This window comes from Campylobacter sp. BCW_6877, assembly GCF_001762445.1.
In the GTDB taxonomy this organism is placed as follows: domain Bacteria; phylum Campylobacterota; class Campylobacteria; order Campylobacterales; family Campylobacteraceae; genus Campylobacter_D; species Campylobacter_D jejuni.
The window spans coordinates 1-54131 of sequence record NZ_MJWW01000028.1 but is presented as its reverse complement, the minus strand read 5'-3'; the positions used below and the strand labels follow the sequence as shown (position 1 = coordinate 54131).

At 30.9% G+C, this 54131-nt stretch carries 69 protein-coding genes, 6 tRNA genes and 5 pseudogenes (1 of these 80 running past the window's edge); 56 read left to right on the top strand and 24 right to left on the bottom strand.

The window, feature by feature from the left end:
* The 23 genes and pseudogenes from AJ936_RS02085 to AJ936_RS01980 form a co-directional block, all read left to right on the top strand.
* On the top strand, positions 1–284 hold the end of the coding sequence (locus tag AJ936_RS02085; RefSeq protein WP_070274000.1) for an amino acid ABC transporter permease. It extends 373 nt beyond the left edge of the window; the window shows 284 of its 657 coding nt (coding positions 374–657); the start codon falls outside the window, past its left edge; the stop codon is at positions 282–284.
* Between the two features lies 1 nt (position 285).
* Positions 286–1046 (top strand): annotated as a pseudogene (locus tag AJ936_RS02080) (amino acid ABC transporter ATP-binding protein).
* A gap of 91 nt (positions 1047–1137) precedes the next feature.
* A tRNA-Thr gene (locus AJ936_RS02075) sits at positions 1138–1213 on the top strand.
* Between the two features lie 49 nt (positions 1214–1262).
* Positions 1263–1348 (top strand) — tRNA-Tyr (locus AJ936_RS02070).
* A 6-nt stretch (positions 1349–1354) separates the two neighbouring features.
* Positions 1355–1431 (top strand) — tRNA-Gly (locus tag AJ936_RS02065).
* Between the two features lie 104 nt (positions 1432–1535).
* Positions 1536–1610 (top strand) — tRNA-Thr (locus tag AJ936_RS02060).
* Between the two features lie 68 nt (positions 1611–1678).
* On the top strand, positions 1679–2878 hold the full coding sequence (tuf, locus tag AJ936_RS02055; protein WP_002855271.1) for an elongation factor Tu: 1200 nt from the start codon (positions 1679–1681) through the stop codon (positions 2876–2878).
* A 52-nt stretch (positions 2879–2930) separates the two neighbouring features.
* Positions 2931–3089, top strand: coding sequence for a 50S ribosomal protein L33 (gene rpmG / locus AJ936_RS02050; protein WP_002793551.1), 159 nt, complete (start codon positions 2931–2933; stop codon positions 3087–3089).
* 12 nt (positions 3090–3101) lie between these two features.
* Positions 3102–3177, top strand: a tRNA-Trp gene (locus tag AJ936_RS02045).
* Positions 3178–3195: 18 nt separating this feature from the next.
* Positions 3196–3375, top strand: a complete 180-nt coding sequence (gene secE, locus AJ936_RS02040) for a preprotein translocase subunit SecE (protein ID WP_002854985.1) — start codon at positions 3196–3198, stop codon at positions 3373–3375.
* 9 nt (positions 3376–3384) lie between these two features.
* Complete coding sequence (gene nusG / locus AJ936_RS02035) at positions 3385–3918, top strand: transcription termination/antitermination protein NusG (protein ID WP_002851098.1); 534 nt, start codon at positions 3385–3387, stop codon at positions 3916–3918.
* A 25-nt stretch (positions 3919–3943) separates the two neighbouring features.
* Complete coding sequence (gene rplK, locus AJ936_RS02030) at positions 3944–4369, top strand: 50S ribosomal protein L11 (RefSeq protein ID WP_070210025.1); 426 nt, start codon at positions 3944–3946, stop codon at positions 4367–4369.
* Positions 4370–4423: 54 nt separating this feature from the next.
* On the top strand, positions 4424–5125 hold the full coding sequence (gene rplA, locus AJ936_RS02025; RefSeq protein WP_002854928.1) for a 50S ribosomal protein L1: 702 nt from the start codon (positions 4424–4426) through the stop codon (positions 5123–5125).
* A 151-nt stretch (positions 5126–5276) separates the two neighbouring features.
* Positions 5277–5756, top strand: coding sequence for a 50S ribosomal protein L10 (gene rplJ / locus AJ936_RS02020; RefSeq protein ID WP_002866976.1), 480 nt, complete (start codon positions 5277–5279; stop codon positions 5754–5756).
* A gap of 20 nt (positions 5757–5776) precedes the next feature.
* Positions 5777–6154, top strand: coding sequence for a 50S ribosomal protein L7/L12 (rplL, locus tag AJ936_RS02015; RefSeq protein ID WP_002854820.1), 378 nt, complete (start codon positions 5777–5779; stop codon positions 6152–6154).
* Positions 6155–6263: 109 nt separating this feature from the next.
* The gene (rpoB, locus tag AJ936_RS02010; RefSeq protein ID WP_072223748.1) at positions 6264–10400 is read left to right on the top strand and encodes a DNA-directed RNA polymerase subunit beta; all 4137 of its coding nucleotides are present in this window, start codon (positions 6264–6266) and stop codon (positions 10398–10400) included.
* Positions 10393–14946 (top strand): DNA-directed RNA polymerase subunit beta', encoded by a 4554-nt coding sequence (gene rpoC / locus AJ936_RS02005; RefSeq protein ID WP_002891814.1) that lies wholly within the window; start codon positions 10393–10395, stop codon positions 14944–14946. The genes rpoB and rpoC overlap by 8 nt, the downstream gene beginning before the upstream one ends.
* Before the next feature lie 121 nt (positions 14947–15067).
* Positions 15068–15454 carry a 30S ribosomal protein S12 gene (rpsL, locus tag AJ936_RS02000; protein ID WP_002782934.1) on the top strand — a complete coding sequence of 129 codons (387 nt, stop codon included), beginning with the start codon at positions 15068–15070 and terminating at the stop codon, positions 15452–15454.
* A 69-nt stretch (positions 15455–15523) separates the two neighbouring features.
* Positions 15524–15994: a 30S ribosomal protein S7 gene (gene rpsG, locus AJ936_RS01995; RefSeq protein WP_002779471.1), complete on the top strand. Its 471-nt coding sequence runs from the start codon at positions 15524–15526 to the stop codon at positions 15992–15994.
* A 12-nt stretch (positions 15995–16006) separates the two neighbouring features.
* A complete protein-coding gene (gene fusA / locus AJ936_RS01990) occupies positions 16007–18082 on the top strand; it encodes an elongation factor G (protein WP_070273999.1) in 2076 nt (691 codons plus the stop codon).
* Between the two features lie 28 nt (positions 18083–18110).
* Positions 18111–18187: transfer RNA gene (locus AJ936_RS01985), tRNA-Arg, on the top strand.
* A 181-nt stretch (positions 18188–18368) separates the two neighbouring features.
* Complete coding sequence (locus AJ936_RS10550; RefSeq protein WP_250578763.1) at positions 18369–18752, top strand: Arm DNA-binding domain-containing protein; 384 nt, start codon at positions 18369–18371, stop codon at positions 18750–18752.
* A gap of 15 nt (positions 18753–18767) precedes the next feature.
* A complete protein-coding gene (locus tag AJ936_RS01980) occupies positions 18768–19571 on the top strand; it encodes a site-specific integrase (RefSeq protein WP_250606967.1) in 804 nt (267 codons plus the stop codon).
* On the opposite strand, the gene AJ936_RS01975 is transcribed toward AJ936_RS01980, so the two are convergent.
* From AJ936_RS01975 to AJ936_RS01940, 11 genes and pseudogenes are all read right to left on the bottom strand, one after another.
* Positions 19519–19737: an AlpA family transcriptional regulator gene (locus tag AJ936_RS01975; protein WP_070273998.1), complete on the bottom strand. Its 219-nt coding sequence runs from the start codon at positions 19735–19737 to the stop codon at positions 19519–19521. The genes AJ936_RS01980 and AJ936_RS01975 overlap by 53 nt on opposite strands.
* Positions 19730–20273, bottom strand: a pseudogene (locus AJ936_RS01970) (pentapeptide repeat-containing protein). Before AJ936_RS01970 ends, AJ936_RS01975 begins: the two are co-directional and overlap by 8 nt.
* A gap of 1 nt (position 20274) precedes the next feature.
* Entirely contained in the window at positions 20275–20949 is a 675-nt protein-coding gene (locus tag AJ936_RS01965) for an antirepressor (protein ID WP_070248390.1), read from the bottom strand.
* Positions 20950–21092: 143 nt separating this feature from the next.
* The gene (locus tag AJ936_RS10300) at positions 21093–21251 is read right to left on the bottom strand and encodes a hypothetical protein (protein WP_180365761.1); all 159 of its coding nucleotides are present in this window, start codon (positions 21249–21251) and stop codon (positions 21093–21095) included.
* A 203-nt stretch (positions 21252–21454) separates the two neighbouring features.
* Complete coding sequence (locus tag AJ936_RS01960) at positions 21455–21697, bottom strand: helix-turn-helix transcriptional regulator (protein WP_070240596.1); 243 nt, start codon at positions 21695–21697, stop codon at positions 21455–21457.
* A gap of 14 nt (positions 21698–21711) precedes the next feature.
* Entirely contained in the window at positions 21712–22479 is a 768-nt protein-coding gene (locus AJ936_RS01955; RefSeq protein WP_070273997.1) for an RloG protein, read from the bottom strand.
* 1 nt (position 22480) lies between these two features.
* Positions 22481–22633, bottom strand: coding sequence for a hypothetical protein (locus AJ936_RS10295; protein ID WP_002881929.1), 153 nt, complete (start codon positions 22631–22633; stop codon positions 22481–22483).
* Positions 22630–22884 (bottom strand): hypothetical protein, encoded by a 255-nt coding sequence (locus AJ936_RS01950; protein ID WP_002881934.1) that lies wholly within the window; start codon positions 22882–22884, stop codon positions 22630–22632. The genes AJ936_RS10295 and AJ936_RS01950 overlap by 4 nt, the downstream gene beginning before the upstream one ends.
* Positions 22875–23144: a hypothetical protein gene (locus AJ936_RS01945; RefSeq protein ID WP_070248392.1), complete on the bottom strand. Its 270-nt coding sequence runs from the start codon at positions 23142–23144 to the stop codon at positions 22875–22877. The genes AJ936_RS01950 and AJ936_RS01945 overlap by 10 nt, the downstream gene beginning before the upstream one ends.
* A 229-nt stretch (positions 23145–23373) precedes the next feature.
* Entirely contained in the window at positions 23374–23544 is a 171-nt protein-coding gene (locus AJ936_RS10290) for a hypothetical protein (RefSeq protein WP_002881936.1), read from the bottom strand.
* 411 nt (positions 23545–23955) lie between these two features.
* The gene (locus tag AJ936_RS01940) at positions 23956–24228 is read right to left on the bottom strand and encodes a hypothetical protein (RefSeq protein WP_002881937.1); all 273 of its coding nucleotides are present in this window, start codon (positions 24226–24228) and stop codon (positions 23956–23958) included.
* Between the two features lie 51 nt (positions 24229–24279).
* Between AJ936_RS01940 and AJ936_RS10285 the strand changes: the two genes are divergently transcribed.
* Positions 24280–24420: a hypothetical protein gene (locus tag AJ936_RS10285; RefSeq protein WP_002881938.1), complete on the top strand. Its 141-nt coding sequence runs from the start codon at positions 24280–24282 to the stop codon at positions 24418–24420.
* Here the strand turns inward: AJ936_RS10285 and AJ936_RS01935 are convergent.
* On the bottom strand, positions 24410–24601 hold the full coding sequence (locus AJ936_RS01935; protein ID WP_002783990.1) for a hypothetical protein: 192 nt from the start codon (positions 24599–24601) through the stop codon (positions 24410–24412). The two genes, AJ936_RS10285 and AJ936_RS01935, sit on opposite strands and share 11 nt — an antisense overlap.
* Before the next feature lie 141 nt (positions 24602–24742).
* Here AJ936_RS01935 and AJ936_RS01930 point away from each other — a divergent pair, with 141 nt between their 5' ends.
* The gene (locus AJ936_RS01930) at positions 24743–25477 is read left to right on the top strand and encodes a hypothetical protein (RefSeq protein WP_002881990.1); all 735 of its coding nucleotides are present in this window, start codon (positions 24743–24745) and stop codon (positions 25475–25477) included.
* Positions 25478–25667: 190 nt separating this feature from the next.
* Here the strand turns inward: AJ936_RS01930 and AJ936_RS01925 are convergent, their stop codons facing one another.
* From AJ936_RS01925 to AJ936_RS01915, 4 genes are all read right to left on the bottom strand, one after another.
* Positions 25668–25985 (bottom strand): hypothetical protein, encoded by a 318-nt coding sequence (locus tag AJ936_RS01925; RefSeq protein ID WP_002881987.1) that lies wholly within the window; start codon positions 25983–25985, stop codon positions 25668–25670.
* Entirely contained in the window at positions 25967–26494 is a 528-nt protein-coding gene (locus AJ936_RS01920) for a type II toxin-antitoxin system antitoxin SocA domain-containing protein (RefSeq protein ID WP_170876579.1), read from the bottom strand. Before AJ936_RS01920 ends, AJ936_RS01925 begins: the two co-directional genes overlap by 19 nt.
* A 41-nt stretch (positions 26495–26535) precedes the next feature.
* Entirely contained in the window at positions 26536–26712 is a 177-nt protein-coding gene (locus AJ936_RS10280; protein WP_180365760.1) for a hypothetical protein, read from the bottom strand.
* Between the two features lie 136 nt (positions 26713–26848).
* Positions 26849–27520: a LexA family transcriptional regulator gene (locus AJ936_RS01915; RefSeq protein ID WP_002881985.1), complete on the bottom strand. Its 672-nt coding sequence runs from the start codon at positions 27518–27520 to the stop codon at positions 26849–26851.
* A 110-nt stretch (positions 27521–27630) separates the two neighbouring features.
* On the opposite strand from AJ936_RS01915, the gene AJ936_RS01910 reads away from it, so the two are divergent.
* Both AJ936_RS01910 and AJ936_RS01905 read left to right on the top strand, forming a co-directional pair.
* The gene (locus AJ936_RS01910; RefSeq protein ID WP_032599974.1) at positions 27631–27864 is read left to right on the top strand and encodes a hypothetical protein; all 234 of its coding nucleotides are present in this window, start codon (positions 27631–27633) and stop codon (positions 27862–27864) included.
* On the top strand, positions 27861–28049 hold the full coding sequence (locus AJ936_RS01905) for a hypothetical protein (RefSeq protein ID WP_002881890.1): 189 nt from the start codon (positions 27861–27863) through the stop codon (positions 28047–28049). Before AJ936_RS01910 ends, AJ936_RS01905 begins: the two co-directional genes overlap by 4 nt.
* On the opposite strand, the gene AJ936_RS10275 is transcribed toward AJ936_RS01905, so the two are convergent.
* Positions 28046–28195 (bottom strand): hypothetical protein, encoded by a 150-nt coding sequence (locus AJ936_RS10275; RefSeq protein WP_002873586.1) that lies wholly within the window; start codon positions 28193–28195, stop codon positions 28046–28048. The genes AJ936_RS01905 and AJ936_RS10275 overlap by 4 nt on opposite strands.
* 136 nt (positions 28196–28331) lie before the next feature.
* Positions 28332–28697 (bottom strand): hypothetical protein, encoded by a 366-nt coding sequence (locus tag AJ936_RS01900; RefSeq protein WP_002881889.1) that lies wholly within the window; start codon positions 28695–28697, stop codon positions 28332–28334.
* A 42-nt stretch (positions 28698–28739) separates the two neighbouring features.
* Between AJ936_RS01900 and AJ936_RS10545 the strand changes: the two genes are divergently transcribed.
* From AJ936_RS10545 to AJ936_RS10745, 17 genes and pseudogenes are all read left to right on the top strand, one after another.
* A complete protein-coding gene (locus AJ936_RS10545) occupies positions 28740–29255 on the top strand; it encodes a hypothetical protein (protein ID WP_002881888.1) in 516 nt (171 codons plus the stop codon).
* Positions 29256–29404: 149 nt separating this feature from the next.
* Entirely contained in the window at positions 29405–29737 is a 333-nt protein-coding gene (locus AJ936_RS10540) for a hypothetical protein (RefSeq protein WP_002881887.1), read from the top strand.
* Positions 29738–29747: 10 nt separating this feature from the next.
* On the top strand, positions 29748–29984 hold the full coding sequence (locus AJ936_RS10535; RefSeq protein ID WP_250537509.1) for a hypothetical protein: 237 nt from the start codon (positions 29748–29750) through the stop codon (positions 29982–29984).
* Positions 29985–30109: 125 nt separating this feature from the next.
* A complete protein-coding gene (locus AJ936_RS10530) occupies positions 30110–30397 on the top strand; it encodes a hypothetical protein (protein WP_250606971.1) in 288 nt (95 codons plus the stop codon).
* A 17-nt stretch (positions 30398–30414) separates the two neighbouring features.
* Positions 30415–30795: a hypothetical protein gene (locus AJ936_RS01885; protein WP_002871223.1), complete on the top strand. Its 381-nt coding sequence runs from the start codon at positions 30415–30417 to the stop codon at positions 30793–30795.
* A complete protein-coding gene (locus AJ936_RS01880; RefSeq protein ID WP_002826748.1) occupies positions 30795–31181 on the top strand; it encodes a terminase small subunit in 387 nt (128 codons plus the stop codon). The genes AJ936_RS01885 and AJ936_RS01880 overlap by 1 nt, the downstream gene beginning before the upstream one ends.
* Complete coding sequence (locus AJ936_RS01875) at positions 31178–32470, top strand: terminase (protein WP_070248396.1); 1293 nt, start codon at positions 31178–31180, stop codon at positions 32468–32470. The genes AJ936_RS01880 and AJ936_RS01875 overlap by 4 nt, the downstream gene beginning before the upstream one ends.
* Complete coding sequence (locus AJ936_RS01870; RefSeq protein ID WP_002781524.1) at positions 32460–32732, top strand: hypothetical protein; 273 nt, start codon at positions 32460–32462, stop codon at positions 32730–32732. The genes AJ936_RS01875 and AJ936_RS01870 overlap by 11 nt, the downstream gene beginning before the upstream one ends.
* A complete protein-coding gene (locus tag AJ936_RS01865; protein WP_070273996.1) occupies positions 32713–34230 on the top strand; it encodes a hypothetical protein in 1518 nt (505 codons plus the stop codon). The genes AJ936_RS01870 and AJ936_RS01865 overlap by 20 nt, the downstream gene beginning before the upstream one ends.
* A gap of 3 nt (positions 34231–34233) precedes the next feature.
* Positions 34234–34437: a hypothetical protein gene (locus tag AJ936_RS01860; protein ID WP_052858026.1), complete on the top strand. Its 204-nt coding sequence runs from the start codon at positions 34234–34236 to the stop codon at positions 34435–34437.
* Positions 34427–35074 (top strand): hypothetical protein, encoded by a 648-nt coding sequence (locus tag AJ936_RS01855; protein WP_052858024.1) that lies wholly within the window; start codon positions 34427–34429, stop codon positions 35072–35074. The genes AJ936_RS01860 and AJ936_RS01855 overlap by 11 nt, the downstream gene beginning before the upstream one ends.
* 10 nt (positions 35075–35084) lie before the next feature.
* Positions 35085–35465, top strand: coding sequence for a hypothetical protein (locus tag AJ936_RS01850; protein ID WP_002861666.1), 381 nt, complete (start codon positions 35085–35087; stop codon positions 35463–35465).
* 258 nt (positions 35466–35723) lie between these two features.
* Positions 35724–36755 (top strand): hypothetical protein, encoded by a 1032-nt coding sequence (locus AJ936_RS10525; RefSeq protein WP_070273995.1) that lies wholly within the window; start codon positions 35724–35726, stop codon positions 36753–36755.
* Between the two features lie 12 nt (positions 36756–36767).
* Positions 36768–37262 (top strand): annotated as a pseudogene (locus AJ936_RS01840) (hypothetical protein); the annotation flags it as partial.
* A gap of 87 nt (positions 37263–37349) precedes the next feature.
* The gene (gene tet(O), locus AJ936_RS01835; protein ID WP_010790859.1) at positions 37350–39269 is read left to right on the top strand and encodes a tetracycline resistance ribosomal protection protein Tet(O); all 1920 of its coding nucleotides are present in this window, start codon (positions 37350–37352) and stop codon (positions 39267–39269) included.
* A gap of 51 nt (positions 39270–39320) precedes the next feature.
* Positions 39321–39494, top strand: a complete 174-nt coding sequence (locus tag AJ936_RS09910; protein WP_002779755.1) for a cysteine-rich KTR domain-containing protein — start codon at positions 39321–39323, stop codon at positions 39492–39494.
* Positions 39495–39981: 487 nt separating this feature from the next.
* Positions 39982–40083: pseudogene (locus tag AJ936_RS10745) on the top strand (sigma-70 family RNA polymerase sigma factor); the annotation flags it as partial.
* A gap of 480 nt (positions 40084–40563) precedes the next feature.
* Here the strand turns inward: AJ936_RS10745 and AJ936_RS01820 are convergent.
* On the bottom strand, positions 40564–41013 hold the full coding sequence (locus AJ936_RS01820; RefSeq protein ID WP_002892961.1) for a hypothetical protein: 450 nt from the start codon (positions 41011–41013) through the stop codon (positions 40564–40566).
* Positions 41014–41092: 79 nt separating this feature from the next.
* Here AJ936_RS01820 and AJ936_RS01815 point away from each other — a divergent pair, with 79 nt between their 5' ends.
* Positions 41093–43921, top strand: a complete 2829-nt coding sequence (locus AJ936_RS01815) for a hypothetical protein (protein ID WP_070273993.1) — start codon at positions 41093–41095, stop codon at positions 43919–43921.
* A 91-nt stretch (positions 43922–44012) separates the two neighbouring features.
* On the opposite strand, the gene AJ936_RS01810 is transcribed toward AJ936_RS01815, so the two are convergent.
* The 5 genes from AJ936_RS01810 to AJ936_RS01795 all read right to left on the bottom strand — a co-directional run bounded on the left by AJ936_RS01810 (position 44013) and on the right by AJ936_RS01795 (position 45367).
* Positions 44013–44459: a hypothetical protein gene (locus AJ936_RS01810; protein ID WP_004306059.1), complete on the bottom strand. Its 447-nt coding sequence runs from the start codon at positions 44457–44459 to the stop codon at positions 44013–44015.
* On the bottom strand, positions 44428–44604 hold the full coding sequence (locus AJ936_RS10265; RefSeq protein ID WP_162842413.1) for a hypothetical protein: 177 nt from the start codon (positions 44602–44604) through the stop codon (positions 44428–44430). The genes AJ936_RS01810 and AJ936_RS10265 overlap by 32 nt, the downstream gene beginning before the upstream one ends.
* An 11-nt stretch (positions 44605–44615) precedes the next feature.
* Positions 44616–44801 (bottom strand): hypothetical protein, encoded by a 186-nt coding sequence (locus tag AJ936_RS01805; protein WP_002861670.1) that lies wholly within the window; start codon positions 44799–44801, stop codon positions 44616–44618.
* Between the two features lie 134 nt (positions 44802–44935).
* Positions 44936–45145: a hypothetical protein gene (locus AJ936_RS01800; RefSeq protein WP_002861671.1), complete on the bottom strand. Its 210-nt coding sequence runs from the start codon at positions 45143–45145 to the stop codon at positions 44936–44938.
* 9 nt (positions 45146–45154) lie between these two features.
* Entirely contained in the window at positions 45155–45367 is a 213-nt protein-coding gene (locus AJ936_RS01795; RefSeq protein ID WP_004306054.1) for a hypothetical protein, read from the bottom strand.
* A gap of 143 nt (positions 45368–45510) precedes the next feature.
* On the opposite strand from AJ936_RS01795, the gene AJ936_RS01790 reads away from it, so the two are divergent.
* The 11 genes and pseudogenes from AJ936_RS01790 to AJ936_RS01740 form a co-directional block, all read left to right on the top strand.
* The gene (locus AJ936_RS01790; protein ID WP_004306052.1) at positions 45511–46188 is read left to right on the top strand and encodes a Rha family transcriptional regulator; all 678 of its coding nucleotides are present in this window, start codon (positions 45511–45513) and stop codon (positions 46186–46188) included.
* A 333-nt stretch (positions 46189–46521) separates the two neighbouring features.
* Complete coding sequence (locus AJ936_RS01785) at positions 46522–47556, top strand: DUF5309 family protein (RefSeq protein ID WP_070273992.1); 1035 nt, start codon at positions 46522–46524, stop codon at positions 47554–47556.
* Positions 47556–47960: a hypothetical protein gene (locus tag AJ936_RS01780; protein ID WP_038816909.1), complete on the top strand. Its 405-nt coding sequence runs from the start codon at positions 47556–47558 to the stop codon at positions 47958–47960. The genes AJ936_RS01785 and AJ936_RS01780 overlap by 1 nt, the downstream gene beginning before the upstream one ends.
* Positions 47941–48135, top strand: a complete 195-nt coding sequence (locus tag AJ936_RS01775; protein WP_052773616.1) for a hypothetical protein — start codon at positions 47941–47943, stop codon at positions 48133–48135. Before AJ936_RS01780 ends, AJ936_RS01775 begins: the two co-directional genes overlap by 20 nt.
* Before the next feature lie 2 nt (positions 48136–48137).
* Positions 48138–50291 (top strand): hypothetical protein, encoded by a 2154-nt coding sequence (locus AJ936_RS10520; protein ID WP_250578765.1) that lies wholly within the window; start codon positions 48138–48140, stop codon positions 50289–50291.
* A gap of 491 nt (positions 50292–50782) precedes the next feature.
* A pseudogene (locus AJ936_RS10685) lies at positions 50783–51231 on the top strand (hypothetical protein).
* Between the two features lie 12 nt (positions 51232–51243).
* Positions 51244–51876 (top strand): DUF4376 domain-containing protein, encoded by a 633-nt coding sequence (locus AJ936_RS01760; protein WP_004306046.1) that lies wholly within the window; start codon positions 51244–51246, stop codon positions 51874–51876.
* On the top strand, positions 51873–52256 hold the full coding sequence (locus AJ936_RS01755) for a hypothetical protein (protein WP_004306044.1): 384 nt from the start codon (positions 51873–51875) through the stop codon (positions 52254–52256). Before AJ936_RS01760 ends, AJ936_RS01755 begins: the two co-directional genes overlap by 4 nt.
* Positions 52249–52623 (top strand): DUF1353 domain-containing protein, encoded by a 375-nt coding sequence (locus AJ936_RS01750; RefSeq protein ID WP_004306042.1) that lies wholly within the window; start codon positions 52249–52251, stop codon positions 52621–52623. Before AJ936_RS01755 ends, AJ936_RS01750 begins: the two co-directional genes overlap by 8 nt.
* Positions 52620–53903, top strand: coding sequence for a hypothetical protein (locus tag AJ936_RS01745; protein WP_057981351.1), 1284 nt, complete (start codon positions 52620–52622; stop codon positions 53901–53903). Before AJ936_RS01750 ends, AJ936_RS01745 begins: the two co-directional genes overlap by 4 nt.
* Before the next feature lie 48 nt (positions 53904–53951).
* Positions 53952–54131, top strand: a 180-nt coding sequence (locus AJ936_RS01740; protein WP_222555544.1) for a DUF5675 family protein, incomplete at its 3' end; no start/stop codon positions are given.

Here is a 54131-nt window from a genome sequence, read left to right as displayed (position 1 = left end):
GTTTAAATACGGTGCAAAGTTTTGTTTATATTATTATTCCACAAGCTATGCGTCGTTTAACTCCTATGAGCATGAATTTACTTACTCGCATGATTAAAAGTACAACCTTTGCTTATTTAATCGGAGCGGTAGAGCTTGTCAAGATAGGGCAACAAATTATAGAATTTCATAATAAAAATGATTTTGCACCTTTTATTATTTATGGTTTGATTTTTTTTATCTTTTTTATACTTTGTTATCCTATCACTTTATATTCAAGAAAATTAGAGAAAAAATGGAGCTAAAATGAGCATACTAAAAATAGAAAATTTACAAAAGTATTATGGTTCGCATCACGCCTTAAAAGATATTAATTTAGAAGTTAAAGCCAAAGAAGTTGTGGTGATTTTAGGTCCTAGCGGATGTGGAAAATCTACGCTTTTGCGTTGTATTAACGGGCTTGAAGAGATTGCAAGTGGTAATATTTATGTTGATAATGAGAAAATAGATAAAGATTTTAAAGAATGGCCAAGAATGCGTCAAAAAGTTGGCATGGTTTTTCAATCTTATGAACTTTTTGAGCATTTAAGTGTTGAAGAAAATATACTTTTAGGACCCATGAAAGTACAAAAAAGAAAGAAAGATGAGGTTTTAAAAGAGGCTAAAATTTGGCTTGAAAAGGTGGGGCTTTTGCATAAAATTCATGCTTATCCAAGAGAACTTAGCGGAGGACAAAAGCAAAGAATTGCCATAGTAAGAAGTTTATGTATGAATCCTGAGTTAATGCTTTTTGATGAGGTTACAGCAGCACTGGATCCTGAGATTGTTAGAGAAGTTTTAGAAGTGATGTTAAATCTTGCAAAAGAGGGTATGACTATGCTTATTGTTACTCATGAAATGGGTTTTGCTAAAGCTGTAGCAGATAAAATTATTTTTATGGATGAAGGAAAAATCATCGAAGAAAATGATCCTAAAAGTTTTTTTGAAAATCCAAAAAGCGAAAGAGCAAAGAAATTTTTAAATTTGTTTGATTATCATAAATAGATAAAAATAATATTGGTTTATGATAATAAACTTTACAAGACTAAAATTTTATAGAAAAACTAAAAAAGTCTTGACAAAAATTTTTTTTTGAGTTATAATCTCACTTTTATTTTTGCTGGTTTAGCTCAGTTGGTAGAGCAGCTGCCTTGTAAGCAGCAGGTCGGGGGTTCAAGTCCCTTAACCAGCTCCATTTATTTTAGCAGTGTTTGACCAGAATATTGAAAAAGCAATATTTTTATGGTGAGTTACTCAAGTGGCCAACGAGGGCAGACTGTAAATCTGCTGGCTTTCGCCTTCCGTGGTTCGAATCCACGACTCACCACCATGCTTTGCGGGAGTAGCTCAGTTGGCTAGAGCATCAGCCTTCCAAGCTGAGGGTCGCGGGTTCGAGTCCCGTTTCCCGCTCCAACAATTTAAAAGAACTGGGAGCTGTATTTTAAAACCTTTAACTTACAGTATATATCCCATTTAAGAGTTTTTGTTGTCTGTTATTGTGTATAATTTTTCTGAGCGCTCGTATGGCTCAGAGGTAGAGCACTCCCTTGGTAAGGGAGAGGTCGCGGGTTCAATTCCCGCTATGAGCTCCATGAATTGAAAAAATTATATAGATATAAGACTTGCTTTGCTCAATTTATTTTTTATACGGAGGAAAAAAATGGCTAAAGAAAAATTTTCACGTAATAAGCCACACGTAAATATTGGTACTATTGGTCACGTTGACCATGGTAAAACTACTTTAACAGCTGCTATTTCTGCTGTTCTTTCTAGAAGAGGTTTAGCAGAGCTTAAAGATTATGATAATATCGATAATGCTCCAGAAGAAAAAGAGCGTGGTATTACTATTGCTACTTCTCATATTGAATATGAAACAGACAATCGTCACTATGCACACGTTGACTGCCCAGGTCACGCAGATTATGTTAAAAACATGATTACAGGTGCTGCACAAATGGATGGAGCGATCTTGGTTGTTTCTGCTGCAGATGGCCCTATGCCACAAACTAGAGAACATATTCTTCTTTCTCGTCAAGTAGGCGTTCCATATATTGTTGTTTTTATGAATAAAGCAGATATGGTTGATGATGCTGAACTTTTAGAGTTAGTTGAAATGGAAATTAGAGAATTATTAAGCTCTTATGATTTCCCAGGCGATGATACACCTATTATTTCTGGTTCTGCTTTAAAAGCTCTTGAAGAAGCTAAAGCTGGACAAGATGGTGAATGGTCGGCAAAAATTATGGATCTTATGGCTGCAGTTGATAGTTATATTCCAACTCCAACTCGTGATACTGAAAAAGACTTCTTGATGCCAATTGAAGACGTTTTCTCAATTTCAGGTCGTGGTACTGTTGTTACAGGTAGAATTGAAAAAGGTGTTGTAAAAGTAGGTGATACTATCGAAATCGTTGGTATTAAAGATACTCAAACAACAACTGTAACAGGTGTTGAAATGTTCAGAAAAGAAATGGATCAAGGGGAAGCAGGAGATAACGTAGGTGTTCTTCTTCGTGGTACTAAAAAAGAAGAAGTTATCCGTGGTATGGTTCTTGCTAAACCAAAATCAATTACTCCACACACTGACTTCGAAGCTGAAGTTTATATCTTAAATAAAGATGAAGGTGGTAGACATACTCCATTCTTTAACAACTATAGACCACAGTTTTATGTAAGAACAACTGATGTTACAGGTTCGATTAAATTAGCTGATGGTGTTGAAATGGTTATGCCAGGTGAAAATGTGAGAATTACTGTAAGCTTGATCGCTCCAGTAGCACTTGAAGAAGGAACTCGTTTTGCTATTCGTGAAGGTGGTAAAACTGTTGGTTCAGGTGTTGTTTCTAAAATTATTAAATAATTTAATAAAGCCAAGTTAAAAGCTTGGCTTTAATTTTTTAAGGAAAATTGAAATGAGAATTAAAGTTGGTTTAAAGTGTGAAGAATGTGGTGATATTAATTATAGCACCTATAAAAATAGTAAAAATACTACTGAAAAATTAGAATTAAAAAAATATTGCCCAAGATTAAAAAAACATACACTTCACAAAGAAGTTAAGCTAAAAAGTTAAGCTTGCGCCCTTAGGGCAATAGCTCCAACGGTAGAGCGCCGGATTCCAAATCCGATGGTTGGGGGTTCGAATCCCTCTTGCCCTGCCATAATTAAGGTTTAAATAAATGGAAAAATTAATAACTTATTTTAAATTATCAAAAGCCGAATTAAGGAAAGTAATTTTTCCTTTAAAAGAACAGGTAAGAAATGCCTATATTACAGTTTTTGTGGTTGTTGCGGTGATTTCTTTGTTTTTGGCGTTAGTGGATTGGCTTATGTCCTCTATTGTTTCTGCGATCGTATAAGGAGAGTAAATGAGTACTCATAAATGGTATGCAATTCAAACTTATGCTGGCAGTGAAATGGCAGTTAAAAGAGCCATTGAAAATTTAGTAAAAGATAACGGAATTGAAGAACAACTTAAAGAAATTGTTGTTCCAACTGAAGATGTTATTGAATTTAAGAATGGAAAAGAAAAGATTAGCGAAAGAAGTTTGTATTCAGGATACGTTTTTGCACTTCTTGATTTAAATACAGAGCTTTGGCATCGCATTCAATCTCTTCCAAAGGTTGGTCGTTTTATTGGAGAATCTAAAAAGCCAACCCCTTTAACAGAAAAAGATATTAATTTGATTTTGGAAAAAGTTCACAATCGTGCAGCGCCTAAACCAAAGATTTCTTTTGAAGAAGGGGAAAATGTGAGAATCACAGAAGGGCCATTTGCAAACTTTACTGCAATTGTAGAAGAGTATGATATGGTTCGTGGTTTATTAAAATTAAATGTTTCTATTTTTGGACGTTCAACTCCAGTGGAGATCTTATATTCTCAAGTTGAGAAAATAATTTAATTTATATCAAGTAAGGAGATTTGTTATGGCTAAAAAAGTCGTAGGCGAAATTAAATTGCAAATTGCTGCCACAAAAGCAAACCCATCACCACCTGTTGGTCCTGCTTTGGGTCAGCAAGGTGTTAATATTATGGAGTTTTGTAAGGCTTTTAATGAAAGAACAAAAGATATGGCAGGTTTTAATATCCCTGTTGTTATCACTGTTTATGCAGATAAAAGTTTTACTTTTATTACAAAACAACCGCCAGCTACGGATTTGATCAAAAAAGCAGCTGGAATTTCTAAAGGTACGGATAATCCACTTAAAAATAAGGTGGGTAAGTTAACTCGTGCTCAAGTTTTAGAAATAGTAGATAAGAAAATTGCAGATTTAAATACTAAAGATAGAGATCAAGCTGTTAAAATTATTGCAGGTTCAGCTCGTTCTATGGGTGTTGAAATCGTAGATTAATCCTTTCACCGCCAAGGTAAAAGGCGGTAGCACTTTAAAATGCGGAGAAAATAAATGGCTAAGATAGCAAAAAGATTAAAAGAATTATCACAAAAAATTGATTCAAATAAAGAGTATGCTTTAAGCGATGCAATTGATACAATAAAGACTTTAAAGTCTGCTAAATTTGATGAGACTGTAGAAATTGCTTTAAAACTTAATGTTGATCCAAGACATGCAGATCAAATGGTAAGAGGATCTGTTGTTTTACCTGCTGGAACGGGTAAAAAAGTTCGTGTTGCTGTAATTGCAAAAGACGCAAAAGCTGATGAAGCGAAAAATGCTGGTGCAGATATTGTGGGTAGCGATGATTTAGTAGAAGAAATTCAAAAAGGTAATATGAATTTTGATGTTTTGATTGCTACTCCAAATTTAATGGGACTTGTTGGTAAAGTTGGTAGAATTTTAGGGCCAAAAGGTTTAATGCCAAATCCTAAAACCGGAACAGTTACTATGGATGTTGCTCAAGCAGTTAATAATGCAAAAAGTGGTCAGGTAAATTTCCGTGTTGATAAGCAAGGAAATATCCATGCAGGTCTTGGTAAAGTAAGTTTTTCCAAAGAACAATTATGGGACAATGTTAGCACTTTTGTAAAGGCAATTAACAAACACAAACCTGCCGCAGCTAAAGGTAGATATATTAAAAATGCGGCTTTATCTTTGACAATGAGCCCTTCTGTAAAGCTTGAAACACAAGAATTGCTTGATATGAAATAAGAGTTGCTTTTTTGCAACTCTTTTGTTTTAAAATAAACATTTGAAAAAATTTTTGATTTTTTGAGATGTTTATTTTAGATTGAAGATAGTCGAGGCATAAGCTTAATTGGATTTCCACTCTACTTGAAATCTCAATCGGAAAGGAGAAAATGTGACTAGAAGTGAAAAAGTTGAGATTATTGCTAAACTTGAAGAAGGTTTTAAAGCTAGTGAAGCTATTGTAGTTTGTAATTACAGAGGTCTTAGCACAAAAAAACTAGAAGAGCTTAGAAATAATGCAAGAGAAAACAATGTAAAAGTTCAAATTGTTAAAAATACTTTGGCTAACATTGCTCTTAACAATTCCGGTAAAACAGGTCTAGTTCTTAAAGATACAAATATTTATCTTTGGGGCGAAGATCAGCTAAGTGTTTCAAAAGTAGCTGCTAAATTTGAAGAAAATAACGATAAATTTGAAATCAAAACAGCTTATATTGAAGGCGAAGTTGCAGATGTTGCTAAGGTTAAAGCTCTTGCTAAAATGCCTTCACGCAATGAGTTGCTTGCTATGCTTTTGCAAGTTTGGAATGCGCCAATTACCAATTTCACAATAGGTTTAAATGCGCTTAAAAATAAAAAAGAATCTGAATAAATTAAATAAAAGGATAAAAAATGGCAATTTCTAAAGAAGATGTATTAGAATATATTTCAAATTTAAGTGTTCTTGAGTTATCAGAACTTGTAAAAGAATTTGAAGAAAAATTTGGTGTGTCTGCTGCTCCTGTAATGGTAGCTGGTGGTGCTGCAGCTGGTGGTGCTGCAGCTGCTGCTGAAGAAAAAACTGAATTTGATATCGTTTTAACTGATGGCGGTGCTAAAAAGATTGAAGTTATTAAAATCGTTCGTGCTCTTACAGGCCTTGGTCTTAAAGAAGCAAAAGATGCAGTTGAGCAAACTCCTTCAACTCTAAAAGAGGGTGTGGCTAAAGCTGAAGCTGAGGAAGCTAAAAAACAACTTGAAGAAGCTGGTGCTAAAGTAGAACTTAAGTAATTTTAAGCTTTAAAGTTTAGAAGAAGATTTGCCAAGGCAAGTCTTCTTTTTTTATTTTTACCTAATTTTTAGGTCTTCTTTTTTAAATTTACAAAATTTACCATGAGGTATGTGCGATATGTTAGATAATAAATTAGGAAATCGTTTAAGAGTAGACTTCTCAAACATTTCAAAACAAATAGAAATCCCAAATCTTCTACAATTACAAAAAAAGAGTTTTGATTATTTTTTAAATCTTGATAATGGTGAAAGTGGTATAGAAAAAGTTTTTAAATCAATTTTTCCTATTCATGATCCGCAAAATAGATTGAGTCTTGAATATGTTAGTAGTGAAATAGGCAAGCCAAAATATACCATTCGCGAATGCATGGAAAGAGGTTTGACTTATTCTGTAAATTTAAAAATGAAAATCCGTCTTACTCTGCATGAAAAAGATGAAAAAACAGGGGAAAAAGTTGGCGTAAAAGATATTAAAGAACAAGAAATTTATATCCGCGAAATTCCTTTAATGACAGATCGTGTATCTTTTATCATTAATGGGGTTGAGAGGGTGGTTGTAAATCAATTACATAGAAGCCCTGGTGTTATTTTTAAAGAAGAAGAAAGCTCAACGGTTGCAAATAAGCTTGTTTATACAGCACAAATTATTCCTGATCGTGGTTCGTGGCTTTATTTTGAATACGATGCCAAAGATGTTTTGTATGTAAGAATCAACAAGCGTAGAAAAGTTCCTGTAACTATGCTTTTTAGAGCTTTAGGGTATAAAAAACAAGATATTATTAAGTTGTTTTATCCTATTCAGACTATACATGTGAAAAAAGATAAATTTTTAACAGAATTTAATCCAAATGATTTTATGGATAGAATAGAATATGATATTAAAGATGAAAAAGGAAAAATCGTTCATCAAGCTGGAAAAAGACTTACAAAGAAAAAAGCAGAACAGCTTATTAAAGACGGTTTAAAATGGATAGAATATCCTGTAGAAATTTTACTTAATCGTTATTTAGCAAATCCTATTATTGATAAAGAAAGTGGAGAGGTTTTATTTGATTCTTTAACTTTGTTAGATGAGAGTAAGCTTGCTAAGATTAAAGAGCAAAAAAGTTTTGATATAGCAAATGATTTGGCTAATGGCGTTGATGCAGCGATTATTAACTCCTTTGCTCAAGATGGAGAAACTCTAAAACTTCTTAAACAAAGTGAAAATATTGATGATGAAAATGATTTAGCTGCGATTAGAATTTACAAAGTTATGCGCCCAGGTGAACCTGTGGTAAAAGATGCAGCGAAGGCTTTTGTAAATGATTTATTTTTCAATCCTGAAAGATACGATCTTACCAAGGTGGGTCGTATGAAAATGAACCATAAGTTAGGTCTTGAAGTGCCTGAGTATGTTACTGTTTTGACTAATGAAGATATTATTAAAACTGCAAAATATTTAATTAAAGTAAAAAATGGTAAAGGACATATTGATGATAGAGATCATTTAGGAAATCGTCGTATCCGTTCTATAGGTGAACTTTTAGCCAATGAGCTTCATTTAGGTCTTGCAAAAATGCAAAAGGCGATCAGAGATAAATTTACTTCTTTAAATGCGGATCTTGATAAAGTAATGCCTTATGATTTAATCAATCCTAAAATGATTACTACAACTATCATTGAATTTTTTACAGGAGGTCAGCTTTCGCAATTTATGGATCAAACCAACCCTTTAAGTGAGGTTACTCATAAGCGTCGTTTGTCAGCGCTTGGTGAAGGTGGGCTTGTAAAAGAAAGAGCAGGTTTTGAAGTGCGTGATGTTCACGCGACACATTATGGTAGAATTTGTCCAGTTGAAACACCTGAAGGTCAAAATATTGGTTTGATTAACACTCTTTCTACTTATGCAAAAGTAAATGAACTTGGCTTTGTTGAAGCACCATATAGAAAAGTTGTAAATGGTAAAGTGACTAATGAAGTTGTTTATCTTACAGCAACACAAGAAGAAGGCTTATTTATCGCACCAGCTTCAACTAAGGTTGATGCTAAAGGCAATATAGTAGAAGAATTTGTTGAGGCTAGACAAGATGGTGAAACTATACTTGCAAGACGCGAAGAAGTGCAATTAATCGATCTTTGCTCAGGTATGGTTGTTGGGGTTGCGGCTTCTTTGATTCCGTTTTTAGAGCACGATGATGCAAACAGAGCACTAATGGGTTCAAACATGCAACGTCAAGCTGTGCCACTTCTTACTGCTTCAGCTCCGATAGTAGGAACAGGTATGGAACAAATTATTGCGCGTGATGCTTGGGAAGCTGTTAAAGCAAAGCGTGGCGGTGTGGTTGAGAAAGTGGATAATAAAAGTATTTTCATTTTAGGTGAAGATGATAAAGGTCCATTTATTGACCATTATACTATGGAGAAAAATTTAAGAACCAATCAAAATACAAATTATATTCAACATCCTATTGTTAAAAAAGGTGATATAGTAAAAGCAGGACAAATTATCGCAGATGGTCCTTCTATGGATCAAGGCGAACTTGCTATAGGTAAAAATGCTTTAATCGCTTTTATGCCTTGGAATGGTTATAACTATGAGGATGCTATAGTTGTAAGTGAGAGAATTATTCGTGAAGATACCTTTACAAGCGTGCACATTTATGAAAAAGAAATTGAAGCAAGAGAACTAAAAGACGGCATAGAAGAAATTACCAAAGATATCCCAAATGTAAAAGAAGAAGATGTTGCACATCTTGATGAGAGCGGTATTGCAAAAATTGGTACCCATATCAAACCAGGTATGATTTTGGTGGGTAAGGTTTCTCCAAAAGGTGAGGTTAAACCAACTCCTGAAGAAAGACTTTTAAGAGCTATTTTTGGGGAAAAAGCAGGACATGTTGTGAATAAATCACTTTATGCAACCGCTTCTTTAGAGGGTGTTGTTGTGGATGTTAAAATTTTCACTAAAAAAGGCTATGAAAAAGATGATCGCGCAATAAAATCTTATGATAAAGAAAAAATGGCTTTAGAAAAAGAACATCATGATAGACTTTTGATGATGGATAGAGAAGAAATGCTTCGTGTTTGTGCTCTTCTTTCCAAAGCCCCTTTAAATAGTGATCAAAAAATTGGAGATAAAAATTATAAAAAAGGACAAACTGCAGATATTAGCGAACTTGAAAAAATCAATCGTTTTACTTTAACAACTTTGATTAAAGCTTATTCTAAAGAGATTCAAAAAGAATACGATGATTTAAAAAATCATTTCCAAAATGAGAAGAAAAAATTAAAAGCAGAACACGATGAAAAGCTTGAAATTTTAGAAAAAGATGATATTTTACCAAGTGGGGTAATTAAGCTTGTTAAAGTTTATATTGCTACAAAGAGAAAGCTTAAAGTCGGTGATAAAATGGCAGGACGCCACGGAAACAAAGGTATAGTTTCAACTATAGTTCCTGAAGTGGATATGCCTTATTTACCAAATGGCAAAAGCGTGGATATTGCGCTTAATCCACTTGGCGTTCCAAGTCGTATGAATATAGGCCAAATTTTAGAAAGCCATTTGGGTTTAATTGGACTTAGACTCGGAGATCAGATTCAAGAAATTTTTGACAGAAAGCAAAAAGATTTTCTTAAAGAATTAAGAGCAAAAATGCTTGAAATTTGTTCTATTCCAAGACTTGCAAGCGAAAAAGAATTTATTAAAAGCTTAAGCAATGAAGAGCTTTTAAACTATGCTAGAGACTGGAGTAAAGGAGTTAAATTTGCTACTCCTGTTTTTGAAGGTGTAAATATAGAAGAATTTAGCAAGCTTTTTGAAATGGCCAAGATAGATATGGACGGCAAAACAGAACTTTATGATGGACGCACGGGTGAGAAAATCGCAGAGCGTGTTCATGTAGGATGTATGTATATGCTAAAACTCCACCACTTAGTTGATGAGAAAGTTCACGCAAGAAGTACAGGACCTTACAGCTTAGTTACCCAACAACCTGTGGGTGGTAAAGCACTCTTTGGGGGACAAAGATTTGGAGAAATGGAAGTTTGGGCACTTGAAGCTTATGGAGCGGCTCATACTTTAAGAGAAATGTTAACCATAAAATCAGATGATGTAGAAGGTAGATTTAGTGCTTATAAAGCATTGACAAAAGGTGAAAATGTTCCAGCAACAGGAATTCCTGAAACATTTTTTGTATTAACCAATGAGCTTAAATCTCTTGCTTTAGATGTTGAGATTTTTGATAAGGATGAAGATAATGAGTAAATTTAAAGTAATAGAAATCAAAGAAGATGCAAGACCTAGAGATTTTGAAGCGTTTCAACTAAGACTTGCAAGTCCTGAAAAAATCAAATCATGGTCTTATGGAGAAGTAAAAAAACCAGAAACTATCAATTATAGAACCTTAAAGCCTGAAAGAGATGGGCTTTTTTGTGCAAAGATTTTTGGACCTATAAGAGATTATGAGTGTCTTTGTGGTAAATACAAAAAAATGCGTTTTAAAGGCGTTAAGTGTGAAAAATGTGGTGTTGAAGTAGCAAATTCAAAAGTGCGTCGTTCTAGAATGGGGCATATTGAGCTTGTAACTCCTGTGGCTCATATTTGGTATGTTAATTCTCTTCCAAGCCGTATAGGGACGCTTTTGGGTGTTAAGATGAAAGATCTTGAGCGCGTGCTTTATTATGAAGCTTATATCGTTGAAAACCCAGGAGATGCTTTCTATGATAATGAAAGTACTAAAAAAGTGGAATATTGCGATGTTTTAAACGAGGAGCAATATCAAAATTTAATGCAACGCTATGAAAATAGTGGCTTTAAAGCAAGAATGGGTGGAGAAGTTGTTCGTGATTTACTTGCAAATTTAGATCTTGTAGCGCTTTTAAATCAGCTTAAAGAAGAAATGGCGGCTACAAATTCAGAGGCTAAGAAAAAAACCATCATTAAACGCTTAAAAGTTGTAGAAAATTTCTTAAATTCAAATTTAAACGCCAATACCGATAGCGATGAAGCCGTACCAAATCGTCCTGAATGGATGATGATTACAAATCTTCCAGTTTTACCGCCAGATTTGCGTCCTTTAGTGGCTTTAGATGGTGGGAAATTTGCAGTTTCTGATGTGAATGACTTATATCGTCGTGTTATTAATAGAAATACACGTCTTAAAAAACTTATGGAACTTGATGCACCTGAAATCATTATAAGAAATGAAAAAAGAATGCTCCAAGAGGCTGTTGATGCACTTTTTGACAACGGTCGTCGTGCTAATGCTGTAAAAGGAGCAAATAAACGCCCATTAAAATCTTTAAGTGAAATTATTAAAGGCAAACAAGGACGTTTTAGACAAAACCTACTAGGTAAGAGGGTTGATTTTTCAGGTCGTAGCGTTATTGTTGTAGGTCCAAAACTTAGAATGGATCAATGCGGTTTACCTAAAAAAATGGCTTTAGAGCTTTTTAAGCCACATCTTTTAGCTAAGCTTGAAGAAAAAGGTTATGCAACCACAGTAAAACAAGCTAAAAAAATGATAGAAAACAAAACTAATGAAGTTTGGGAATGTTTAGAAGAGGTGGTAAAAGGGCATCCTGTTATGTTAAACCGTGCGCCTACTTTGCATAAACTTTCTATCCAAGCTTTTCATCCTGTTTTAGTGGAAGGTAAGGCTATACAACTTCATCCTTTGGTTTGTGCAGCATTTAACGCGGACTTTGACGGGGATCAAATGGCAGTGCATGTACCGCTTTCTCAAGAGGCCATTGCAGAATGCAAAGTGCTTATGCTTTCATCAATGAATATTCTTTTGCCGGCAAGCGGTAAGTCTGTAACCGTTCCATCTCAAGATATGGTTTTAGGGATTTATTATCTTTCACTAGAAAAAGCTGGTGCTAAAGGTTCGCATAAAATTTGTACAGGTATTGATGAAGTGATGATGGCGCTTGAAAGCAAGTGTTTGGATATTCATGCGAGTATACAAACTATGGTAGATGGTAGAAAGATTACCACTACAGCAGGAAGATTGATTATTAAATCCATTTTACCTGATTTTGTGCCTGAAAATAGTTGGAATAAAGTCTTAAAGAAAAAAGACATTGCCGCGCTTGTGGATTATGTTTATAAACAAGGTGGTTTAGAGATTACAGCAAGTTTCTTGGATAGACTTAAAAATTTAGGTTTTGAGTATGCAACTAAAGCAGGTATTTCAATTTCGATTGCAGATATTATCGTTCCTAATGACAAGCAAAAAGCTATCGATGAAGCAAAAAAACAAGTAAGAGAAATTCAAAATTCTTATAATCTTGGTTTGATTACTTCAGGGGAAAGATACAATAAAATCATTGATATTTGGAAAAGTACAAATAATGTCCTTTCAAAAGAGATGATGAAGCTTGTAGAAAAAGATAAAGAAGGTTTTAACTCTATTTATATGATGGCAGATTCTGGTGCTAGGGGTAGTGCGGCTCAAATTTCTCAGCTTGCTGCGATGAGAGGACTTATGACTAAACCTGATGGTTCTATTATCGAAACTCCTATTATTTCGAATTTCCGTGAAGGGCTAAATGTTCTTGAATACTTTATTTCAACTCACGGTGCTAGAAAAGGTCTTGCAGATACCGCTCTTAAAACAGCAAATGCGGGTTATTTGACAAGAAAACTTATCGATGTTGCACAAAATGTAAAAATTACTATTGAAGATTGTGGAACGCATGAAGGTGTTGAAATCAATGAAATTACCGCAGATAGTTCTATTATAGAAACTTTAGAAGAAAGAATTTTAGGCAGGGTTTTAGCTGAAGATGTGATCGATCCTATTACAAATTCTGTGCTTTTTGCAGAAGGTACTTTAATGGATGAGGAAAAAGCAAAAATTCTTGGAGAAAGCGGTATAAAAAGTGTCAATATCCGCACTCCTATTACTTGCAAAGCTAAAAAAGGAATTTGTGCAAAATGTTATGGTATCAATCTTGGCGAAGGTAAATTAGTAAAACCAGGTGAAGCAGTAGGAATTATTTCCGCTCAATCTATCGGCGAGCCAGGGACGCAGCTAACTCTAAGAACTTTCCACAGCGGGGGGACTGCAAGTACGGATTTACAAGATAGACAAGTAAGCGCACAAAAAGAAGGTTTTATAAGATTTTATAATCTTAAAACTTATAAAAATAAAGAAGGTAAAAATATCGTAGCAAATCGTAGAAATGCGGCGATTTTACTTGTGGAGCCAAAAATCAAAACTCCATTTAAAGGTGTGATTAATATAGAAAATATTCATGAAGATGTGATTGTTTCTATTAAAGATAAAAAACAAGAAGTAAAATACATACTAAGAAAATACGATCTTGCTAAACCAAATGAATTAGCAGGCGTAAGTGGTAGTATAGATGGAAAACTTTATTTGCCATATCAAAGTGGTATGCAAGTAGAAGAAAATGAAAGTATCGTGGAAGTGATTAAAGAGGGTTGGAACGTTCCTAATCGTATTCCTTTTGCGAGTGAAATTTTAGTAGAAGATGGCGAGCCCGTGGTACAAAATATCAAAGCAGGAGAAAAGGGAACGCTTAAATTTTATATCCTTAAAGGCGATGGTTTAGATAGAGTAAAAAATGTTAAAAAAGGCGATATTGTTAAAGAAAAAGGATTCTTTGTGGTGATTGCTGATGAAAATGATAGAGAAGCAAAAAGACACTATATCCCAAGAGAATCTAAGATAGAATTTAATGATAGTGAAAAAATCGATGATGCAAATACCATCATTGCAAGTGCTCCTAAAAAAGAAAGAAAAGTGATTGCAGAATGGGATGCTTATAATAATACTATCATTGCAGAAATTGATGGTGTTATAAGCTTTGAGGATATTGAAGCAGGTTATAGTGCTGATGAGCAAATTGATGAAGCTACAGGTAAGCGTTCTTTAGTGATTAATGAGTATTTGCCAAGCGGAGTTAGACCAACTTTGGTAATTGCAGGAAAAGGTGATAAGGCTGTGCGTTATCAGCTTGAACCAAAAACCGTTATTTTTGTTCATGATGGTGATAAAATCGCTCAAGCAGATATTTTAGCAAAAACTCCAAAAGCTGCAGCTAAATCAAAAGATATTACAGGAGGTCTTCCAAGAGTTTCTGAACTTTTTGAAGCAAGAAAACCAAAAAATGCGGCTGTGATTGCAGAAATTGATGGTGTTGTTCGTTTTGATAAACCTTTGCGTTCTAAAGAAAGAATTATTATCCAAGCAGAAGATGGTACAAGTGCTGAGTATTTAATAGATAAATCAAAACACATTCAAGTAAGAGATGGCGAGTTTATCCATGCAGGTGAAAAACTTACAGATGGAGTTGTTTCAAGTCATGATGTGCTTAAAATTTTAGGTGAAAAAGCCTTGCATTATTATTTGATTTCTGAAATTCAACAAGTTTATCGCGGACAAGGTGTTGTGATTTCTGATAAACATATAGAAGTTATCGTTTCTCAAATGCTAAGACAAGTAAAAGTTGTAGATAGTGGACATACGAAATTTATCGAGGGTGATTTGGTTTCAAGACGTAAATTCCGTGAAGAAAACGAAAGAATCATTAGAATGGGTGGAGAACCTGCTATTGCTGAGCCTGTGCTTTTAGGTGTAACAAGAGCAGCGATTGGAAGTGATAGTGTGATTTCTGCAGCTTCATTCCAAGAAACTACTAAAGTTCTAACCGAAGCAAGTATAGCGGGTAAATTTGACTACTTAGAAGATTTAAAAGAAAATGTTATTCTAGGTAGAATGATACCTGTTGGAACAGGGCTTTATGGTGAACAAAATTTAAAACTTAAAGAACAAGAATAACTTTTTATCAATAGCCCTTTTTTAGGGCTATATTTCCTCATTTAAATATTTTTTAACTAAATTATAAGCAAAAATTAGATATCATCCAAAGTTTATTACATTTTTAAAGAAAGGAATTATTGTGCCTACCATAAATCAATTGGTTAGAAAAGAGCGCAAAAAAGTTTTAGAAAAATCTAAATCTCCAGCGCTTAAAAATTGTCCACAAAGAAGGGGAGTTTGCACTAGGGTTTATACTACAACACCTAAAAAGCCAAACTCAGCGTTAAGAAAAGTTGCCAAAGTAAGACTTACTAGTGGCTTTGAAGTGATCAGTTATATCGGCGGTGAAGGTCATAACTTGCAAGAACACAGCATTGTTTTAGTGCGTGGCGGTAGGGTAAAAGACTTACCAGGGGTTAAATATCACATCGTTCGTGGTGCTCTTGATACAGCAGGTGTTGCAAAAAGAACAGTTTCTCGTTCTAAATATGGTGCTAAACGCCCTAAAGCAGGCGCTGCAAAATAATCATTCATACAGACAAATCCGTTAGATTTGATTTTGTTTGAGTAAAATTTAAAATTTGAAGGAAAAATAATGAGAAGAAGAAAAGCTCCGGTAAGAGAAGTCTTGCCTGATCCGATTTATGGTAATAAAGTAATCACAAAATTTATTAATTCTTTAATGTATGATGGTAAAAAAAGCACAGCTACAACAATTATGTATGGTGCTTTAGAAGCTATTGATAAAAAAGGTGGCGAGAAAAAAGGTATTGATATTTTTAATGATGCGATTGAAAATATCAAGCCTTTATTAGAAGTGAAATCTCGTCGTGTAGGTGGTGCAACCTATCAAGTTCCAGTAGAAGTTCGCCCTGCTAGACAACAAGCTTTGGCGATTCGTTGGATTATTTCTTTTGCAAGAAAAAGAAGTGAAAGAACTATGATTGATAAACTTGCAGCTGAGCTTTTAGATGCTGCTAATAGCAAAGGTGCTTCATTTAAGAAGAAAGAAGATACTTATAAAATGGCTGAAGCAAATAAAGCATTTGCTCACTATCGTTGGTAAGAAGGAGTGTGTATGTCAAGAAGTACTCCTTTAAAAAAAGTTAGAAATATCGGTATTGCTGCTCACATCGATGCGGGTAAAACGACTACATCTGAAAGAATTCTTTTCTTTACAGGCATGAGTCATAAAATCGGTGAAGTTCATGATGGTGCTGCAACTATGGACTGGATGGAACAAGAGAAAGAGCGTGGGATTACTATCACTTCTGCGGCTACAACTTGTTTTTGGAAAGACCATCAAATCAACCTTATTGACACTCCAGGCCACGTTGATTTTACAATTGAAGTTGAAAGATCTATGCGTGTTCTTGATGGTGCTGTTGCGGTATTTTGTTCAGTGGGTGGGGTGCAACCTCAAAGTGAAACAGTTTGGAGACAAGCAAATAAATACGGTGTTCCAAGAATAGTATTTGTAAACAAAATGGATAGAATCGGTGCAAATTTTTACAATGTAGAAGATCAAATTCGCAACCGTTTAAAAGCTAATCCAGTTCCACTTCAAATTCCAATTGGTGCTGAGGATAATTTTAAAGGCGTAATCGATCTTGTAACTATGAAAGCTTTAGTTTGGGAAGATGATACTAAGCCAACTGATTATGTAGAAAAAGAAATTCCAGCTGAACTTAAAGAAAAGGCAGAAGAATATCGTACAAAAATGATAGAAGCAGTTTCTGAAACTTCAGATGAGTTGATGGAAAAATATTTAGGCGGAGAAGAATTAAGCCTTGAAGAGATTAAAACAGGGATTAAAGCAGGATGTTTAAGTCTTTCTATCGTTCCTATGCTTTGCGGTACAGCGTTTAAAAATAAAGGGGTTCAGCCTTTACTTGATGCTGTTGTGGCTTATTTACCAGCTCCTGATGAAGTGGCAAATATCAAGGGTGAATATGAAGATGGCACAGAAGTTTCTGTAAAATCAACCGATGATGGCGAGTTTGCAGGACTTGCATTTAAAATCATGACAGATCCATTTGTAGGACAACTTACTTTCGTGCGTGTTTATCGCGGTTGTTTAGAAAGCGGTTCTTATGCTTATAACTCAACTAAAGATAAAAAAGAAAGAATTGGTCGTTTGTTAAAAATGCACTCTAACAAAAGAGAAGAGATTAAAGTGCTTTACGCAGGAGAAATTGGTGCTGTTGTAGGACTTAAAGATACTTTAACAGGGGATACTCTTGCAAGTGAAAAAGATAAGGTAATCCTTGAAAGAATGGATTTTCCAGATCCAGTTATTTCTGTTGCAGTTGAGCCAAAAACTAAAGCTGATCAAGAAAAAATGTCTATTGCTTTAAATAAATTAGCACAAGAAGATCCAAGTTTTAGAGTTTCTACAGATGAAGAAAGTGGTCAAACTATTATTTCAGGTATGGGTGAGTTACACCTTGAAATTATCGTTGATAGAATGCTTCGTGAATTTAAAGTTGAAGCTGAAGTAGGTCAACCACAAGTTGCTTATCGTGAAACTATTAGAAAAGCTGTTGAACAAGAATACAAATACGCTAAACAATCAGGTGGTCGTGGTCAGTATGGACATGTATTCTTACGCCTTGAACCACTTGAGCCAGGTAGTGGATATGAATTTGTTAATGATATCAAAGGTGGGGTGATTCCAAAAGAATACATTCCTGCAGTTGATAAAGGTGTTCAAGAAGCATTACAAAATGGTGTTTTAGCAGGTTATCCTGTAGAAGATGTTAAAGTAACTGTTTATGATGGAAGTTATCACGAAGTGGATTCATCTGAGATGGCGTTTAAACTTGCTGCTTCTATGGGCTTTAAAGAAGGTGCTAGAAAAGCAGACGCTGTGATCTTAGAGCCTATGATGAAAGTCGAAGTAGAAACTCCTGAAGATTACATGGGTGATGTTATTGGCGATCTTAACAAACGTCGTGGTCAAGTAAATAGCATGGATGAGCGTGGTGGAAATAAAATCATCACAGCATTTTGTCCTTTGGCTGAAATGTTTGGTTATTCAACTGATCTTAGAAGTCAAACTCAAGGTCGTGCGACTTATTCTATGGAATTTGATCACTATGATGAAGTTCCTAAAAATGTTGCGGATGAAATCATCAAAAAAAGAAACGGTTAAATTTTTAGCGGGATTTTTCCCGCTTTCTGTCCTCGTAGCTCAGCAGGATAGAGCGCAAAATTCCTAATTTTGAGGCCGTGAGTTCGAATCTCGCCGTGGACACCAAGTAGTAATTCATTAAGTAATATTAAGATACAAAATACACTATTTTAACAACTTTTCTACATTAAAATTTTTCATTATGATTGAAATTTTTTCTATTTTTTCTTATAATTCTGTAGCCATTTATGTAGCCAAAGTAAAAAAGCTAATTCTGGCTACAAAAATACTAAAAAAAGTTTTTTTAATGCTAACTCAAAAAGATATAGACAATTTAGAAATAAAAGATAAAAGGTATATGATTAGCGTAGGAGAACCAAAAGAATTATATGTCCGAGTTAATCCAACGGGTAAAAAAGTTTTTTATTTAAGAGCTTCAAAATTTAAAAATTTTATAACAATAGGGGAATGCCAAAAAGGTGTTTTAAATGTTACAAATGCAAGAGAAAAAGCAAAAGATCTTTTAAAATCAATGTATGATGGAAAATTTATCGGCAAAAATGATAAGATTATGATACTTGAAAAAGCAAATTTTCTTTATGTTGATATAAAATCTAAAAAATTAAATTCAGCTACAATCAAAAAAGAACAGTCAATTTTTAAAAAATATATTATTCCAACTTTGGGATAAAAAGATATAAATGAATTGAAAAAAGATGATTTTCTACCTATTTATGATTTAATGCAGAAAAAAGGAATATACGAAACAATAAATAAAAATATATCTTTGCTATGTAGGATATTTGAGATTAGTAGACAAAGAGGTGACTTAAAAACAGATATAATACTTCAATTGAAAGATTTAAAGAAATTTTACAATGAAGCAAATCACAATAAAGTTAAACATTTTAAAGCTATAGTAGAAGAACAAGAAATAAAAAATATGTTAGAATGTATGAAAGAATATAAAAATCATCCACGGACAAATACAACTGTAATTAATGCAATTTATTTTACGCTTTTAACAGCACAAAGAAGTAAAAATATTCGATTTGCTAAATGGAGTGATATTGACTTTGAAAACAATCTTTGGATTATAAAAGCAGATGAAATGAAAGTAAGAACTAATGGTGATAATATTATCCCTTTAAATAAATATGCTTTAAAGATACTAGATATACAAAGAATTTTAAATGGAGATAAAAAGTATATTTTCGCTAATAATAATGGAACTATTAGCGAGAATTTTGCTGTAAGATTTTTTAAATTTTATAATTTAGAGCACACTATACATGGATATCGTTCTACTTTTAGAAGTGTTTATACTAATAAAAGCAATGAGTTAATTCAGCAAGGTATTAGTAAAGATATAGCAGAAATGATATTGCATCATATAAGCGGCAATGAAATAGAAAGGGCTTACAACAGAGCCAAGGCAATTGATTTAAGAGTAAAACTTATGCAATGGTATGGAAATTACTTAAATTCTCTTTGTGAGTTTTGCTTTTAATGTCTTTTAGCTTTAAGCCATTTTCTATTTCTTTTATTTCATATCTTATGGATTTTCCTATGCGAATGTAAGGTATTTTACCATCTTGTCTTAACCTAAATAATGATGTTATACTAACTCCTAAATATTCGCTCAATTCTTTTTCTCTAAAATATTTTTTAACCATTTTCAATTCCTAATCTTTTATCTATAATTTCAAAAATAGTATCCTTGTAATAACTCCAAAGCCATTTTTATTCTTCATCTTCTAAATTATCAACGCTTAAATTACGCCATTCTTTTATTGTTTTAGTATCATAACCTAAATTCATTATGGTTTTTTGTAAAAGTTATAACATAGGTATCAAAGACAACACTAAAGATATTTTTCATATCTCCTATACAATCCCTAAGATCTACATTTTCAAATATACAATTTTCAAATTCTGTTCTTAGAAAATTACAAAAATGGAAACTTGCCACACTAAAATCGCAATCGATAAAAGATGCATTCTTGCTTGAAATATCATTTAAATTAGCGTTTTTAAAACTAGCACCATTTATAAATACATTATCAAAATCCAAACCACTTAAATTTAGATTTTCTAAGTTTGCATCATTTAAAGAAATACCTTCTAAAATGCAATACTCAACTAATTCTTTTTCATTTTTTCTATCATCTTTGATAATGATAGTTTCATCAAGTCTTTTTAAAATTCCCATCTCATCTCCTTAATATTTTTTTCCATTTTTCTTCGTATTCATCATAATTTTGCCAATAATCAAGAGTTTGTTTTAGCTTCTTAACAACAGCATCCCAAGTTGTTATTTTTGTACTTTCTAATGCTATTTTTTCAGCTAAAAATTCAAATTCCCATTCTTTAAAGCAAAGCATATTATAATCCTTAGCTAGTATTTTTCTAAGCTCTAGTAATTCTTCCTTGCTAAGCTTTCTTTTAAAGCTTAACTCCTTTTTATTTTCTAAGTCGTATTTTAGGGCTTTGATTTTGTTTTCATAATGTTCCTTTTGTTGTTTTAATTGAGATTTATAACCTATTTTTTGATGATGATTTAAAGAATTAAGCCTTAGATTTTCATCGCTTAGGGTTTTAAATCTAGCCTGTGTTTGCTCTCTTAAAAGCTTAGCTACTTTTTTGCGGTATTCTTTAGCCTTAGGACTTTTTATAAAAAAGCCTAGCATATAAACACCTTCTAAGGTCCATTTGATTACTCTTTGTCTTCCGCCTTTGGTTTGCTCATAATCATAGAAATAGTGTATATTTTCTATGAGCTCATCAGCGTGATAGTTTTTAGTGCTATTTATGTTTTGTTTTGAAGTTTCATAAGATATTGCAACTTCTGTATTTAAAAAAATTGTTTTTGGGGTTAAAGTTTGCATAATTACTCTTGCTTTTTAATTTAAAAGCAAGAGTGTTTTATAAGTTTAGTGTTGTTTTTTTACCTTTTTATAAGCTTTGTAAGCCTCATAAGAAGCAATAATAAGGCAAATTGTTAAAAATCCACTGATTATATATTCGCCGCTCATTTTTTCTCCTTTCTATCTGCATAAATACTAAGTGCCATAAGTGCCACACTGCCAAACACTATATAAGTGTTATTTAGTGTGATGTTGCCACTAAGTAAAGTATAATTACCATTGACAAATAAGCCAAGTCCTATGTTCTTAAGTAACTCTAACATAGTCAAATTTTAACAAAACTAACTTAAAACACTCTTACTTTAAAAGAACATTACAGAATTATTCTGTATTCTTAGAGTAATTATACATAAATATTATATAAAAGTCAATATATTTTATAGAAAATATATATATTTTTTAAAAATAAATATATAAATTTTCTGTATTTTAAAGGTATAAAGAATTTCTTTACACCTTTAAATGCTTATTTTTGAAGCTCTTTAAATAATCTTACAAACTCATCAAGCATTTTAAGTCTTGTTTTTAAACGATGATTTTCTAATACCAAATTTAAAGATTTTTTAGCTTGTAAAGGCAAATCATTATCATTAGCTACCCATTTTTGAATAGTAGTAAGATGCACCCCCAAAATCTCGCTTAACTCCTTTTGTGTGATATTTAACTCTTTACAAACTCTTTTAACAATGTTTTCTTTCTCTTCTGCCATGCTACTCCTTTCTTTTATTCTAAAAATATTTTATCTTTTATGTTAAAAATTCTATATAAAATGATTTTATTTTTATCGTTTTTATAATACTCTAAATCTACTAAAAAATTAAATCCATAAGGATTTTTCAAAACTTCTTCGGCTATTTTCTCATCACTAAAACTAACATCAACCGCATAAGGACTTAAAGCATCGCACTTTGCCTTATGTTTTGTTTTATTGTCTATTTTATTTGTAGTTTTATACATCGTTATCAAAGCATTTTCATGTATCTTTTGATATTCAATTTCCTTTTTTTCGCAAATGTAATTAGCATTTTCATAAATAAGCTCAGCTTCATCACTATTTATTCTCAAAAGTTCTTCACCTTTATGATTGATAAAAAAAGTATTTTGATTTATAGTAACGGGTGCAAATATATTTTTTAAATTATTGGCATTATACTTAGTAAAATGCGGATTTTCTTCTATTTCTTCTATACTTTTTGATTTGATATTTTTAAAAGATATAATAAGTTCTATAAATTCATTTAATGCTTGAATAGGTGCAATAATAGGCAAAACTTCTCCTGCTATTTCAAAAACCAAAGAATATATATCACTGCCAGTTTCAACCTTTTCTAAAAAAATTTTACTTTGTGTTATACCGTGTTCTTTTGATATAAAACTATCCATTAATTTTTGAAAACTTAACAAAGAATTAGCCATTATCCCAAGTTCTATGTTTTCTTCATGGATAATTTTTATTTTAAAATTAACAATGTTTTCTTTCTCTTCTGTCATATTACTCCTTTTTACTGGTTATTTTAACATAATCGCTTAAAATTTTAACTATTTGAGTTGCTAAAGGGCGGTATTCTTTATCTGCTATTTTTTGCAACTCTTCTTTTAATTCTAATGGAATTCTTATACTTAGCGGTTTTGTTTGTTTTTTCATAATTCTTTATCCTTTAATCTTTTTACTTCTTTAATAGCCTTATCATCATTTTTAAAAACGCCTATAAGTCCTAAAGCATTAAGTATTTTTATACGAAAATTACTAAGTTTTACATTGATTTTAATTTCTTCTTCGAGTTTCAATGAAATTTCATTTATAGCAGTATCTTTTAATGCTATTACACCTTTTAGCCTTTGAATTTCTTTTTCTAAATATCTTATTTTTTCATTTTTTTTACTATTTAAGAACATAGTTTCGACCTTTCTTTTGCATAAAGAAGCTCATAAATTTTATTTTGCAAAGAGCTAATTTCTTTTATATTTTTCATATTTGCTTCTATTTGGTCTTTTAACTCTTTTAAAAGTTCTATTTTTTCATTTTCAAGATTAGAAATTTCAGTTTTTAAAGATTTATTTTCATCTTTTAAAGACTTGTTTAGCTTTATTTCTTTTCTATATTCATCTTTACTTAGTTTTATGATGACTTGTTCTTTCGTGTGATAAGCTTTCATTTTTTCTCCTTTTAGATTAATGCTTAAAAGGGACAACTGAGTTCTTTAAAATAGTAGAAATAAAACAAAAAGGCGAATTCTCAAGTAGTAAAGTTGCCCCATTTAAGCATTAAAGGAGCTTAAGAAAAGCCAAGAGCCTTGCTCTCTTGGCGTGAGTATTGTTTAAGTATAGGCTAAGCAAGGCTATTCTATAATTTTAGTGGTTTTTTAGTTTAGTTGATTGATTATTTCAATCAACTTTTTTACTATTTTCAATAGTAAGAAAATAATATTTAAAATCTTTTCTATCATTAAAAATAGCTCCTTCCCCACCAAGAGAAATTAGCCACTTAAACAATGTTATTTTATCAAATTTATTTTTATTTTTGATAAAGCCGAGTAAATCCGCAAGTCTCGGCATTGTATAATCGTTTAAGTTTATGCTAAGCGGATTTGGTTAAAATTTGTCTGTGTTTTATAAAAGTGTGGCTATTTAATTGTAAAGTCTTAATAGCTCTAAAACTAATTGTAAAATTAGAATTAAAATAGTTATTAATTTTTCAATCATTTTAGCCTCCTTTCTCAACACCGAGACAAGTTAGCAACTTAAACTTTATAATTATACTTTCTTTTTCTTAAACTCTTGATTTTCTGTCGTTTTTAAAGTGCAAGAAAACCTTAAAAATAGCACTATAAACAATAATAGCGAGCCAAGTTTATGGATAACTTGCTAACCCTTCCGCTATACAGAACTATCAACGCAATAGTAAAGCTTAATTTTCAAGCGGTCAAAAGCTTAAGAAAGCCCTTTTTTAAAGGACTTGTTAAACTTTTAAAAAAGCTTTTTGCAGTGTTTTTCGAATTTTCTAACTCTATCTAAAAGCTCATAAGCATTTCTTATAAATTCATCTCCATAAGCCTGTAAGGATATTGCTATTTCTTCATCATCTTCTAAGCTTATTTCCAAAGAGTTTTTAAAATCTTGCAAGTTTGCAAATATATTTTCTAAATTCTCTTTGCTTTCAAACTCATTTGTAATTAATTCTTTTGTTTGGCTAGAAATTCTTTTTTCTTCTCTATCAAAATAAAAATCTGTAAAACTCATTTTTTATCCTTTTTTTAGTTATAATCACTTTCACTCTAGGAAGGTGATGTAATGGACGAAATACAAAGCTTAAAAGCTCAACTTAATAATCTTCTTTTAAGAGTTAGCGAGCTAGAAAGTAAAGTCGCAACCCTTGAAAAAAGACTAGATGACAAAGATTTTCAAGTTTTAAACGAAACTCCTAATCTTTGAGAGAAATAACAAATCCTTTGTTTTCAAACGCTTCTTTGGTGATTAAGTTTTTAACTGCATTATGAAGAACATTAGCTAAAAACTCTTCCAAAGAAGCGTAACTTTTTGAATAATTTCTTTCAAAGGCTATTTCTAGCATTTTTTTAATATCAGGTCTTAAATCTAATTTAACCTCTAGCATTTTTTTATCCTTTTTGTTTTGTTGAAATAATTCTACAAAATGGATAATTAAAACAAACTTAAAATTTATACAATTTGGATAATTTTTAAAAAATATTTGTGGTATAATTTGTTATATGAATTAAAATAAAGGGTATATTTTTTGAAAAATCAAACATATGAAGATAAACTAGAAGAAGCATTTGATGATTATCTAGATGATAGAATGAGTAAATATGAACTTTTTAAAAAAATCAGTGAAATAAAAATTGAAAATTTAAAAAATATTAAAGATGTTTATCTAAAAGTTCCTAATTTATTTCAATTTAAATGGCTCCTATTCTGTGTAGTAATGTATTTTATTTGCGTTTTTATATCTATGAGTTTTTTAAAAAATGAAGTTTGGTTTTTTGTTTATTTTATATTTTTTCTATATGTTTATGCAAAAGGAGTTGACAGAAAAATTTTAGATAGAGATTTAAGATATTTATCTAATAGCATAGACAATTGTGAAGAATATATAGAAAAATTAAAAGAGAGAATTAAATATATCGAAGATGAGCTACTTGATTTTATGGATGGAGCGAAAGAAAAAGCAATTATAGAAGATTATTTTAAATTAAAAAAATATGCTGAATATGTAAAATTTCAACTTAAAATTTTAGAATCACAGCCAACGTTACAAAATGAATTAGATAAATTGAAAAATTCTTTTAAGTTTGAACCATCACATAAAACAATTGATTTTTATTTTTCTGGAATTGAAAAACAAATAAAAAACGAAATGGGATTTAGCGATAAGATGAAATCGATAATAGAGAATGAAGAAACTCTTTGGTTTAATAAAGATAGCTACAAATTTTATAATTATTTCTATAAAGAACGAGAAGAAGATTAAAAACTATTTGCGATGGATATAAAAGGTTTATGGGGTATTGAGGGTATAAGTAAAATAAAGACTAAAATTTACCACAATCAGCTTTATAACTTTTTATACTCTTGCCAACTTGCAAGTAACTTCACTTGGTTTGTATTGATTATAATCAGCAAAAGCTAAAATAGCTAATAATGATAAGATTATGAGTTTTTCATTTATTTATAAGGGATTTTATTTCAATTCTCATTTCTTCACATATAAAACAAAATAATTTGGCTTTAAATTCTACTAAGAAATCTTTAAAATTTTTTGTTGCGCAAACTAATAAATCATAAAATTCCACTAATTTCTTTTCATCGAAATTGCGTATTAAATCTAAAATTTCTTTTACATCACTTTTTTCATTTAATTTTGAAAATGTTACTCTAATATATTTCCCAAATTCACTATAAGCATATGTTTCGTTTTTTAATTTATAGGTTGATACTAAAAATCTTATTATATTAATAGCTAAATTTGGAATAGGCATTCGTATTCCTTAGCTTTTTGGTTAATTAAAGCAAATTTATACTTCTCATCTTCTAATTTTTTACCATCTAGCTTTGAGTTAATTCTCTCAAATAAATCTTCAAAAGAATAATTATCAAAGTTAAAATCACAATCGAATGGAGTTAGATTATAAAACACTAAAGAGTGAATATAATCAATCATTTTTTTAAATGATTTTCCCATTGTTTTTTGGTCAAATCTATTAAGATTATATTCTTTTAATATTTCATCTATTTTTTCTTTAACTTCGTTTGAGCATTCTGAATTTGGTTTAGGGTCATCTAAAGCTTTTGCTACATCAAGACTAAAAGGTCCAAATTTATAACTTTTAAAATTTATACCGATAAACGGTCTTGAATGTTGTTGATAATATTTCAACTCTAATAAAAATAATATTTTTTGATAAAGCCTTGCCATTAATGCGTCTTTACTTATCTTTTTAAGATAAGATACGGCTTCAATTAATCTTTTTTCCGATGCTGCATCCATTTTCCTCATTATATATCCTTTTTTGGAAATTAATATAATCTTTATGATACTAATTTATTTGCTAAAACAACTAAATTCTTTTTATCTTTTTTCTGAAATAACTTTTCTTTCTGTGGCTTGTGCATCTTTAAGTTTATTAGAAATTTTCCATAATTTGATAATTTCATCTTAATTTGCTTACCGTAAAAACCATTCCAAAATGATTGTATTTTTGTCATAAGTTTTCTTTCTCTATAATTAAACAAACCTAAAATATTTTATATTATACTGCACTTTGTTAAATAAAAACTTTAAATAAAAATAAAACCATTGCTTAAAATTCATCCCACCACTTCTATAAAATTTTTAAAGATTTCAATTTTCATTTACCAATTTTAAATTAGATTTTGGGTTGTTTGGTGTCTTTTGAATTTTTACAACTTTATAGATTTTCAAATCATCGATATCATCGATATCAATCCTAAAAGTAGTCGTTTTAAAACTATCACTTTGGTTAACTGGTTTAAATTCAATAACTCCAACATCTTTCTTTTCTACAAAAATCTTGCAAGCAATTTTATTATTATAGGTATAAACAACAAGATCTCCATGTCTTGGTTTTGAACTGTCTGTATCATATATAATAATGTCCCCATCTTCAATTATAGGAAACATGCTATCGCCATTCGCTCTAGCTGCTTTTAAATTTGATTTATTTTGCGATAATGGTATATAAGTAAATTCATCTTGACACTCATAAACATCATTAATTGGCAAGCCGCAACTTACAGAGCCAGTAATTCTAATTCTTTGTACTTCAATTGGCTCATCTGATATTAAAACATTTGCATCAGTTTCTCCAAGAACTTTCATAACCGCTTCGATAAATTCTGCAGTCATTTTTCTTTGTCCTAATGCATATTTTGAAATTGCAGCGGTTTTAATTCCATGTCCATTTCTATACCCATATGCGGTTAATTTCTCTGCTAGCTCATTTTGTGTTAAATTATGCTTTTTTAAGAGTTTCTTTAAATTCTCTCCATTCATATTTTATAACCTTATATTCCAAAATAATTATACATATTGTATAATTTATAATTCTACAAATCGGATTATTTTAAGAAAATTTTAATTATCCATTTTGTAGAATTATATTTATGAAAAGAATAGATTTAATTAAAAAAATAACTTTGAAATTTGGAGGAGCCAATAGCTCTTGGTATGCAAAACTTAACGGCAATAGGAAGGTTGATATAAAAACCGCATTAAAACTAAAAGATGAATTTAATATTCCATTAGAAGCATGGGGAGATTCTGAAATTTTGAGTAAAACAATGAATGAAATTATAAACATACCTAAGCGTGGGAGAAAAAGAAAGGATAGAGAATGAAAGTGATTGAATTAAAAGTTAAGATGCCTGATGAGTATTTTGAACTTTTGCAAAGTGTGGCAAATGATGGCGGATTTAATAGTATTAATGAGCTTATTGTGGATAAGATTGCTCATTTTATAAAACTTGAAAAATACTATAAAGAACTAGACAAAAAGGATATTCTAAGCCTTATTAAGACTTAGATTTCTCCTAAGTAATTTGGAGTTTGGGTAGAGTATGGTTTAGGTTGTGCAGCTTGTTCTAGCTGTTTTATCCTGTTTTCTAACTCTTTGATTTTTTCCATAAGATAAGGGATGTTTTTTAACAAGTTTAAATCTTTGTCATCCATTTTGGTAAGTCCTTTTCTTGATTTGGTGCAAAAAAATTATAGCAAAGGACTTTTTAAAACGGATTAAGGAATGAAATGCTTGAAAGATTGATTGAGATTATAGGATTATTTATTTTTACTTTGATGATGTTGCATTTTAGACTGTTTCTAGTGGCTGGTATTTCGGCTGGGATTTTAATATCTTGCATTTATTATTATCTAAAACGCATTTTTTATCACGGTAGTGAGGACAAATAATGTATTTAAATTTATCTTTTTTAAAAACCATTTCAAAAGGAGTTTTTTTTGTAACTAATTTATATCCTAAGTTAGGATATAGTCTTTTTGTCAAATCGTTTTCTAGCTTCATATCTTTAATACAAACTCTTTTTAGTTTTTGTTTTTTAGTTAAATATAAAAACAAAGGACGGATACTTAAACCAAATAAAACACCTATTAAAAAATATAACAAATTTTCTAAAGTGGCGGTTTTTAGCATTTCGGATAAGAAAGAATTAAACATAAAAAGCCTTTTTAATTTAAATTATAACATAAAGGAGCGTTAGTGATACCAAGTTTTATAGCAAGTTTTGATGTAGCTTTGGGGCGTAAAAGCCTAAGAGAGAGAAAAGGCTATTTAAAATTATCAAACACTATAGCTTATGGTGGTCTTAGTGTTGATGCTTTAGCATTGTATATTCAATTAGCAAAGCTTAGTGAAAAAACGATTGTAAGTGAGATCTATCTAAGAGAGTTTATAAAAGTTAAAAATAATCAAAGAATTAGTTTAAATAGACTAAGAATTGCTAAAAAAGAATTAATTGAACTAAGACTTTTGGAAATTAAAAAGGTTAGAAATGGCTCTTTAAATTTTTATGAGTGGATTTTAAAAGATGAAAATTATCAAGTTAAAAAACATTTTAACAAATCTTTATCTTTGCTTAAAAGCAGTGATGAAAAGCTAAGCAAAACTCTTAAAAATAACACTTCATCAATCGACAGAAAATTAACTACTGAAAACGAAAAAAAAGAGAATTTGCATTATATAGAAACACGCACGCACGCGATAATAAATTTATAAATAATATAAATATTAATAATAATAAATTTATAAAAAAAGAGAATTTAGAAAATTTAAAAAATAATCAAGAAAAGAAAGAACGCGTTTTTAATCAAAACGCCTCTTTTGTGACGAGCTTTATTGATTTTAGCAAAAAGGAGTTAGAGAAAATGGCAAAAAAAGAGTTTAAAGTCCCAAATGCAAATGAACTCATGAGACAAATAATAGCTTTTAATGAGAAAAATGGCACAAACTTTGGTGAAGAGTTGGCTAATGATTTTATAGGCTATTGGGATGCTAGGGAATGGAAAAGAAATGGAAAAAGAATGTCAAGTGTGGCAGGAAGTCTTTATACATGGCTTAAATACGCTAAAGAAAATGAAGCAAGAAAAAATCAGCGTTTTAACAGAAAAAAAGAAGCCAATCCTAGTGTGGTTGATAGCTTGATGGAGTATTACGGAATGAAAGATGAGAACAAAAACAAGCTCTTAGGATGCTTTTAAGGAGTAGAAAATGCAAGAAAAAATACAAATTTTAATGGACTTATTGGAAATTAATAAGGCTCAAGCAACTGATATAGTAGGTAGATATTTGCAAGATGCAAAAGATATTCATGCTTTCTTAGATTTTTATTTCGAAACTTTAGAAAGAGAGAATATCGTAGGGACAACCTATGAGAAATTAAGAAGAGTTTGCAAAAGAGCTGAAATCGAGTTTAAAAAGCGTTTTGAAGACAAAGAATTTTTTTAGAATGGTTAAAAAATAAATATAAAAATAGTCCATTTTTTAGATTGCTTGAAAGTGATTTTAAATACTCATATGTTTGTTATGATGGACAGGGCAACCTTTTTAAACGATTAGCAAAATCAATTAATATGTTGGTTTGTCTAAATAATTTTGGAGAATTAACCTACGAAGATGGAGAAATGCTAAAAAATAACGAATTTAAACACACTTTAATAGATTTTATATTTAAAAATCAAGAGCGCATAGGAAAAGATATATATATAAATACTTCTTATAAGATAAAAGGATATACATCTTTAAGCCATGAAGAAGAATATAATAACTTTAAGAAGGTGCAGAAAAAATTTTTTAAGGAGAATCAAGAAGAATTTCAAAAGAAAGTAAAAGTCAAAATGGCTTTTAAAAATATAAGCTAAATTTAAGAAAGTCTGAAATGGAAAAGTATATTTTAAAAATTGATTTAAAAAGCAATCCTGTACCTTATAAAAGAACCACGCAAAGATCTAAATTTGCATGTAAAGATTATCTTAAATATTTAGATTTTAAAAAACTCTTGCAAATGGAGTTTAGAAGACAAAATAATATTAGCTGTTTTCAAGCCTTTGATAAGCAAAAGAAATATGAGTTTTCTTTAAAAATAGGATTTAACAGCAAAAGGCATGGCGATGGGGACAATATCGTAAAATGCGTGTTAGATGCGTTATTTGAAAACGATAAGAATGTTTTAAAAGGCGATTATGAGATTATTAGTTTTAAAAAATCTTTTTTAAACTTAGAAATCAAAGAATTTAATTTTAAAGAAGGGGTGGCTTGATGGCTAGAATGATGACAAATGGCAAAAGTATGACAAAAGAAGAGCTTGTTTCAAAAATAGAGAGTTATTTTAATGAAAGAGTTGTCTTAAAAGAAACTAAGGAGAGTATTATTTTTGCACCTAAAACAAAAGTGGGATTAGCTGTGTATTTAGGAATTACAATGCAAACCTTAGGCGAGTGGGAGAAGGATAAGGATTTCGGAGAAATTGTATCTCAAGCTAAGCAAAAATGTGAAATGGATATTTTAAACCATTCCTTAATCGGCACTTATACTCCTAGCGTTAGTATGTTCTTGCTAAAAAATCAACATGGCTACGTGGATAAACAAGAAGTAGTTAGCGATAATGTTCAAAAAATAGAAATTATAAGAAGTGAAATCAAATGAAATTAAAGCTTGACTTTTCTTACACTCCTGCACAACTTAAAGTTTTTGATGATAAAAATCCACGCTTTATAACTGTAGCAAAGGGCAGAAGACTTGGTTTTACAAGGGGAAGTGCTAAGTTTGTTATCGAAAACTTGCTTTTAGGACAAAATGTTTTATGGGTGGATACCATACAAGCAAATTTACAAAATTATTACGAGTTATATTTTACACCTGAGTTAAAAAACTTACCAAAAGATTTTTACTCATGGAGTGTGCAAGACAAGAAACTAATTATTAATGGAGCAGTGCTTCATATGAGAAGTGCTGAAAGAAGTGAAAATATCGAAGGTTTTGGATATGACCTTGTTATCTTAAACGAAGCAGGAATTATTTTAAAAGGTAGTAAAGGAGAGTATCTTTGGTATAACGCTATAAGACCTATGTTGCTTGATAACCCTAAATCAAGAGCAATTATCGGTGGAGTTCCTAAAGGAAAAAATCTATTTTACGAGCTATGTAGAAAAGAACTCAGCGATAAAAATTGGAAACATTTTCAATTCTCAAGCTATGATAATCCATTTTTAAAAGAAGAGCAAATTAAAGAATTAATTGAAGAAGTAGGCGGAGAAGGTAGTGAAGTTGTCAAGCAAGAAATTTATGGCGAGTTTATAGATAGCTCGAGTGCTGAATTATTTTCTCTAAGTGAAATTGAAAATGCGATGAGCAAGAACTCTTTTAGCATTGAAAAAATGCAAGGCGAGAATATTTGGGGGCTTGATGTAGCAAGATATGGAGATGATAAGAGTGTTCTTGCAAAAAGAAAAGGTTTTGTAATTGATGAGATTAAAAAATACTCACAACTTGGAACTATAGAATTAGCAAACAAAATACTAGCTGAATACAATCAAAGCGAAGATAAACCAAAAGGTATTTTTATAGATACTTGCGGTCTTGGCGTTGGCGTATACGATGTCTTGTTAAATTATGGTTTGCCTGTATTTGAGGCAAATTCTGCAAATTCTGCAACCAGTAATGAATACTTAAATAAAAGAGCGCAAATGTATTTTACATTTGCTAAAAACTTAAAACACATGGAGCTTTTTAAAGATGAAGAATTAAAAAAAGATATGAGAATGATTGAGTATGAATATAGCGACAAGGGGCTTTTAAAGATAGTTTCAAAAGAGTATTTAAAAAAGAATTATGGCAAAAGTCCTGATGTTAGCGATGCGGTGGCATTAACTTTTTTTGAAAAACTATACAGCAGAAACAATACTAATGAAGATTGGAGTTATGATGGCTGGTGAGTTTTTAATGATCTATGATGCAATTGATGTAAACAAAATAAAAAAGCTTTCAAACTTAAGTGATGAGGCTATAAAGTCAAGTCTTGCAAATGAATTTTTAGAGCTTGTATCAGGGTTTAATAATATTTCTAAAAAGAAATTTAAAAGAGAATTTGCGGAGTTTTTATTTGAAAAAGGAGTGAATGAAAAAGATATTTTAAAAATAACAAATTTAAGCAAAACAACAATATGGAGAATTATGAATGAAAACAAAAAGAACTAATGATGAGAGAGTGTCGTTTTTAACACAACTCATTAGCGAAAGTAAAAGTGGATATGAAAATTACAAACCACACTTTAAAGAGTTGCAAGATGCTTATTTGCTTGAAAATAAGGTAATGCAAAAATTGAGAAAAAGAAATAAATCAAGTATTTACATACCAAAAATAAACGCTAAGGTAAAGTATTTAATCACTAGCTTAAATGATGTATATTTTAATAGTGAGAGAATGGCAGATATTGAAACTTACATTAATAGCGATGATACGATTATAGAGCTATGGCAGAATGCAATTGATTTTTATAGTGGTAAAATCAATATGTTTAAGATTTTTCAACCGCTTTTCTTAGATGTTTTACTTGTGGGAACAAGTATAGCCAAGGTTACTTGGCATAAAGGAATGCCACGCATTGAAAGAGTAGATATTGATAGTATATTCTTTGATCCAAATGCGTTAAATAGCGAGGATGTAGGATATATAGTTAATGAAATTTACCTAACTTATAATCAAATCCATGAAAGACAAAAGCTAGGTTTTTATAAAAAAATTGAAATTGAAAAGCTTTTTGATGAAGATGATGAATATAAAAAAGTAAAGCTTTATGATATTTATGAAAGAAAAAACGATGATGAGTGGGTGGTTTCTACCTTATTTGAAAATAATTTACTTAGAAATGAAGTTACTTTGCAAGATGGACAGCCTTTTGTCTGGGGTTCAATGCTACCACAACTTAAAAAGATAGATAACGAAAACTATGTAAGTGCTTATGGCGAGCCTATAATGGCTTCTGCTATGCCTTTGCAAGATGAAATTAATATAACTAGAAATCTTTTAATAGATGCAGTAAGAACTCATATCATGCCTAAAATAATGATGCCAAAATCAATGGGAGTAAGCAGAGAAGATATAGAAACCTTAGGAAAACCAATATATACAGATGATCCAAAGGGTGTGCAAATATTACCACCACCAAATGTAAATAGTGCGGGAATAAATTTACAGCTTTTAGAAAGCGAACTCACAGAAGTTACAGGAGTTAGTCCACAAAACAATGGAGCTCAAACTGCACAAAATGAAACAGCAACAGAAATTAGCATAAAAGCACAAGAAGGTGGAAGAAGAAGTGCTGACTATATAAGACAGTATAACGAAACTTTTATAGAGCCTTTATTTGATAGATTTGCAATGCTTGTTTTTAAGTATGGAGAAGATAATTTTTTTAATGGTTTTCAAAGAGAGGATATACCTAGTTTTAGATTTAAAATTCAAACCGGCACAGGTGCCATGAATAAAGAAATTAGACGTGCAGGAATTCAAGCTAGTATGCAAGTTTTTTCACAATTATATCAAATGTATATGAGCATAGGCGATGCAAATTCTGCTTATGGGATTATAAATGCTAGCAAAGAACTTACTAAAGAATTATTACCAATTTTAGGTGTAAAGAATGTAAATAGTTTATTTGCTTTTGAGAATAAGCAAGAAATGCAACAAGGATAAACAATGCTCAATATTGAAATTAAAAGCGATATATCTAAAACCAAAGGAGGAAAGAAATTAATAGATTTTATCAAAGCAAAATATAGTGAATGTTTTTATATAGCAAAAAATAATGATGAGAAAGAGTTAAGGTTAAAAGCTTTAGATACTATGGCTTTTTTAGATGTAATAATCAATAAAATAAAGGATGAAGAAGATGGAAAATGATGCTTTAAAAGATTTAATAAATGTCATAACAGATGATGATAAAGGAGATGTTGCTAATAATGGCGATGAACCTACGCAAGTAGCAGATAATGAACCTATGCAGGTTGCTAATGAGAACGAGCCTGATTATAAGGCGATGTTTGAAGCTTATAAAAGTGAAAATGACAACAAATTAAATGCTTTAATGAGTGAGCTTGAAGCTTTAAAAAATCCAAAAAAAGAGCCAAGCGAACAAGAATTACAAAGAGAGCAGTATTTAAAAGAATTAGGACTTGATGGACTTGATGAGAAATTAAAAAGGCTTGAAGAGCTTGATAAAAAGCAAAAAGACAAAGAAGAACAAGATGCACTAATCGCTAAATACGCACAAGTAGAAAGCGAGTTAAGAAAAGCCTATCCTGATACGGATTTAAAGGCTATGGCAGAACTTGCAACAAAATTAAATGGTTTAGGCGAAGGTAATATTGACAGCTGGAAAACCTTACTAAATTTGGTCGGAAAATCAAATAATGCTAAAAAAGCTGAAGATTTATCAAGTGCAAATAATAATGTAAGAACTAGTGATTTTAACGATAAGTTAAAAAAAGGCGAAGTTAGCGAGATAGATCTCGGTAAAGAATTATTAAGTTTAGTATAAAGGAGAAATCATGGATTTTATAACAGCTTTAAAAGGTGGTACAGGACTAGGCTCTAGCTTTGCAGATACTTTGATGAAAACAAGCAATTTTACTCCAAATTTAGCAAGTAGTAGTAGTGGTTTTTTAAATGGATTAAAAAATTCTTTTAGTAATTTTGGAGATTGGTTGTTTAAAAGTTCTGATGCAAATAAAGTAACTAATTTTGATAGATTAGGAAATGTTTTAGGCGGTGCTGGTGCTTTATATGGTGCTTATAATCAGCAAAAGATGGCACAAAAGAATTATGAGCTACAAAAAGATGCTTATAACTTCAATAAATATCTAGCTAATGAAGAGTTAAACAGAAGAAAGAATATGGAAAATAAACTTCAAAATGTTTGGAGCAATTAAATAGATTTGGATTTAAGGAAGCCAAAGGGAAATTATAGCTCCCCTTTAAAAGGGGAAATCAAGTATTAATAAACCTTGACTATAATTATACAAAGTAGTATAATTATAACTATAATTTTGGTTAGCAATTTAATCACCTCCCAACTGGGCGGTAAATTAACGCTAAAGGGTGGCGACCCTTTGGCGTTGCACCCTTTTGAAATTATACACAAACTTCCTTAAATCTTTTATTTTAAAAGAAAGAATAAAGGAAACAAAATGGCATTTTATAACCCACAAAGAGTAGTATTTAATCCTGATACAGGCGTTATACAAAACGCAGGAAAAGTCGGTGGTGTCTTATATGACATCATGAGCAAAAGTTTTGATGATAAAGTTAAAGCTAATGAGTTTCAGCAAGAGCAAGATTTAAGAAAGCAACAAATGGAATTTAATCAGGCTATGCAAAATAATCAGCTTTTGCAAAATGAATTTAATAATGCTTTAGCCTTGCAAAAATTTGACCTTGAAAGACAAAAACAAGCTCAAGATAATGCTTTAAATTGGGCTAAATATAAAGAAGATAAAGATTATAATCAAAAATATTTAGATTATTTAACTGGTAAAAATACTAATAAAACAAATAATAATTCAGGCTTTAGTATAGATACTAATAGCAATTTAACTGAACTACAAACAATGAAAGATGTTTTTAGCAAAGAAAGTAATGGCGGGGATTTGTATAATTTTGCAAAAACCGCTAAAACGCAAAATATAAATTTAAATGATATTTATGGATTTGGAGATACCATAAGTCAAAAATTAAGAAATACTCCTTTTAACAATAGTAAAAACTTAAAACAAGAATTCGCAGATAAGCTAAAAGCTGAAATAAATTTAGCACTAGTTAATATCACAAGTGGCAGGATGAGCAATGAAGATAGGCATAGATTAGAAGAATTGGTTAAAACAGATAGTTTTTACTTCTTTGATAAGTATGCTAAACATGATATTGAAAAAGCAGTAGAAATACTATATAGAGTAAAAAATGATGCCTTAAAAAAAGAATATATGGATATTTGGAAAACAGAAAGGTATTTAAAAGATAGAGATAATATAGAAAATTATTATAACAATATGTATAAAAAGCTAGAAAATGAAAAGGCTATGATAAAAGATTTTATAAATGGTGGAAATATTTTAGCTTCTCAAGGGCAAAGAGTGCCATTAAATAAGATTTTATCACAACAACCGCAACAACAATTAACTCAAGATTTTTTACAACAAAACAATATGATTACATTTAGATAATAAGGATAAAAGATGACAATACAAATACCACAAGGTGCAAAAACAATGCAACTTTTTGATATGAATATAGATATACCAGAAGGAAAAACTTATATAGATATTGATGATAATTTTTTGCAGAATAAATATAATCAATTTATGCAAAATAATCAGCAACAAAACAATTTTAATTCGCAAGAAGAATTAGCTTTGGATGGTAAGCCTATGAGTATGTATCAAGCACCACAAGTAAGCCAAAATGAGCCACAAGAACAAGGAGTATGGAGTAAAATAAATAAGGGTCTAGAAGATTTTAATAACCTTATAGATCCAAAAAGAATGATATCTGAAGGATTAGATTATCTTTCTCCAAGAGTTACAAGCGGAGAAGAAGGAGTAAGGCAAAAAATAGAAGATGCAACAAATCAGGTATCAGGTGGGTTGCTACCTAGAATTTTTACTAGCCCTAGCAATGAAGAGCAAAAGCAAATTTTTCAAATCGCATACGATGAAATAAAAAAATTAGGGCTATTGGAGTTATTTACCCAGTGATAGGAGTATTTATCACTGGGTATTTTTATGCCCTTTTTTGGGTGTTGATAGGAGGAAAATCACATGAAAATAATTAACTTAGGCATTCTGGCTCACGTTGACGCAGGAAAGACAACATTAACGGAAAGTTTATTGTATACCAGTGGTGCAATTGCAGAACTAGGGAGCGTAGATGAAGGCACAACAAGGACAGATACAATGAATTTGGAGCGTCAAAGGGGAATCACTATCCAGACAGCAGTGACATCTTTTCAGTGGGAGGATGTAAAAGTCAACATTATAGATACGCCAGGCCATATGGATTTTTTGGCGGAAGTATACCGTTCTTTATCCGTATTAGACGGAGCAGTATTATTAGTTTCTGCAAAGGATGGCATACAGGCACAGACCCGTATACTGTTTCATGCACTACAGATAATGAAGATTCCGACAATTTTTTTCATCAATAAAATTGACCAAGAGGGGATTGATTTGCCAATGGTATATCGGGAAATGAAAGCAAAGCTTTCTTCGGAAATTATAGTGAAGCAAAAGGTTGGGCAGCATCCCCATATAAATGTAACGGACAATGACGATATGGAACAGTGGGATGCGGTAATTATGGGAAACGATGAACTATTAGAGAAATATATGTCAGGGAAACCGTTTAAAATGTCAGAACTGGAACAGGAAGAAAACAGGAGATTCCAAAACGGAACGTTATTTCCCGTTTATCACGGAAGCGCTAAAAACAATCTGGGGATTCGGCAGCTTATAGAAGTAATTGCTAGTAAATTTTATTCATCAACGCCTGAAGGTCAATCTGAACTATGCGGGCAGGTTTTTAAGATTGAATATTCAGAGAAAAGGCGGCGTTTTGTTTATGTGCGTATATATAGCGGAACATTGCATTTGAGGGATGTTATTAGAATATCTGAAAAAGAGAAAATAAAAATCACAGAGATGTGTGTTCCGACAAACGGTGAATTATATTCATCCGATACAGCCTGCTCTGGTGATATTGTAATTTTACCAAATGATGTTTTGCAGCTAAACAGTATTTTGGGGAACGAAATACTGTTGCCGCAGAGAAAATTTATTGAAAATCCTCTCCCTATGCTCCAAACAACGATTGCAGTAAAGAAATCTGAACAGCGGGAAATATTGCTTGGGGCACTTACAGAAATTTCAGATGGCGACCCTCTTTTAAAATATTATGTGGATACTACAACGCATGAGATTATACTTTCTTTTTTGGGGAATGTGCAGATGGAAGTCATTTGTGCCATCCTTGAGGAAAAATATCATGTGGAGGCAGAAATAAAAGAGCCTACTGTTATATATATGGAAAGACCGCTTAGAAAAGCAGAATATACCATCCACATAGAAGTCCCGCCAAATCCTTTCTGGGCTTCTGTCGGGTTGTCCATAGAGCCGCTCCCTATTGGAAGCGGAGTGCAGTATGAAAGCAGAGTTTCACTTGGATATTTAAATCAATCGTTCCAAAATGCGGTTATGGAGGGGGTTCTTTATGGCTGCGAGCAGGGGCTGTATGGATGGAAAGTGACAGACTGTAAAATCTGTTTTGAATATGGATTGTATTATAGTCCTGTAAGTACCCCCGCAGACTTTCGGCTGCTTTCCCCTATCGTATTGGAGCAGGCTTTAAAAAAAGCAGGGACAGAACTATTAGAGCCATATCTCCACTTTGAAATTTATGCACCGCAGGAATATCTCTCACGGGCGTATCATGATGCTCCAAGGTATTGTGCAGATATTGTAAGTACTCAGATAAAGAATGACGAGGTCATTCTGAAAGGAGAAATCCCTGCTAGATGTATTCAAGAATACAGGAACGATTTAACTTGTTTCACAAATGGGCAGGGAGTCTGCTTGACAGAGTTAAAAGGATACCAGCCAGCTATTGGTAAATTTATTTGCCAACCCCGCCGCCCGAATAGCCGTATAGATAAGGTTCGGCATATGTTCCACAAGTTAGCTTAACAGCTTGCAAAAGTCATATAAAATGAGATTTGAAAGGATTAGAGACTAATTATGATGAAATGCGAATGGATATTGTGTCCTGTTTGTGGGAGCAAAACCCGTAATAAAATTAGGAAGGACACTGTTTTGGAGAATTATCCCCTTTATTGTCCAAAATGCAGACAAGAAAGATTGATTAAAGTTGACAACTTGAAGATAACTGTCATCAAAGAGCCAGACGCTTAAGACGCAGAGCCGATGAAATTGTGGAACAATTCACGAATCATCGGCTCTTTTTGTTTCGTATTTGAAAGAACAAACTCACCAAATAAAAAAAACGATATTCGGGTGGGTTATTTTGTTATACCCTAAATTACCCTCTGAATTTGTTTTTAAATTTGGAGGGATTTTTTTATGTCCTTTTTTCGGGCAGTTATCTATCTGCTCATACGAAGCAAAATTTATCAATACATAGCATATCAGAGAACGGCAGGAAACCAGTTAAAAAAATTTCTGCCAGTGCAACGGTACTTCTCACCTTGAAAGTAGAAGTACAATCTCCATACAATAGAATTACTATTTCCTATAACCGTAAAGGTCACAGAGCCTTTGCGGTTTTTCTTTTGTCGATTTTTGTTGGAAAGTGCCGTAGGGCTGTTTCTGATATGCGGTGTCGTTCTCCGCCTCTCCATCTGGATTTTTTACATTTCAAAAATTCAGATGGGAGGTATTTATGGTGAAATATGCACCAAGAAAGGTATATATCAGAGAAAGTGGCGGCTATGTGGAATTATCCTACACGGAGTTCTGCCGTTGCAGGGAATCCGACCAGACCTTGAAGCACAGGGGGAAGTAACGGAACGGACGGACAGCCGTTTTCCCCTCCGGCATTATAGCCAACAAAAAAGAGTATCAAGGGTAAACGCTGCGGTCTATGACCGCCCTTGACACTCTTTTCCTTATGGCTTTGATGATAAACAAGGGGAAATGGCTTCTTGTGGCATTTCTGCCCCTGTGATATAATGAACGACGCTACCGCCCCCAGACAGGTAGAGAAAGGGGGTGAACCGCATGAGTGAACTTCTGTCATTTTTTCTCTCTGTTTTGGCAAGTGTAGTTGCCTACTACATCTGCAAATGGTTGGACGGAGAAGAATAACTGGTAGCCAGCCTTGGGATTAAGCCACCCACCCAGAACGGAATAGAAAAGCCCCGGAGTTGCGACCTCCGGGGCTTTTTGCTGTGCCACATGAGCACTTCTGTCATTTTCGCCTACTGGCATTATACCATATGCCTTTCGGCATTTCAAGTATGCCCTACTTCCACCACTTGTAAACTGTGGGCTTGCTCAATCCTGTCTCCCGTATGCAGTCTGCTTTCTTTCCGTCCGGGTGCTGACGCTGCCATTCTTCGACAATCTTCGACTTTTCTCCGCTGCCTTTTGGTCTACCATTTCCCTCTCTCCAATCCCTATCCTGTCTTTTCATACGAATATCACGAATTGCCCTTGCTTCTTCTAAGTGATCAGCCTGTTTTTGGTAATTCCTTTTATTCGCTGGCATAGGAATAGCCGATACTCTTTCCGCTTCACTTCGACTATATGTGACATAATTTTCTTGATAAAACTGCATAGCGTCCATTATATCACGCTTAGTAAAACGGTTATGCTCATCATCTGACATATCATCAAGAAACTGCAATAGGGAAAAAGCGTCCGTAAAAAGCTCATCTTCCGGAATATCGCACTTAACGGCATAGGACGCCAAAACGCAAAGGCAGCTGTATCTATGCCCTACAGAAGCTCCCTCTTTTATTTTCCGCAGCCACCAATCATATAAGTCCCTTTTGATATGCCAACGCTCACGGTATGAACCATTTTTAGAAATAAATAATGGAGACTATAAATATATAGGCGTTGATAAAAATGGAAAAGAAGTTGATTTTACTCCTAGCTTTAGAAATACACTTGCTAGCACTAAAAACGAGTTAGCATTTTCTGTAGCCGGTGGATATGCTGGAAGTTTAGCAAAAACAGCAGGACAAACAATAGCCAAAAAAGCTTTAAATTATTTCGCACCATCTGCAATTGGTGCTGGAAGCGGTGCCGTATCGGATCTTCATTCACAAAGTAACAATACAGGAATTGAAGCAAGTTATATAGACTATGCTAAAAGGTTTGGAAGTGCAGCCGCAGAAGATGCCTTAGCAGGTGCTGTAGTTGGATCAGCTATAAAGGGAATAGGAAAAACATATAAAAGTGTTGGTGATTTAATAAGCAGTGTTAAAACAGGAGCACAAGCTGGTAAAGATATGATAGATGGCATGGCAGTAAAAGGTGGTAATTTAAAAGAAAATATAGGGGATAAGCTTAGAAAAATAAGCCCTAGTATTTTAAATGATTTAGCTTCACAAGGTAGCGAAACTTCTAGACTTTATGCTAAAGAAATTGCAGATAGTAAAGGTAATGGCGTCTATGATGAGCTTTTAAAAAATGCAAATAAAATACCTTTAGAGGTCAATCAAGGAAATGCTATTGTTGATACTATTGCTAATAAGGCTAATTACTTTAAAGAAATGTCAAAAAATAAAACTATAAACAATATTTTAGAAAAAACAGAGGAAGGTTTAAGAACATTTAGCAAAAATATAGGTTCAAAAGAAGCAATACTAAATCAACAAAATCTCTTAAACATGTCTTTAATGGACGATGATTTAGCAAAAATGGCAAGAGATGTTTTAATCGCCAAGCCTGAAGTTGCTAATAAAGTTGGTAATACTTTAGCAAATAGCGATGAAGCTTTACTTAAAAACTTAAAGCTTGATAATGAATTTAGTGCTAAAAATCTTTATGATTTAAATAACACTAGAAAATTAAGAGCTTATGAAGAGTATGGAAAAGGACTTGATAAACTAGATGAACTTAATCCAAATGGCATAAAAATAGATAAAAAAAACTTAAATGATTTAATACAGAACGCTGATTTTTTTGGGCAAAACATACCTAAAGCTTTAAAAGACTTTTTAAAAGAATTAAATAGCAATACTCCTATGAGTGCTACAAAACTTAATACACGCATTAAAGAGCTTAGTGAAGAGATAAAAACAAATAAAAGCTATGATTTTAATAGCTTTTTAGAAAACTTAAAACAAAACCTATTAGATAGTATGGTAAAAAATGCTACTAATCCACAAGAAGCAAAGGAGATTTTAACCAAGATTAGAAGTGATTATAAAGCTTTTAAAACTTATGAAAAAAGCAATATAGCAGATAAACTTTCAGGCAGTGAAAAAGATATTACTAAAAAATTAAAACAACTTATAGATGAAACCAATCCTAAGAAAAACTACGAAAGCATAAGTAAGGGACTTAATGATAAAGAGTTAATCATACTAGATGATGAAATTATAAAAAGATTTATAGATAAAAACAAGCTTGAGTTTAATGGCAAGTATATAGTTAATTATCCTAAATTAATGAAAGATATTGAGAATTTTACTCCTAAAAGTAATAGTGCAAAAGAGAAAATACAGGTTTTAAAAAGTATTTATAATTTGCGTTCAAGCTTTGAGTATATCATTGATGGTATTTTTAATACTAAGGCAAAAGAAGCTGGAAAAGGTATATCAACTGACTTTAAAGCAAGAGCTATGACTATGCTTGTAAATAGCTTTACAGATCATGTGGCTTTTATTTTTTTAAGATTTGCAGAAATTGGCAAGAGAGCAGGACTTAGGATACAAATGCGAAGAGCTTTTGCAAATATTAATACCTTGCAAGATTTTAATAAAGCTAGTAAAGAATTTATAGAAAGTATTAAAGATAAAGCATTAAAAGAAGAAGCTGTAAAAGCTAAGAGTGAGTTTAATACCAAGATTAAGGATTTAGTGCAAGGGAATGGCTTTGTGATGTATCAAACTAAGCCTAAACAAAATAATTATAATGTAGAATTTAGCTTAAATGATAATGTGAAAAAGAATTTAAATTTAAATATAAATGAATTAAAAGCTAACTTGCATAGACTACAAGAAAAACACCCTGAAATGTTTAAAACAAATGGAAGCGTTGCAAGAGTGATTAAAGAAATAGCAAATAATCCTAATAGATACTATGCAAACAATAAATTAGATATTTCTTTGGTTGCCAAGGATTTGAAAAATGGTAAATTAGGTAAAATGGGTATAGTCAATCAAGGTGAAAATATAGGCAAAGTTGGACATCTTAGTATATCTAGCAATAAAGAAAAAGAAATTGATAGGCTAAACGATAGAAATAAGAAACATTTAGGGGTGGGGTCGCCTACTCCCACACTCCGTGTCGCTGATGATTATCAGCACGGACAGAAGGCTGGTGCGAATGCACATTCCCTAAATAATCCTAATTCTACCCAAGCTAAGCCTAAAAAAAACTTAATGGATGATATAAAAGAGAATATTAAGAATAAAGAAGTAGAGAAAAAGAATAAAAAAAGCGTAAAACAAAGACTTGATGAAAAAATACAAAATGATAAAAAGGCTAGAAAGCAAAGAATTGAGAAAATAAAACAAGTTATAGCTAGAAAGCAAAAAATAGATAAGGTTAGAGATAAAAAAAATAACAGGGAAATAGCAGGAAAAATAGGCACTCATGCGCTAAAAAATCTTATTAAATTAAAAGAAAGGAGAGAAGATAAATAAAAATTAAGGGTTTATCCCTTAATTTTATTACAATTGCTTCAATCTTCAAACTATTCTTAATATTAATAGGAAAAGATAAAGAAAATGTAAATTAATTTTTAGGTTTGTTTTTTATAGAATCAATTATTTTAGGTAAAAGTGTCAATGCTCCTAATATAAAAGCAAAATAAGCACCTTCATTATGCCCATTAAGAATAAGATATAATCCAACACATATACTAGTAATAGTTATAAGTAGAAAAGATACCATTCCAAAACCATTCCAAAAATGATAAGATTTTATATCTTTTTTTCTAGTTTCTATATTTTTATTCTCTAAATCTAGTATTTTATTATCGTTATCTTTTTTATACTCTAAAGATTTCTCTAGCATTGTCACAATTCTATCTGCTAAATCTTTAGGCAATTTTCCTATAGCATTAAGTTCATTTTCCATAAGAAAATTAAGCTGAGTATTGAAAGTTTGAGATGGATTTTCTTTATTTTGATTTTCTTGTTTAATAGTATTAGGTGTTTTTTGTTTTTGTGATTTTTTCAATTTGTTTCTCTCTAAATTCAATATTCTCTTTATATAATTTTGCTTGTTTTTCTCTTATAATAGCATTTAAATCCCATAAATTAAAGCATTCGTTTTTTATAGGTCTACCTACAAAACCATCTACAAAAGCTTGTGTTTTTGTCATTTTGGTTTTCCTTATTTTTGTTTTGTGATTTTTTCGAATTTGGCGTTATACTCTTCATTGCTATGTTTTCTTAATTCTTCGGATTTTTTATAAAAATCAGTTATCATTGTTTTTCTATCTTTTAAAGATGTAGCTTTAAGGATATCTGCATTAAACATATTTGTAAAGCCAAATAAAAAAGCATTTATGTTTGACATTTTTACTCCTTAAAATTCTTAGCTTATACTGATTTTAATTAAATTATACCTTTTTTATAGTTAATTTATACTTATTTATATATTATAATCTTACTTTTTTTAAAATAAATAATTTGCTTTAAAATACACTATTTTTATTTTATAAAAGGTTTTATAGATTTTGAAATTTCATCTAAAACTTTTGCTTTTTCATAATTAATGAGCCAACTATCAACCCATTTGGGTGTTTCGCCTTTTGCATTCCAATTGATAACACCATTATAAACAGCTCCGACCATATTTGCAAATTCTTTTTTTGTAAGCTCTAATTCATTTAATTTTTTTTCAAATGTTTCTATATCCATTTAATATCCTTATGGTTTTTCAATTTTAAAAACTATCTCTTTTATTTGCTCGTATGATTTTACTTTTAAATGATTTTCTAAAAAAGGTTTAGTCCAATCAGGCACACTATCTATTCTTTTCCAATTCATTATAGTTTGATACGGTGTATTTGATATTTGCGAGAATTCTTTTTTGCCAAGATTTGCTTTTGCTAATAATTTTTCAAATTCATTATTATCCATTTTTCTCCTTTTTATATTGTTTCAATAGTTTTATTATATCAAAAATTAGTTAAAACCTATATTAAGCCTTGACAAAAATATTTTTTAAATATATAATTACAGCGTTTAGTTAGTTAAACAATATTTTTTACAAAGGAGTTTTTATGACAGATTTAGTTGTTATAAACGGGCAGAATGTGAGTTTTGAAGCGGTGGGCGACCAAACCTACACCACTTCATTAAGTATTTCTAGTGTGTTCAAGAAAGAACACAAGAATATTTTAGCAAAAATTGATGAATTGCCACAAGATGAATTTCGTGAGCTTAATTTTAAGCTTACGGAGAGAACCGCTCAATTTGGGGCAGTTATTAGAAGTGAGCCGTATTACAAAATCACCCGTGATGGTTTTTCTCTTTTAGTGATGGGTTTTACAGGTGAAAAGGCTTATAAATGGAAAATCGAGTTTATCAAAGCTTTTAATGAAATGGAAAAAAGACTAAGAAATATTGAATATGAGAAGCACGATAAGTTAGCTTTTAGACAAAGTTTAGGTTACAAATCTCAATTAGCACAGCAAAAGCAAAAATATGAGAATGAGATTAAAGCTTTAAAGTATGATTTAGAACAAAGTAAAAACAATTTTAAAGATAAATTAAATTGTATATTGGCTAAAAATGGTTTATATGCCTTTGATTTTAAAACTTTTAAAAATTATGCCTTAAAGCTAGAAAAAATGTTAAAAGATTTAAAAGATGATGAAAACAAAGAGAATAAACTACTTTTAAGAATGCAAAATGATTTCTTAGAATGTTTAGAACTTTATAAAAGTATAAATATTTGAAGTCTTCACCCTGCTTTTTTTGAAGACTTTTTAGTGTTTTAAGGATAAACTAAGCAGGGTTTCTTTAAAATATCATTAACTATATTAAAAGATTAGTTCTTATCTAGCTCTTTATCGCTACGATAAGGACTACTAAAAGCATTAAGATTATAATAACTTCATTCATCTTAACCTCCTTTCAAACTTTTTACAAAGTCTTCAAAGAGATATCCTTAAAACTATAAAATTATACATAAAAAATACTTAAAAATTTAATTTCATTTCAAAACACACTATATTTGAAATAGTCATTTTTGGAAAAATCCTTAAAACTAAACTAAGGAGAATTTAAAAATGGCTTTACCTTCAATGGGGCATACAGCACCCGCAACAGAAAATGTTAAGTTAAAACAATCAATATATGAAACGATTATTAAAATTGGAGCTACTGAAACACCAATTTTAAATAAAATAGGTACTTCAAAGGTTACAAATCCTTTAACTCATAGTTGGATTACTGATACTTTTGAAGAACCAAAAAAGAATGCAAATTTAGAGTTAAGTAAATTTGTAGGTGAAACAAAAAACACAGCCCAAAAAACTACAAATGCTACTCAAATATTCATTACCGAAGCCATGGTATCAAAAGCTTTGTTAAAAGCAAATCAATATGGTGGCAATGAAATGGAGTATCAAATAGGCAAAAAAACCAAAGAACATAAAATGGATATGGAATATGCTTTATTTGGTCTAGGCAGAGATAGTGATGTAAAAAAATCAGTTTTCAAAGATTATGTTCAAGCACAAGAAGCAACAAGTGGAGAAATGGCTGGACTTTTTCATTATATCGCTAAAGGAAAAGATAGCTTTGCTGATGGAAAGCGTGGAAATGTATTAGCTTTTGATGAAACAGGAGATTGGAGCGGAACTGCAACAGAACTAACAGAAGATAAACTTAATCAAATTTTGCAAACCATTTGGAATAGCGGAGTTACGCCTAAAGATGTCTTTTTAGGAGCTGACTTAAAAGGAGCTATTAACAAATTTGCTACAAGAATTTTAGGCAATGAAACAAAACTAGCAGGACAAGTAGTAAGCCTTGAAACAGATTTTGGAACGGTAAATTTCCATATGCATAGATTATTAAGCCCTAAATATGGTTTGGGTGATGTTTTAATTGCTGGGGATTTTGAGTATATGAAACATGGGCTTTATATTCCTACTATGATTGAAGATGTTCCAACTGATATTACTGTAAAAGCAAAAAGATTTTATACGCAAAGCACTTTAGAAGTAAGAAATGCTGATGCTTTTGCTATAGGCGTGGGATTAACTAGTGGAAATAATGCAAAGGCTAAAGCGGTTTTAAAAGCAGCAAAAGGTGCATAATGCTTTGTATTATGGCTAAAAAACTCATTATCGCTAAAGTTAAAAATTCTTACAAAATGATAGAAGATGATGAAGTTTTGAAAGCTTATTTTATGGAAGCATTTTATTATATTTTATCAAAATGTGTTCCTAGCGTTCTTTTAAAAAATGTAGAGCAAGGCGAAAAAGTTTTTAGGCAAGTTAGAAATAATCATTTTTTGATTATTCCTGATGAGCCTGATTTTGACAATGAAAAAGAACATTTAATGATAGATGAAACACTTAGTTTTGCTGTGATTAATTATGTTTGTTATTTGATTACAAGATGCGAAGAAAAAGACTTTCTGGCATTATGTGACAAGATAATTTATGAGTATATAGCTAATGATGGCAAGGAGCTTGATGATGAAAGAACATGGTTGTAATTGTAATTTCGCAAAAAAATTTAATAGAGCTTTGAGTTATAAAGACTATGTGCAAAGTATAAATAGTGCTGATTTTATAGCTTATTTAGATGATAAAAAATGGCTTTTAGCCATGGATGATCTGCTTTTCTTTTGTGAAAAGAGAATTAAAGATAGTGATTATTATGAAGGTTAAAAATGGGAACAAGCTTAAATGAATTAAAAACAGGTAGAGAAAAACTTGAAATCATAAATCAAGTTTTAGCTAGAATAAACAGCATTTCAGAAGCAATAGACAATACAAGACTTGATGAAGTTGTAGGCTTAAAACAAGCTTGCGAATCTTTAAAAAATGAATGTTTAAAATTTAAAAATGATATTGTAGATAAAAATGATGATATTTTAAGCAAATATGATGATATTAATAAAAAATATTCAAATATAAGTGAAAAATACAACAATGTAAATGCAAAATTTGATTATATTAAAGAAGCGTATGAAGATTTTTCTTTAAATAAACAAGAAATACAAAACATTAAAGATTTTTTAGAAAATAATACAGAAGAGTTTGAGAATTTAAAAAAAGATATACAGAAATATGAAGAAATAAAATTTAATTTAGATAATTATATTAATGAAATTAAACAAAATAAAGATTTTGTAAAAGAATATTTTGATTTGAACACAAAAATTAAAGATGAAATTTTAAGTGAACTTAATCATGCTTTAGAAATTGTAGATAGCTTACATTTAAATGTTGATGAATTAAAAGAAATAAAACCTGAATTAATAAGTATTAAAAAAGAAGTAAAAGATTTAGTAAATGAAGCAAAATTAGTAGTAAGTGAAGCAAGCGAAATTATAAAAAATAAAATTAACACTATATTCTTTGAAAACCAAAGATTAAATCAAGAAATGATAGATAGTGTTAAAAAGCTAGAAGAAATTAAATTTGATATTGGAGTTAAATATAAAGAAATAGCTAGTGCATATGAACTACTTTTAGAAAGCAAGCAAAATATAGAAGATTTAAGAGAAGTTATAGCTTTATATAAAGAATTTGAAAATGATATAACATCTTATTCCCAAATTATAAAAGATTTTAAAAGTAAAATAGAAAATTTAGAACGAGATTTAAAATCACAGTCTGAAAGTATCTACTCTTCTTTAAATGATAAACAAAATGAAATATTAAAAAATTTAAATGAAGTAAAAAATGAAGCTTTAGTTAAATTTGATGAACTTACAGCAAAATGTGAAGGGTATAAAATACATTTTGAACAAAGTTATGATAGGTTTAATCAAAGAGCTTTGATAGCTAATGAAGATTTAGGTAGGTTAGCTGAAGTTGCTAAAAAAGAACTAGGTAATGATAAGTTAATTTATGAAACAGAATTAAAAGTTTTAGCTGAAGAAACAATAAAACAAATGGAAGAAATGCTCAAAGGTTTAAGTGATGAAAGAAATGAAGTCACAGAGGTTTTTGAAACTCAAAAGAAAGAATTTACTACTCTTGTAGATACTTCTAAAGTTATGATTGACAACTTAAATCATATTTTTAATGCGAATTATCAAGCAAAGAAAAATGAGTTTAGTATTATTTTTAATGAAAAATTGCATAGTTTAAACGAGAATAAGCAAGATTTTTTAAATGAGCTTGTGAGCGCAAAAGAAAACGGACTCAATAAAATAAATGAAACAAAAGATCAAAGCCTTAATGAAATAATCCAAACAAAAGAACAAGGACTTAATGAGCTTGAAACTAAAAAAGGTGAGTGCATAGATGAGATTGACAATCAAGCAAGAATCTATGATATAAGTGGTGTTAAGGCTAATGTTGAATATCTTCTTTCTTTGCTTAATGAGAAAGATGATGGTAAAGATGATGGAATTAAAGATGAAATTGCAAATATAGAGCAAGGTATAAAAGATAAAGAACAAGAGCTTGAAGAGATAAAAAAGCAAATTGAAGAAGCTTTAAACAATAATGATGAATTAAAGCAAAAAAATGAGGAATTAAAGGAAATTAAAAATCAAATCGATGAGGCTTTAAGTCAAGAACCACCTGCTGATACAAGCGAACTTGAAGAGAGAAAAGAAGAACTTGAAAATCAAATTGCTGAGCTTGAAAAAGAGATTGCTGGTGAATTAATTAACAAAAAAGAGGAAATTGAAAAAGAACTTGAAGAAGCTAATCAAAACTTAGAGGACAAAAACAATGAGTTAGAGCAAAATGAAAAAGATAAAAAGCTAATTACACAAAAAGTATTAGATATAACTATTAAAACTTTAGAAGCACTTATAGATACAAAAGTAAGTTTAAATGGTGATGAAGAGATAATATGGAAATAAAACTTTTGCTAATCCTATTTTAGTAAAAGTAAATCCAACTAATAATAACCATTTAACAAATAAAATCTATGTAGATACCGCTTTAAATACAAAAGCAAATTTAAATGGAGATAATATATTTAATGGCACAAATACTTTTAATCAGGCATTAACTTCTCGGGCCAATCCAACAAATGATAATCACTTAACTAGAAAATGGTATGTAGATTATGGTGGTGGAATTAAAAATCTTGGCACAACTGGCAGTATAAATCTAGATTTAAGACAAGCTCAACATTTTATTTTAACAGCAAATGCAAGAACAAGCATAGGAATAGCTAATTTTGGAGGAGTAGGAAAAAGCGGAACAATAACCATAAATAATTGTCAAAATGTAGTAGCTTTTAATGCCCCTTTTAATTTTAGAATAGCTCAAAGTGGATTTAGTGGCACTGAAACTTTTGCTTATTTTTGCATAGCTTCGAATAATGTAAGATTAGTAAGGACTTAAAATGAATTGTCTCCTTCTTTCTAATAATGGTATAGCACTAAATTTACCTCCATCTTTAGGAGGCTCGGTTGCAAATTATAATTATATGTTAAAGCTAGACATGATTTATAAACAAGCAGTGGTATTGCCATCAAATATTAATAATAAAGAAGTGGTTATGTTAGGCGAAGTTTGGACGACTGGAAATATGTCTAATAAAACTTCCGCAAATACTTTGCATATCACATGGAACAATTTAACTCTAGTGTAGAATTGCATGCTTTAAGTAAATATTACACTGCCAATGCAAAAATCAAAGTAGAGAAAAAATTCAATTTTGGAAATATAAACAACTTACAAATAATGCTAAGTTCTTGGCAAAGCGGTAGTGCAAATGCAAGTGCTGGTTGGAACTTAAATGATGGGGATAGATTAAACCCAAGAGCAAATTTAACATTATACTGGAATTAAGAAAGGGTAAATATGTTTTATGATTTAAAAAATAAAAGTTTAAAATATGATGATATTTTTTTAAAAGATGTAAAAATACAAAACGAAGAAGGTGAAATTGATGCACAAGATACTTATTTTTTAAGTGCTTGCGATGATAAGCTTTTAAAAGAGCTTGGTTTTGCTAAAGTTAAAGAAGAAATCCCAAGTTTTAATGAAAAAATTGAAGAACTTCGCCAAATTCAAACTTATGATGAAGAAAATAATCTTTATATTATTTCTTATGAGATTAAAGAAAAAGCATTAGAAGAGTTAAAAGAATTAAAATTAGAAGAACTAAAAGCTATAAAAGAAGAAAAGCTTTTGTTTATGCCTTTTAAAAATACTATATTTCAAATTGACACGGAAGCAAAAATTAATATTAGCGGAAAAGTTAGCGAGATAATGTTAGCAAATCTCAATAATACTCCTTTGGAAAATATTGCTTGGATTGATAAAGATAATAAAATCATTACATTTAACAAAGAAGAATTTTTAGAATTTGGGGTTGGTATCGCTAAATATACTGAAAGTATTATTTTTAAAAATGATGAACTAAGAAATAAAGTGAAAAATTCCACATCTTTAGAAGAATTAAATTTAATTGTTTGGGAGAGTGAAAAATGAGTACTGAAAATATAATAAAAGAAGGTGCTATGCTCGGTTCTTTAAGTGGATCTGCATTATTAGGATTGATGGTTTTTGTCTTAGCTGGGATTGCATGGCATTTATATAAAACTTTACATAAAGAAGCTGGGGAAAGAACAAAAGAACTTATAAGTGAAACCAAAAATACTAATGTTCTTATTAGAGAACAAATTGCAGTATCCAGAGCAAGTAGCGATAGTTTGGTTAAATTTATAGAAACACATTGCTCAAAAACCAATGACAAGCTAGAAGCTATAGAAACAGATCTTATGAGAATGGATGAAAGGCTTGTTAAGCTTACTCAAATAAGAAATGATGAATTAAGAAGTATTTTTAAAAAAAAGGAAAACAATGACTAAAACAGAATTAAAAAGGGTTTGTGTAAAACCTTATGATAAAGATAGATTTGAAGTGATACAAGATTATGAGTTTATTTTACCAAATTACAAAGGCATTGTACCACAAGGTTTTAAAACTGATGGAGCGAGTATTCCACGCCTTTTTTGGTCTTTGTTTCCACCTTTTAAAAGTGAGTATTTTAGCGCTTGTGTTGTCCATGACTATTTGTGTATAAATGCAAAATCAAGAGATGATTATAGGCTAGCTGATCTTGTTTTAAAAGAAGCAATGCAAGCTTTAGAAATAAATAAATTTAAGATTTTTGTTTTTTATTGCTCTTGTAATTTATTTCATCAGATCAAATGTTTAATAAAGGGGATAAGATGAGCGTGGATTTAAGAGAAATTGCCATAAAAACAGAAGAAATCAATAAAGATTTTAGTGAAGCTTTAGAAATTTTAAAAGAACTTTTTAAAAATGGAGTAAAACCAAGCGATGAAAGTATTAAAAATGCTATAAATGAAGTTTTAACAAGTTTTAACTTTATAAAACAAAGTGAATTAAAAGAAAAACTAGAAGCCTTGCTAGAAGAGCTTGACATCAATGCAAATATCAATGAAGAGAGTTTAAAAGAAGTTGTATTAAAAGTTGTTTTAGAAAATCAAGAAAGTTTAAAAGGTGATAAAGGAGATCCTTTTACTTATGAAGATTTTACAGAAGAACAGCTTGAAAATTTAAAAGGGCAAGATGGAGCTAAAGGAGCTGATGGTAAAAGTGCTTATGAACTTTGGCTTGAAAATGAAGAAAACACGGGAAAAAGTCAAGATGAATTTTTAGAAAGTTTAAAGGCTCAAACACCAACAAAAGAAGAAATTAAACCTATTATAGAAGAGATGCTCGAAGATATGAAATTAAATTTAGGCATTAATGGAATAAAAGTATCTAATTCTATTCCCACTCCAAAAACAAAAGCTAATGTTAATGATTTAATTATAACTTATAATGAAAATGTAAAACAACTTTGGCTTTGTGTGGCAAGTGATGATAAATACACAAGTTGGATTAATTTGCTTGGAAATGAAAATATTACAGCACAAGAGTTGATTATTATTAGTTTTGATACAAATTTAAATAGTGGTCAATATGGCGGATGTTTAAGTGATTTGCGTTTTGGTTTTGAAAATTCTTTAGCAAGCACTACGCAAATTATAAAAGGACTTAATGAAGGCAGTTTTTTAATCACTAAAGATGGAATGGGTTTAAAATCTAAAAATTATACTGAAGTTAGCGTTCTTTCAAAACCAAGTAAAAATCAAATAGAAGGAAATATCAAAACGAGCGGAATTTATAATGATCCTGCTTGGCATAATATTACCAATGCTTTAAAAAAATATGATGGCAATGCAAATGAATGCTGTCTTTGGGCTTCTAATATAAAAAATAGTGTAAGTATAGAGCTTTTTACAAATGAAATTCCTATGAGTCTTTTTTATAGGCAAGCTGGATATTATGGAAATGTCAATCTTTCAAATATAAAAATGCAAAAAGCCCTTAGAGTTCAAAATGAAATTATAGTCGAGAGAAGCTTTATAGGAATAAAAAAAGAAATTGATAAAACTACCTATGGTGATAATGCTTTTTTATTTGAATTTGAAGAAGAAAAATGAGTTTAAATCTAAAAATAAAATACAAAAAATAAAAAGAAAGGAATTATAATGAAAATAACAATTAATAGAAGATATACTGGTAAAACTTGCGTTATTGGCAAATTTAAGGTTTTAGATGATGAAGAAAAAATTCTTTTTGAATGCTTTTCTTTGGAAGAAGATAAAGAGGGTTTAGAAAGTGGTAAAGATTTAAGAATACCTGAAGGAAATTATAATTTAAAAAGACAT

What these genes read in the sequence shown, in the direction of transcription:
- tuf (WP_002855271.1), top strand. Translation starts at nt 1,679, where the DNA reads ATGGCTAAAGAAAAATTTTCACGTAATAAGCCACACGTAAATATTGGT.
- rpmG (WP_002793551.1), top strand. Translation starts at nt 2,931, where the DNA reads ATGAGAATTAAAGTTGGTTTAAAGTGTGAAGAATGTGGTGATATTAAT.
- secE (WP_002854985.1), top strand. Translation starts at nt 3,196, where the DNA reads ATGGAAAAATTAATAACTTATTTTAAATTATCAAAAGCCGAATTAAGG.
- nusG (WP_002851098.1), top strand. Translation starts at nt 3,385, where the DNA reads ATGAGTACTCATAAATGGTATGCAATTCAAACTTATGCTGGCAGTGAA.
- rplK (WP_070210025.1), top strand. Translation starts at nt 3,944, where the DNA reads ATGGCTAAAAAAGTCGTAGGCGAAATTAAATTGCAAATTGCTGCCACA.
- rplA (WP_002854928.1), top strand. Translation starts at nt 4,424, where the DNA reads ATGGCTAAGATAGCAAAAAGATTAAAAGAATTATCACAAAAAATTGAT.
- rplL (WP_002854820.1), top strand. Translation starts at nt 5,777, where the DNA reads ATGGCAATTTCTAAAGAAGATGTATTAGAATATATTTCAAATTTAAGT.
- rpoB (WP_072223748.1), top strand. Translation starts at nt 6,264, where the DNA reads ATGTGCGATATGTTAGATAATAAATTAGGAAATCGTTTAAGAGTAGAC.
- rpoC (WP_002891814.1), top strand. Translation starts at nt 10,393, where the DNA reads ATGAGTAAATTTAAAGTAATAGAAATCAAAGAAGATGCAAGACCTAGA.
- rpsG (WP_002779471.1), top strand. Translation starts at nt 15,524, where the DNA reads ATGAGAAGAAGAAAAGCTCCGGTAAGAGAAGTCTTGCCTGATCCGATT.
- fusA (WP_070273999.1), top strand. Translation starts at nt 16,007, where the DNA reads ATGTCAAGAAGTACTCCTTTAAAAAAAGTTAGAAATATCGGTATTGCT.
- AJ936_RS10550 (WP_250578763.1), top strand. Translation starts at nt 18,369, where the DNA reads ATGCTAACTCAAAAAGATATAGACAATTTAGAAATAAAAGATAAAAGG.
- AJ936_RS01975 (WP_070273998.1), bottom strand. Translation starts at nt 19,737, where the DNA reads ATGGTTAAAAAATATTTTAGAGAAAAAGAATTGAGCGAATATTTAGGA.
- AJ936_RS01965 (WP_070248390.1), bottom strand. Translation starts at nt 20,949, where the DNA reads ATGCAAACTTTAACCCCAAAAACAATTTTTTTAAATACAGAAGTTGCA.
- AJ936_RS10300 (WP_180365761.1), bottom strand. Translation starts at nt 21,251, where the DNA reads ATGTTAGAGTTACTTAAGAACATAGGACTTGGCTTATTTGTCAATGGT.
- AJ936_RS01960 (WP_070240596.1), bottom strand. Translation starts at nt 21,697, where the DNA reads ATGGCAGAAGAGAAAGAAAACATTGTTAAAAGAGTTTGTAAAGAGTTA.
- AJ936_RS01955 (WP_070273997.1), bottom strand. Translation starts at nt 22,479, where the DNA reads ATGACAGAAGAGAAAGAAAACATTGTTAATTTTAAAATAAAAATTATC.
- AJ936_RS10295 (WP_002881929.1), bottom strand. Translation starts at nt 22,633, where the DNA reads ATGAAAAAACAAACAAAACCGCTAAGTATAAGAATTCCATTAGAATTA.
- AJ936_RS01950 (WP_002881934.1), bottom strand. Translation starts at nt 22,884, where the DNA reads ATGTTCTTAAATAGTAAAAAAAATGAAAAAATAAGATATTTAGAAAAA.
- AJ936_RS01945 (WP_070248392.1), bottom strand. Translation starts at nt 23,144, where the DNA reads ATGAAAGCTTATCACACGAAAGAACAAGTCATCATAAAACTAAGTAAA.
- AJ936_RS10290 (WP_002881936.1), bottom strand. Translation starts at nt 23,544, where the DNA reads ATGCCGAGACTTGCGGATTTACTCGGCTTTATCAAAAATAAAAATAAA.
- AJ936_RS01940 (WP_002881937.1), bottom strand. Translation starts at nt 24,228, where the DNA reads ATGAGTTTTACAGATTTTTATTTTGATAGAGAAGAAAAAAGAATTTCT.
- AJ936_RS10285 (WP_002881938.1), top strand. Translation starts at nt 24,280, where the DNA reads ATGGACGAAATACAAAGCTTAAAAGCTCAACTTAATAATCTTCTTTTA.
- AJ936_RS01935 (WP_002783990.1), bottom strand. Translation starts at nt 24,601, where the DNA reads ATGCTAGAGGTTAAATTAGATTTAAGACCTGATATTAAAAAAATGCTA.
- AJ936_RS01925 (WP_002881987.1), bottom strand. Translation starts at nt 25,985, where the DNA reads ATGCCTATTCCAAATTTAGCTATTAATATAATAAGATTTTTAGTATCA.
- AJ936_RS01920 (WP_170876579.1), bottom strand. Translation starts at nt 26,494, where the DNA reads ATGGATGCAGCATCGGAAAAAAGATTAATTGAAGCCGTATCTTATCTT.
- AJ936_RS10280 (WP_180365760.1), bottom strand. Translation starts at nt 26,712, where the DNA reads ATGACAAAAATACAATCATTTTGGAATGGTTTTTACGGTAAGCAAATT.
- AJ936_RS01915 (WP_002881985.1), bottom strand. Translation starts at nt 27,520, where the DNA reads ATGAATGGAGAGAATTTAAAGAAACTCTTAAAAAAGCATAATTTAACA.
- AJ936_RS01910 (WP_032599974.1), top strand. Translation starts at nt 27,631, where the DNA reads ATGAAAAGAATAGATTTAATTAAAAAAATAACTTTGAAATTTGGAGGA.
- AJ936_RS01905 (WP_002881890.1), top strand. Translation starts at nt 27,861, where the DNA reads ATGAAAGTGATTGAATTAAAAGTTAAGATGCCTGATGAGTATTTTGAA.
- AJ936_RS10275 (WP_002873586.1), bottom strand. Translation starts at nt 28,195, where the DNA reads ATGGATGACAAAGATTTAAACTTGTTAAAAAACATCCCTTATCTTATG.
- AJ936_RS01900 (WP_002881889.1), bottom strand. Translation starts at nt 28,697, where the DNA reads ATGTTTAATTCTTTCTTATCCGAAATGCTAAAAACCGCCACTTTAGAA.
- AJ936_RS10540 (WP_002881887.1), top strand. Translation starts at nt 29,405, where the DNA reads ATGGCAAAAAAAGAGTTTAAAGTCCCAAATGCAAATGAACTCATGAGA.
- AJ936_RS10535 (WP_250537509.1), top strand. Translation starts at nt 29,748, where the DNA reads ATGCAAGAAAAAATACAAATTTTAATGGACTTATTGGAAATTAATAAG.
- AJ936_RS10530 (WP_250606971.1), top strand. Translation starts at nt 30,110, where the DNA reads ATGTTGGTTTGTCTAAATAATTTTGGAGAATTAACCTACGAAGATGGA.
- AJ936_RS01885 (WP_002871223.1), top strand. Translation starts at nt 30,415, where the DNA reads ATGGAAAAGTATATTTTAAAAATTGATTTAAAAAGCAATCCTGTACCT.
- AJ936_RS01880 (WP_002826748.1), top strand. Translation starts at nt 30,795, where the DNA reads ATGGCTAGAATGATGACAAATGGCAAAAGTATGACAAAAGAAGAGCTT.
- AJ936_RS01875 (WP_070248396.1), top strand. Translation starts at nt 31,178, where the DNA reads ATGAAATTAAAGCTTGACTTTTCTTACACTCCTGCACAACTTAAAGTT.
- AJ936_RS01870 (WP_002781524.1), top strand. Translation starts at nt 32,460, where the DNA reads ATGGCTGGTGAGTTTTTAATGATCTATGATGCAATTGATGTAAACAAA.
- AJ936_RS01865 (WP_070273996.1), top strand. Translation starts at nt 32,713, where the DNA reads ATGAAAACAAAAAGAACTAATGATGAGAGAGTGTCGTTTTTAACACAA.
- AJ936_RS01860 (WP_052858026.1), top strand. Translation starts at nt 34,234, where the DNA reads ATGCTCAATATTGAAATTAAAAGCGATATATCTAAAACCAAAGGAGGA.
- AJ936_RS01855 (WP_052858024.1), top strand. Translation starts at nt 34,427, where the DNA reads ATGGAAAATGATGCTTTAAAAGATTTAATAAATGTCATAACAGATGAT.
- AJ936_RS01850 (WP_002861666.1), top strand. Translation starts at nt 35,085, where the DNA reads ATGGATTTTATAACAGCTTTAAAAGGTGGTACAGGACTAGGCTCTAGC.
- AJ936_RS10525 (WP_070273995.1), top strand. Translation starts at nt 35,724, where the DNA reads ATGGCATTTTATAACCCACAAAGAGTAGTATTTAATCCTGATACAGGC.
- AJ936_RS09910 (WP_002779755.1), top strand. Translation starts at nt 39,321, where the DNA reads ATGATGAAATGCGAATGGATATTGTGTCCTGTTTGTGGGAGCAAAACC.
- AJ936_RS10265 (WP_162842413.1), bottom strand. Translation starts at nt 44,604, where the DNA reads ATGACAAAAACACAAGCTTTTGTAGATGGTTTTGTAGGTAGACCTATA.
- AJ936_RS01805 (WP_002861670.1), bottom strand. Translation starts at nt 44,801, where the DNA reads ATGTCAAACATAAATGCTTTTTTATTTGGCTTTACAAATATGTTTAAT.
- AJ936_RS01800 (WP_002861671.1), bottom strand. Translation starts at nt 45,145, where the DNA reads ATGGATATAGAAACATTTGAAAAAAAATTAAATGAATTAGAGCTTACA.
- AJ936_RS01795 (WP_004306054.1), bottom strand. Translation starts at nt 45,367, where the DNA reads ATGGATAATAATGAATTTGAAAAATTATTAGCAAAAGCAAATCTTGGC.
- AJ936_RS01790 (WP_004306052.1), top strand. Translation starts at nt 45,511, where the DNA reads ATGACAGATTTAGTTGTTATAAACGGGCAGAATGTGAGTTTTGAAGCG.
- AJ936_RS01785 (WP_070273992.1), top strand. Translation starts at nt 46,522, where the DNA reads ATGGCTTTACCTTCAATGGGGCATACAGCACCCGCAACAGAAAATGTT.
- AJ936_RS01780 (WP_038816909.1), top strand. Translation starts at nt 47,556, where the DNA reads ATGCTTTGTATTATGGCTAAAAAACTCATTATCGCTAAAGTTAAAAAT.
- AJ936_RS01775 (WP_052773616.1), top strand. Translation starts at nt 47,941, where the DNA reads ATGAAAGAACATGGTTGTAATTGTAATTTCGCAAAAAAATTTAATAGA.
- AJ936_RS10520 (WP_250578765.1), top strand. Translation starts at nt 48,138, where the DNA reads ATGGGAACAAGCTTAAATGAATTAAAAACAGGTAGAGAAAAACTTGAA.
- AJ936_RS01760 (WP_004306046.1), top strand. Translation starts at nt 51,244, where the DNA reads ATGTTTTATGATTTAAAAAATAAAAGTTTAAAATATGATGATATTTTT.
- AJ936_RS01755 (WP_004306044.1), top strand. Translation starts at nt 51,873, where the DNA reads ATGAGTACTGAAAATATAATAAAAGAAGGTGCTATGCTCGGTTCTTTA.
- AJ936_RS01750 (WP_004306042.1), top strand. Translation starts at nt 52,249, where the DNA reads ATGACTAAAACAGAATTAAAAAGGGTTTGTGTAAAACCTTATGATAAA.
- AJ936_RS01745 (WP_057981351.1), top strand. Translation starts at nt 52,620, where the DNA reads ATGAGCGTGGATTTAAGAGAAATTGCCATAAAAACAGAAGAAATCAAT.